This is a genomic window from Micromonospora sp. CA-248089 (genome assembly GCF_050948515.1).
GTDB lineage: Bacteria > Actinomycetota > Actinomycetes > Mycobacteriales > Micromonosporaceae > Micromonospora.
In genome coordinates this window covers 5,447,704-5,502,410 of the sequence record NZ_CP192016.1, presented here as the reverse complement: position 1 = coordinate 5,502,410, position 54,707 = coordinate 5,447,704, and the positions used below count along the sequence as shown (strand labels likewise).

Genomic DNA, 54,707 nt, shown 5'->3' with positions numbered 1-54,707 from the left:
GCCAGCACGAAGTCGTCCAGCCGTTGGCCGGACAGGCCGGAGCCGTGCGCGCAGGAGGTGACCGAGTGCCGCAGCCCGGTCACCTGCGCCTGGTCGAAGGCGGTGGCGAGAAGCAGGGAAGGTTCGATGGGCACAACCGTACGCGGTGCGGGGAGTTCTGCGTCTGTCATGACCCCGTCCCGACGATGGCTCTCGACGACTTTCGCGGCATTTCCACCGTACGTCAGGGTTTCTCGGGCCGCACCGGGCGGGGTGCCCTGGACCGGCTGTGACAGGGTGTCGCACATGCCGTCGTCCTCCGGCCTCGAGGGCCCGTTCTGGCGATCGATAGCGGTGTTCCGCTTCGCCGCGCTCGCGTACGTCGGACTGGTCGTGCTGCGCGACGCGGGCAGCTACGCGCACCCGGTCGCCGCGGGCGGTGTCCTGCTGGCGATGCTGGCGTGGAGCGGCGTGACGGCGGCCGCCTACGGCCGTCCGGCCGGGCGGCGCTGGCCGCTGCTGCTGGCCGACCTCGGTGTGGTGCTGGCGATCATCCTGGTCACGCCGTGGGTGGTCGGCCAGGCGGCGCTCGCCGCCGGAGTGCCGATGCTGACCGCCGCCTGGCTGGCCGGGCCGGTGCTGGCCTGGGCGGTCGCCGGCGGACGCCGCCGTGGCGCGGTGGCGGCGATCGTGCTCGGCGGCGCCGACCTCGCCACCCGCGACCGGATCAGCCCGTCCGCGCTGACCGGGGCGATCCTGATGCTGCTCGCCGGCGTGGTGGTCGGGCACGTGGCGCGGCTGGCGGTGCAGGCGGAGGAGCGGTTGCAGCGGGCGGTGGAGCTGGAGGCGGCCACCCGGGAGCGGGAACGGCTGGCCCGCGACATCCACGACTCGGTGCTCCAGGTGCTCGCGCTGGTCCGGCGGCGCGGCGCGGACCTGGACGGCGAGGCGGCCGAGCTGGCCCGGCTGGCTGGCGAGCAGGAGGAGGCGCTGCGGGCGCTGATCGGCCGGACGGGCGCGCCGCCGGATCGGGCCGGGGACGAGCAGGACCTGCGCGACCTGATCGACAGGTACGCCTCGGCCACCGTCGTGGTGTCCGCGCCCGCCACACCGGTGCCGTTGCCGGCGCGGGCCGCTGGTGAGCTGGGTGCCGCGGTCGGCGCGGCGCTGGACAACGTGGCCCGGCACGCCGGCGGGCGGGCCTGGGTGCTGATCGAGGACGAGGAGGAGACGGTGACCGTCTCGGTACGCGACGAGGGACCGGGGATCCCGGAGGGCCGGCTCGCGGAGGCCGCCGCGCAGGGCCGGCTCGGGGTGGCGCAGTCCATCCGTGGCCGGGTGGCCGACCTGGGCGGCGAGGTGCGGATCGTGTCCGCGCCCGGCGCCGGCACCGAGATCGAGCTGGTCGTGCCGAGGAGCCGCGGATGAGCATCCGGGTGATGGTGGTCGACGACCACCCGATGTGGCGCGAGGGCGTGGCCCGTGACCTCACCGAGGCGGGCCACCAGGTGGTGGCGACGAGCGGTGAGGGGCGGCAGGCGGTACGGGTGGCCGCGGCGGCCCGCCCCGACCTGGTCGTGCTCGACCTTCAGCTGCCGGACATCTCCGGCGTCGAGGTGATCCGGGGTCTCCGCGCCGCACTGCCGGACGTGCGGGTACTCATGCTCTCGGCCAGCGGCGAGGCGCAGGGCGTGCTGGACGCGGTCAAGGCCGGCGCCACCGGCTACCTGATCAAGTCGGCCGCACCGGCGGAATTCCTGGACGCGGTGCGGCGCACGGCGGCCGGCGAGCCGGTGTTCACACCCGGCCTGGCCGGGCTGGTGCTGGGGGAGTACCGGCGGCTGGCCGCGGCGCCGCCCGCCCCGCACGACGACGCACCCCGGCTCACCGAACGGGAGACCGAGGTGCTGCGTCTGGTCGCCAAGGGGTTGTCCTACAAGCAGATCGCCGACCGGTTGAGCCTGTCCCACCGGACGGTGCAGAACCACGTGCAGAACACCCTGGGCAAGCTCCAGTTGCACAACCGGGTCGAACTGACCCGGTACGCCATCGAGCGGGGCCTGGACGAGTGAGCGGTCAGCGCGCGTCCGGCGGCCGCGTCTCGTGGATCGCCAGCTCCTCCGCGCTGGCCCCGCCGCCGGCCGCGCCCGCGTCGTAGGCCACGTTGTCGGTCTCCTGGTCGGTGTGCGCGCCCTCGTCCGGCTCGACCAGCCGGCCCACCTGGTGGTCGGCGACGGTGCCGAGCTGGCCGTGGTCGTACACCGACACCGGGGAGTTCGGGTCCGACACCGGGCCCAGGTCGATCACGTCGGCGTCGAGCTGGGCCTGCGCGGCGGCCTCCTCGCTGTCCGCCTCGGCCGCGATGTCCGGATCGACCGGGCCGGCGAGCGGGTCGTCGGCGGGGCGCTCGTACCGCTCGCGCTGGAGCTTGTAGTCCAGCGACTCGCCGTCGAGCTGCTCCTCCGCCGTGGTGCCGAACTGGTCCACGGCGACCGGCGTACGGTCACCGGGGAGCTGGGCCGGCTCGGGGCCGTCCGCCTCGCGCCCGGTCAGCACGTCGTCGTTGGCGGTGGAGTCGTCGTCGGCGGTGTCGGGCAGGCCCTCCGCCTCGGGATCGGACACGGGGGTGGGGTACTCGTCGTCGCGCATGCCCGGGAACTACCCACTGCGCTCCCCGCCCTAACCGCGACCGGCCGGGTGGATCGGGAGCAACGGTGCGAAAAGGCACCTCAGTTGCGGTACGCCGCTTCGTCCTCGGGGTACAGCACGCACCACACCACCTTGCCGTCCGGCAGTGCCGTGCTGCCCCAGCGCCGGGCCACCGTGTCGATCAGCAGCAGCCCTCGCCCGCCCACCGAGTCCACCGGTGCGGGCCCGCCGTACGCGGGCCGCCCGGTCGAGTGGTCCCGGACCGCCAGGTGCAGCGCGCCGCCGCGCGGGGCCAGCCGGAGCGTCATCGGCGTGACGGCGTGCGCCACCACGTTGTTGACCATCTCGGTGACCGCGATGCAGGCCGGCTCGACCAGCTCCGGCAGACCCCACCTGACGCACCCGCCGGTGACCAGGACCCGCGCCTCACGGGCGGCCTCGACCACCGGGGGTAGTTCGACCTCGATCGGCTCGGGCGGCGCCTCCCGCGGCGGCCCGTCCGGGTCGAGCAGCAGCTCGGCGGCGGGCCAGTCGGCGACCGCACGGCAGACCTCGTCCAGCGCGTCGCGGGCCAGCGGGTCGGGGATCCGTACCCCGGACAGGTCCACCAGCAGCACCCCGGGGCGCCGCCACAGCCGGGCGAGCAGCGCGTCCCGTACGGCCTGCACCTCGGACCGGTCGAGCACCCCGAACAGCCGGACCGTCGGGGACGAATCGTCGGTCTCCACCAGGCAACGCGCATCCGTCGGCATGATCGCCCCATTGTGCACGTCCGCCCGCGCCCGCGCACCGGTCCGGTCGACGGGACTCACGGACGGCCGGCCCGGGACCGGCGGCTGATCGCCGCCACCGTACCGACAGCGGTGCCGGCGGCCAGCCCGACCGCGGCGGTCAGCCGCAGCACCTGACCGCGCCGTCCGGACCATCCGTCGGTCCGCTCCGCCGCCGAGCCCGGCGTGAACACGGTGCCGGTGGAGTCGTCGCGTACGCCGGGCCCGAACTGGGTGCGCGCGGTGTACCAGCCCATCACCCGCTCGGCCAGCGCCGGGGCGAGCCGCCACTGCAGCCCGATCAGCCGGGCCGCGCCGCCCGCGTACGCCTCGCGCCGGGGCCGCCGCAGCAGCTTGACGATCGTCTCGGCGACCATCTCCGGCGGGTACACCGGCGGCGGTGGGGTCAACTCCCGGCCGGAGTGGTTGGCGGCGTGCCGGAAGAACGGCGTGTCGATGGTGGCGGGCAGCACGGTGCAGATCGAGATGTTCCCCCGGCCGGTCACCCGCAGCTCCTGCCGGACCGTGTCGGCCAGCCCGCGGATCGCGTGCTTGGTCGCGTTGTACGCCGACTGGTACGGCATCGCCACCTCGGCCAGCACCGAGGCGTTGTTGACGAGCACCCCGCCGCCGGCCGCGCCCAGCCAGGGCAGCGCGGCCCGCGTCCCGTACACGGCACCGAGCAGGTTCACGTCCACCACCCGGCGGAACTCGGCCACCGGGATCTCGTCGAAAAGCCCCACGGTGCCGACCGCCGCGTTGTTGATCCAGGCGTCGATCCGGCCGAACTCGGCCACCGCCCGCTCCGCCAGCCGACCGACGGCCTCCGGGTCGGTCACGTCGGTGGGCACCACCAGGGCCTGCCCGCCCAGTTCCCGGCAGTACGCCGCGACCCGGCGCAGCGCGCACTCGGTCCGGGCGGCCAGCACCACGTCGGCGCCCCGGCGGGCCAGCGCGTACGCGGTGGCAGCGCCGATCCCGCTGGAGGCACCGGTGATGACGACAGTGGCGTCGGAGAGGCTGCGGGTCAGCGGCATTCTCCGTCGGTACCCCCGGCCCCGGCGGACATGCCGACCGTTTTCGACGGTGATCGGCAACGGTCGGCTGTCCCGTCCGCGGGACGCCGTGGCCGGGTGACCCCGATCTGTCAGGTTTGGGCGCACCGGACCTGGGTTAATGGGACGCTCTGACCGGAGACCACGCTCGCGAGAAACGCATGGAGGTGCACCATGCGCGTCGGCCTTGTATGCGCGCACGCCGGCTCGTCCACCGACGGTCCCACCGTCGGGACGCAGGAGCACATTGCGCGCGTGGCGGCGGAACTCGCCGCCCGGGGCCATGACGTCCGCGTCTACGAGCGCCGTGCCGCGTCCGCCCAGCCCGCCCTGACCGAACTCGACGGCTACCGGGTGGAACGTGTCCCGGTCGGCCCGCCCGACGTGCTCTCCACCGCCGAGCTGGTTCCCTTCGTCGCCGAGTACGGCCGCTGGCTGGCCGGGCAGTGGGCCGGGGACTGGACCCCCGACGTGGTGCACGGGCACTACTGGGTCGGCGGGCTCGCCGCCGCCCACGCGGTACGCGCCACCGACATCCCCGTGGTGCAGACGTTCCACTCGCTCGGCGTGGAGCAGTTGCGCCACCTCGGCCGGCAGTACACCGGGCCGGGGGAGCGCATCCCGCTGGAACGGGCCCTGACCCGGGCCGTGGACGTGGCGGTGGCCCAGTGCAACGACGAGGTCGACGAGCTGACCCGGATGGGCCTGCAACGCACGTCGGTGGCGATGGTGCCGACCGGGGTGGACATCGGTCAGTTCCACCCGGACGGCGAGGCGGCGCCCCGCGACCAGCGGTCCCGGATCCTGTCCGTCGGCGGGCTCGCGCCCGGGCACGGCCAGGACGACCTGATCCGGGCGATGCGGCTGGTGGGTGACGCGGAGCTGGTGATCGCCGGTGGTCCGCCGGCCGAGCGGCTGGCCGGGCACGCCGAGGCGCGCCGGCTGCGCGAGCTGGCCGAGCGGGCGGGCGTGGCGGAGCAGGTGAAGCTGGTCGGCGCGGTGCCGCACGACCAGATGGCCACCTGGTACCGCTCCGCCGACGTGGTGGCCTGCACCCCGCACTACGCCTCAGCCGGGCGGGTGTCGCTGGAGGCGATGGCCTGCGGCGTGCCGGTGGTCGGCTACGCCATGGGCGGCATCGCCGACGCGGTGGTGGACGAGGTGACCGGCAAGCTGGTGCCGCCGGGCGACGTGCGCACGCTCGGCGTCACGCTGCGCCGGCTGCTGTCGGACAACGCCGGACGGTTCGCGTACGGGCACGCCGCGGTGGACCGGGTCCGGTGCAGCTACACCTGGGAACGGACCGCCGCCGCGCTGGAGCGCCTCTACGAGCGGGTGATCGGGCGGCGCCGCCCGGCCACGCCGATCGAGCCGACGCCGGTCGAGGCGACGCCAGAGGTCGAGGTGGTCGTCTCCGAACGCGGGCCGGTCGAGGCGGCCTGAACCGGCACCATCCCGGCGCCCACCACCGCCTTCTGGCGGTCGCGGGCGCCGGCGTGGTGGTGCTGCGGTTCGGCGTACCGGGTCAGGCCGACCACCGCCGCGAGCGTCACCAGGAAGCCGAGCCCGGCCAGCCACTCCCGGCCCGGCCAGATCTTGTCGTTGAGCAGCAGCAGGCCGACGATCGCCGCGGGCACCGCCCCGGCGGCGTCCATCGCCGCCACCGCCGCCGTGGTCGACCCGCGCTGCATGGCCAGGCCGAGCAGCAGCTGACCGATCACCGAGTGGACGATCAGCAGGTAGAGCAGCGGGTCGCGGACGAACGCCTCCGCCGAGCCGGCCGAGGCGAGCGGGCGGGCCGCCACCGCCGCGGCGGAGAACGCCATCCCGGCCAGCGAGCCGAGCACCACCGATCCGAGCGCGCCGTGCAGCCGGGCGGCGAAGAATCCGGACCCGGCGATCGCGGCCACCGCCACCGCCAGGCCGACCAGCCCTGCGGTGCCGAGCTGCCGCGACGGCGCGGGCTGGGCCGAGAGCACGAGCGCGGTGATGCCGGCGAACAGCAGCACCAGCAGGACCACCTCGGCGGCGGGCAGCCGCCACTTGAGCACCAGCACGCCCAGGACGGCGGTCACCCCGAGCCCGGCCGCCACGCTGGCCTGGACCAGGAACAACGGCAGGTCACGGCGGGCCAGGAAGGCCAGCACGAAGCCGACCACCTGGCAGGCCAGGCCGATCAGGTACGTCCGGTGCCCGGCCAGGCGCAGCAGCAGCCCGGGATCGAACGTGTGGTGCACAGTGGTCCGCGCGGCCGCGACCGACTGGAGAAGGTTGGCGAAGCCGTACGCGATGATCATCGCCGCCAGGAAGCACCAACCGGAGGAAACCACCTGGCGAGGATAGAGGCTCTGCCCGGGTCAGCGCTCGGCTGGACGGCCGAGCCGGGCCAGGATGTCGTCGTGGAGCGCTCCGTTGCTGGCCACGGCGCTGATGTCGGCGGAGTCGGTACCGGCCGGCGCGGGCCGCCCGGCCAGATCCGTGATCGTTCCGCCCGCCTCGGTGACGATCGGGACCAGCGCGGCGATGTCCCACAGGGACAACTCCGGCTCCACCATCACGTCCAGTGCCCCCTCGGCCAGCAGCATGTAGCCGTAGAAGTCGCCGTACGCGCGGCTGCGCCAGGTGTCCCGCATGAGCTGGAGCACCGCGTCCAGCCGGCCGGCCTGCTCCCACCCGGTCAGCGACGAGTAGCAGAAGCTCGCGTCGCCCAGCGCGGTGACGCCGGAGACCCGGATCGGCGTGCCGTCCGCCGCGCCGGTGCCGGCGAACGCGCCCGCGCCGAGCGCACCCCACCAGCGGCGGCCCAGCGCCGGGGCGGAGACCAGGCCGAGCACCGGCCGGTCGTGCTCCAGCAGCGCGATCAGCGTGGCCCAGACGGGTACGCCCCGGACGAAGTTCTTCGTGCCGTCGATCGGGTCGATCACCCAGCGCCGGCCGTCCGGGCCGGCGGGCGGCTGCGCGCCGTACTCCTCGCCGAGCAGGCCGTCGCCGGGACGGTGGGCGGCCAGCAGCGCGCGGATCTCCCGCTCCACGGCGGTGTCCGCGTCGGAGACCGGGGTCAGGTCCGGCTTGGACTCGACGCGCAGGTCGAGCGCGCGGAACCGGGCCGAGGAGACGGCGTCCGCGGCGTCGGCGAGCTGGTGGGCGAGGGCGAGGTCGTCGGCGTACCCGGTCATGACCGACACGCTAGCGGCGGCGGCCGGGCCGGCGACGGCGGGTCGCCGCCGGTCCGCCGGTCAGGACCCGGCGAGCGGGTCGCCGGGGTTGCGCTCCGGCTCGCGCGGGTCACCCTCGCCGCTGCGCGAGGCCAGCAACCGGCGGTACGAGGCGAGCCGGCGCGCGTCCGCCTTCCCGGCGGCCACCCAGGCGTCGAGCGCGCAGTCCGCCTCGTCGGCCGTGTGCGGGCAGTTGGCCGGGCAGTCCACCGTCGCCTCGACCAGGTCGGGGAAGCCGTGCAGCAGGCTCTCGGCGGACACGTGGGCCAGCCCGAAGCTGCGTACCCCCGGGGTGTCGACGATCCAGCCGGTGTCGCCGTCGGCGCCGGGCTCGGCGGGCAGGCGCAGCGCCACCGCGCTGGTCGAGGTGTGCCGGCCCCGGCCGATCGCGCTGACCGTGCCGACGGCCCGTTCGGCGTCCGGGACGAGGCGGTTGACCAGCGTCGACTTGCCCACCCCGGAGTGGCCCACCATCACCGAGACCCGGCCGGCGAGCAGCGCCCGCAGCGCGGCCAGGTCGGAGTCCGGCCGGATCAGCACGTACGGCAGCTCCAGCTCGGTGTAGTAGCCGAGCACCGCCTCCGGGCCGGCCAGGTCCGCCTTGGTGAGGCAGAGCAGCGGCTCGATGCCGGCGTCGTACGCGGCCACCAGGCAGCGGTCGATGAACCCGGTGCGCGGCGGCGGGTCGGCCAGCGCGCTGACGATCACCAGCTGGTCGGCGTTGGCGACCACGACCCGTTCCAGCCGCCCCTCGGCGGTGGTCTCGTCGTCGTCGGCGGTACGCCGCAGCACCGAGGTCCGCTCGGCGATGCGCACGATGCGGGCCAGCGCGCCCGCCGCCCCGGAGGTGTCCCCGACCAGCCCCACCCGGTCACCCACCACCACCGACTTGCGCCCCAGCTCGCGGGCGCGCATGGCGGTCACGAGCGGCGCGTCCGGCCCGGCACCGGGGATCACGCAGGTGTAGCGGCCCCGGTCGACGGCGATGACGAAGCCGTCGACGGCGTCGTCGTGCCGGGGCCGGGTGCGCGTACGCGGGCGCGACGACCGGCCCGGTCTTACCCGGACGTCGTCCTCGTCGTACTCGCGCCGCTTCGTCGCCAGGACGTCCCCCCCGCTGTCAGTTCTTGCCGGTCACCATCCCCGACCATAGTGCCGGGAACTCCGGCATGGTCTTGGAGGTGCACGCCACGTCGTCGACCTCGATGCCGGGGACGGCCAGACCGGCCACCGCGGCGGCGTGCGCCATCCGGTGGTCGGCGTACGTGCGGAACGTCCCGCCCCGCAGCGGGCGGGGCCGGATGTCCAGCCCGTCACGGGTCTCGGTGATGTCCGCGCCGAGCGCGGTGAACTCCTTGGCGAGCGCGGTGACCCGGTCGGTCTCGTGGCCGCGGATGTGGCCGATGCCGGTGAGCCGGGACGGACCGTCGGCGAGCAGCGTGAGCGCGGTCAGCACCGGGGTCAGCTCGCCGACGTCGGAGAGGTCGGCGTCGATCCCGCGCACCGTGCCGGTGCCCCGCACGGTCAGGCCGTCGGTGCCGAGGCTCACCTCGCCGCCCATCCGGTGCAGCAGGTCCCGGAGCTGCTCGACCGGCTGGAGGCTGCTGCGCGGCCAGCCCTGCAGCGTCACCTCGCCGCCGGTGACCAGCGCGGCGGCGAAGAACGGCGCGGCGCCGGACAGGTCCGGCTCGATCTCCCAGCCGCGCCCGGACAGCGGGCCCGGCTCGACCGTCCAGACGTCGGGCGTGGTGTCGTCGACGGCTGCGCCGGCCGCGCGCAGCATCTGTACCGTCATCCGCACGTGCGGCGCGGACGGCACCGGCGGCCCTTCGTGCCGGACCACGACGCCCCGGTCGAAGCGGGGCGCGGCGAGCAGCAGCCCGGAGACGAGCTGGCTGGACGCGGATGCGTCGATCACCACGTCGCCGCCGGTCACCCGGCCCGCGCCGAGGACGACGAGCGGCAGGCTGCCGACCGCCGGCGCGTCGATGCGGACGCCGAGCGTGCGCAGCGCGCCGATCAGCGGCCCGAGCGGCCGGGTCCGGGCGTGCGGGTCGCCGTCGAAGGTGACCCGCCCGGCGGCCAGTCCGGCCACCGGGGGCAGGAAGCGCATCACGGTGCCGGCCAGGCCGACGTCGACGTGCGCCGGGCCGGCCAGCGGGTGGGGGCGGACCAGCCAGCGGTCGTCGTCCGAGATCGACATGTGGGCGCCGAGTGCGCGCAGGCCACCGGCCATCAGTTCGGTGTCCCGGGCGCGCAGCGGCCGGGCGAGTGTCGACGGCCCGCCGGCGAGCGCGGCGAGCACCAGGGCCCGGGCGGTCATCGACTTGGAGCCGGGCAGGCGCAGCGTCGCGGCGACCGGGTCGCTCGCGGTCGGCGCGGCCCACTGCTGCTGCGGACGCGTCGCGGTCGGATTGCTCACCGTTACATTCTGCCAAGCTCACGGCCGGGTGGAACCGTCCGGTGCCGCTGCTCCCGTTGGGCGGGACAGCCGGAACGTCCGGATGCGGCTAGCGTGTGCGCCATGTGCGGGAGGTACGCCACGACCCGGAGCGCCGCGGACCTGAGCGCGCTGTTCGAGTCGGCCGACGAGACCGGCGGGGTGACGCCGGACTACAACGTCGCGCCGACCGATCCGGTGCCGCTGGTCCGGCTCGCCCCGGAGGGGCACCGGCTGCTCTCCCTCGGCCGCTGGGGCCTGCTCCCGCAGTGGTCGCGCAGCGCCGCCGGAGCCGCCCGCATGATCAACGCGCGGGCCGAGACGGTCGCCACCAGCCGGGCGTACGCGCCGTCCTTCGCCCGCCGTCGCTGCCTGGTTCCGGCCGACGGGTGGTACGAGTGGGTCCGCCTCGCCGACGGCGGGCGCCAGCCCTACTTCATGACCCCGCGGGACGGTTCGGTGCTGGCCTTCGCCGGCATCTGGTCGGTCTGGGAGTCGGCGGGTTCGGCCCGGCTCACGTTCAGCGTGCTCACCACCGCGGCGGTCGGCGAGCTGGCCGAGGTGCACGACCGGATGCCGCTGCTGCTGTCGCCGGAGCGCTGGGCGGGATGGCTGGGCCCGGCCGAGGAGCCGGCGGAGCTGCTCGCGCCACCGGAGCCGAGGCTGCTCGCCGGGCTGGAGATCCGGCCCGTCTCCCGGGCGGTCGGCGACGTCCGCAACGACGGCCCGGAGCTGGTCGCCCCGGTGGTTCCGGCGGGTGTCGAGACGGCCGTCGAGCCGACTCTCTTCTGATCACGCTCTGCCACATTCGCGTGACCTTTTTGCCGGGGTTGCGCCGGAAAAGTCGCCCGGACGTTCAGTCAGTTTCATTGAAGACTCTTGTCCTGACGTATGCGAATGCGATAGAACACAGCGCCGGTGATGGGCGTCTGTTCGCACGGGGCGGATGACACCCATCGATCTTGCGAGAGATCAATGCCGGTTCCCACGGGGGAGGTGGGTGTATTGACACGGGCACGCATGCCCCGCCCGCACGAGGTGGCCGCCGCGCGGCGCGATCCGCGACTGCTGCGGGCGCTGAGCGAACGACGCCAGGACGACGCGTGGCGCACCAGGGGCACCTGTCAGAACGTCGATCCGGAGACGTTCTTTCCGGCACCGAACGAACCGGCCGACGCGGCGGTGGCGCTCTGCCGCACCTGCGACGTCCAGGGCTCCTGTCTGGCCTGGGCGCTGGAGGTGGGCGACTGCCACGGCGTCTGGGGCGGCACCACGCCGCGTGAGCGGCGCGCCATGCTGGTGGCCTGGCGCAGCGAGGTGCAGCCGGACCCGGACGCGCTCGACGACGCCGGTCCGCCGGTGCGCGACCGCCTGCTCACGCTGGTTCCGCTGAGCTGATCCCGACATCGTCCGTGGCCCGCTCCGGCAGGCCGCGGGCGACGTCGGCGTTTCCCGCCCGGCCGCCGGCGGGCCGCCCGGTCCGCGCAGAATGAGCCGGTGCGGCACGACGACGAGATCGACACACCACGCGGGCCCGCCCGGCTCCGCTTCGACATGCCCGCCGGCGGCGCGGCGGTGCTCGTGCTCGGTCACGGCGCCGGCGGCGACGTGGACGCGCCGGACCTCACCGCGGTACGGGAGGCGGTGCTCGCCGCCGGGGCCGGGGTGGCCCTGGTGACCCAGCCGTACCGGGTCGCCGGCCGACGCGCGCCCGCTCCGGCCGGACACCTCGACGAGGCGTGGACGGCGGTGCTGGCCGAACTGCGCCGGCGTGCCCCACGGGTGCGCCACTGGGTGGTCGGGGGCCGGTCCAGTGGCGCCCGGGTGGCCTGCCGTACCGCAGCCGCCGTCGGAGCGGTCGGCGTGGTGGCGCTGGCGTTCCCGCTGCACCCGCCGGGCCGGCCGGAGCGCTCCCGGGCCGGGGAACTGCTCACCGGGCTGCCCACGCTCGTCGTCAACGGCGACCGGGACCCGTTCGGCGTGCCCGAGCCCGGCCCCGGGATCGAGGTGGTGGTCCGGCCGGGGGAGCGCCACGACCTGCGCCGCGATCCGGCCGGCACGGCCGTCGTGGTGCGGGACTGGCTGCGCGTACACGGGTGGTCGTCCTGACCGGGCGGCGCGCGCCGTGACCGTCCGCCGCGGCGGGTCGTTGCACCGGTTGGTGCCGGCCGCCCGGTTCGGGCGCGCCGGGGCCACCCTCCCAGGCCCTTCCTGGTCCCAGCGTCGGTCGCGGCCGAGGCCGGGACCAGGATCGGGTGGGGCCGGAGGAATGCCACGCCCCGCAACTCGCGTTACCTCCCTTGGACGACGACATTGCCAGCGCGAGGGGGGTGGCCGGTGCCGATCGAGACACGGAGCCGGGAACGGGACGAACGGGACGAGCGCCAGCTCCGGCGGCTGCTCGACGCGCCGGAGTGGCCCCCGGCGGCGTCGGTCGTGAGCACCGGCACACACTCCGGAAGTGAATCTGCCGGCAAGTGGGTACGCGTATCCTCGGCGGGAAAGCATCCGACGCGAGGGGATGTGCGGTTGACCACCGAGAAGACGGACGAGCGCAGGGCCCGCTTCGAGCGGGACGCGATGCCCTTCGTCGATCAGCTCTACGCTGCCGGACTGCGGATGACCCGCAACCCGGCGGACGCGGAGGACCTGGTTCAGGAGACGTACCTGAAGGCGTACGCCGCCTTCCACCAGTTCGAGCAGGGCACGAACCTAAAGGCCTGGCTCTACCGGATCCTGACCAACACCTACATCAACACCTACCGCAAGCGGCAGCGCCAGCCCATTCAGGCGCCGACCGAGGAGATCACCGACTGGCAGCTCGCCGAGGCCGAGTCGCACACGTCCAGCGGCCTGCGCTCGGCCGAGACGGAGGCGCTCGACCGGCTGCCGGACAGCGACGTCAAGGAGGCCCTCCAGCAGTTGCCGGAGGAGTTCCGCCTGGCCGTCTACCTGACCGACGTCGAGGGCTTCTCCTACAAGGAGGTCGCCGACATCATGGGCACGCCGATCGGCACCGTGATGTCCCGTCTGCACCGTGGCCGACGTAATCTGCGGAAGCTGCTGGAGCAGTACGCGGCGGAGCGGGGTTTCAGCGCCGCCTCGTCGAAGAAGGGTTCGACCGCCGCCGCCGGCCGGGAGGTGTGACCGTGAGCTGTGGACAACCGCACGAGACGGACTGCCACGAGGTCCTCGCCGAGGTCTACCTCTACCTCGACCTGGAGTGCGCCGAGGAGCGCCGGGTGCTGATCCGGCACCACCTGGACGAGTGCGGGCCGTGCCTGCGCGAGTACGGCATCGAGCAGGAGGTCAAGGCGCTGGTGGCGCGGTGCTGCGGCAACGAGGCGGCGCCGGAGAAGCTGCGTGAACGGCTGCGCCTTCGGCTGACCGAGCTGGTCGTCTTCGAGACCACCGAGTCCCGCGAACTGGCCGACTGAACAAGCGACGGAACGGCCCGGGTCCGATCATTCGGACCCGGGCCGTTCCGCGTGTCAGGCGCAGTGCGCCGCGCTGATCCCGATGATCAGGAGTTGGGGCGCTTGCCGTGGTTGGCGCTGCTCTTCTTCCGGGCCTTCTTCTTCCGGGCCTTCTTCGCCATGCTCTGCCTCCTTGTGCTGGTCACGGTTCCGTCCGCGGCTGGGCGCGGCGGAGGTCGCGGTGCGGCCCTCCGGGCTCGCCGGTGGCCGACCCGCACGATGCTAGTGCCGTCGCCGCCCGCCCGGGCGCGGCGGGGCGCATCGGGCGCCCGGTGGTGCGCGGCCCGGCGTGACCGGCGTCATGATTGGATACCGTTCGCAGGATTGTCGGGGAGCTGTCGGACAGAGGGAGGGCCGGAACATGGCCGAGGAGATCCGTGCCGAGATGGTGGCGAACGTCTGGAAGGTCGTCGTGTCGGCCGGCGACACGGTGTCCGAGGGCGACACCCTGGTGATCCTGGAGTCGATGAAGATGGAGATCCCGGTGGTCGCCGAGTCCGACGGCGTGGTGCGGACGCTCGCCGTCAACGAGGGCGACGTGGTGCAGGACGGCGACCTGATCGCGGAGATCGGTTGACCGGCCCGCGGGTCCGCCGCGCCGAGCCGGCGGACTTCCCCGCCGTGGCCCGGCTGACCGTCGCCGCGTACGAGGCGGACGGCCAGCTCAAGGACGAGGCCGGGTACGCGCCGGTGCTCGCCGACGTGGCCGGCCGCGCCGAGACCGGCGAGGTGCTGGTGGCCGTCGACGACGCCACCGGTCAGGTGCTCGGCGCGGTGACGTTCGTGCTGGCCGGCACCCCGTACGCCGAACTCGCCGGCCCGGGTGAGGCCGAGTTCCGGATGCTCGCGGTGGATCCGGCCGCCCAGGGCCGGGGCGCGGGGGCGGCGCTCGCCGTCGCGTGCGTGGCGCGCGCGGCCGAGCTGGGCTGTACGGCGGTGGTGATCTGCGTACGCGCCGGGATGGCGGTGAGCGCGCACCACATCTACGAGCGGCTCGGTTTCGTCAGGTACCCGGAGAAGGACTGGAGCCCGGCGCCCGGGATCGACCTGCGCGGCCTGCGGCTGGACCTGAGCGCGGCGGGCTGAACCGGCTCAGCCCTGGCCGGCCTCGCCGATCTTGGCGAGCAGTTCGTCCGCCACCTGGAGCGCGATCCGCTTGCGCTCGTCGTCGGTGATGCCCGGCGCGCGTACCGCGAACCAGCTGCTGTGCACGGCGAACAGCGTGAGCGCGGCGCGGAGCTGGGCGGCGGGTGAGTCGTCGCCCCGGCACAGCTCGTGGGCCAGCCGCATCATCCGCTCCCGCATCTGCTGGCCGGCGACCAGGCTCTTGAGCACCGTCTGGTTCTGCTCGAAGAAGCGCATCACCTGGGGCAGGTCCCCGGCGAACATGCTGTCGGCGTACCGGCCGACGAGGGCGCGCCGGGTCGCCAGCGTGGGGGGCTGGTCGGCGGCCCAGGCGATCAGCTCGTCCATCCGGCGCAGCCGGTCGTCGACCAGGCTGGTGACGATCTCGTCCTTGCTCTTGAAGTGGTAGTAGAGCGCCGCCTTGGTCACGCCCAGCCGCTCGGCGATCTCCCGCAGTGACGTCTTCTCGTAGCCCTGCTCGGTGAAGAGTTCCAAGGCCACGGCCTGAATGCGCTGCCGCGTGCCACCTGTGGTCTCCCTCACCGGCCGACATCCTTTCAATCCGCTTGACGTGCGCCCGTCGCCAGCTTACCGTCCGGCTAGTAAGTTAACTAGCCGGGCGGCAAGTAAGTCGATCATCCGATCTGCGGGGGAGCCTACCGATGAGTCAACCAGCCCAGCTGACCACGAAACCAAACGTCCGGGTCGTCCTGTTCGGGCTCATGATCGCGATGATGCTCGCGATGCTCGACAACATGATCGTCAGCACCGCGCTGCCGCGCATCGTCTTCGAGTTCGGCGGCGCCGATCACTTCACCTGGGTGGTCACCGCGTACGTGCTGGGCACCACCGTCTCCACGCCGATCTGGGGAAAGCTCGGCGATCTCTACGGCCGCAAGACGGTCTTCCTCACCGCTGTCGTGGTGTTCCTGGCCGGCTCCGCGCTCTGCGGCATGTCCGGCTCCGGCGTCTTCGGCGGCGCCGACACCGGCATGACCGAGCTGATCGCGTTCCGTGCCGTCCAGGGCCTCGGCGCCGGTGGCCTGATGGTCGGCGTCATGGCGATCATCGGTGACCTGGTCCCGCCGCGCGAGCGGGGCCGCTACCAGGGCATGATCGCCGGCATCATGGCCATCGCCATGGTGGCCGGCCCGCTCGTCGGCGGCTTCATCACCGACAACCTCTCCTGGCGCTGGGCGTTCTACGTCAACCTGCCGCTGGGCGGACTGGCGCTGCTGGTCCTCGCCACCACCATGCACCTGCCGAAGTACCGCACCGAGCACAAGATCGACTGGCTCGGCGCGGCGCTGCTGTCCGTCGGCATCACCGCGATCGTGCTGGTGACCACGTGGGGCGGCAACGAGTACGACTGGGTCTCGCCGCAGATCCTCGGCCTCGCCGTGCTGGCAGTGCTCGCGCTCGGCGCGTTCGCGCTGGTCGAGCGGCGCGCGCCGGAGCCGATCCTGCCGCTGAGCCTGTTCGCCAACCGCAACTTCGCCCTGATCTCGGTGATCGGGTTCCTGCTCGGCTTCGCCATGTTCGGCGCGATGAACTTCCTGCCGCTCTACCAGCAGACCGTGCAGGGAGCGTCGGCCACGAACAGCGGCCTGCTGCTGCTCCCGCTGATGTTCGGCATGCTCGTGGTGTCGCTCGTGGTCGGCCGGACCATCACCAAGACCGGCCGCTACCGGGCCTTCCCGATCGTCGGCGGCGTGGTGATGGCCGCCGGGATGGGCCTGCTCAGCCTGCTGGACGTCGACACCAGCAAGACGCAGTCCTCGCTCTACATGATCGTGCTCGGCGTCGGCATGGGCTTCCTCATGCAGACCTCGATGCTCATCGCGCAGAACAGCGTGGAACAGAAGGACCTCGGCGCGGCCAGCGGCGCGGCCACCTTCTTCCGGTCCATCGGCGGTTCGTTCGGCGTCTCCCTCTTCGGCGCGATCTTCGCCAACCGCCTGGCCGACTCGGCCGCCGGTTCCGCGTTCGCGGGCTCCGGCGGCGAAGGCGGCGCGATGGACCTGGAGGCCCTCAAGAAACTCACCGGCCCGATGCGCGAGGCGGTGCTCGGCGGCCTCTCCGACGCCATCTCGCACGTCTTCTTCTGGGCCGTCGTCTTCACCGTGGCCGTACCGGTGCTCGCCTGGTTCATCAAGGAGGTGCCGCTGCGCGCGACGAACGACGTACCGCCGGCCGGCACCACCCCGGAGGACCAGGCCGAGGCCGCGCTCGGCAAGGCCCCCGTCGCCTGACGCAGAGTCGCGGCCCCGCCGCCCCCGGCCCGGGGGTACGCGGGGCCGCGTCGCGTCCGCGGTCAGCCCCGGCGGAACAGGGCGGTGAGGCGTCGCCAGAGTCGCCGCAGCGGACCGCCCTCGGCGTCGGCGATCAGCCGGTCGGCGGTGGCGCGTGCCGCCGGTTCGAGGGCCGGCGTGGCCCGCGCCAGGTACGCCAGCGACACCGCCACCGGCGCACGTCGGCCGGGTCCGGTCGCCACCTCGGTGACCCGGCCGGCCACCAGCGCGGCCACGTCGGTGCGCGTGTCCGGATCCACCCAGGCAGCGGTGACCAGGGCGAACAGTGCTGCCTCGGCGGCCGGGCCGAGATCACCGGTGGCCAGTTCCCGCAGCACCCGCCGCCGCGCCGACCCGGCCCACGGCTCGTCGGTGCGATGGTGCAGCAGGCCGAGGCAGGCCCAGACCTGCGCGCAGCGCGTCCACAGTGCCGGGTCCTGCCCGCCGAGCACCCGGCCCAGCGCGGTCTCCGGCGCCTCCGGCGGGTGTGCCAGCAGGGCCAGCAGGTCGGCGAGGTCCAGTGTGGCCAGCCCGACGGCGGCGTCGTACGCGGCCGGAGGGTGCGCCCAGGCTGGGTGCGCGAGCTGCTGGAGCCGTCGTACCGCTGCCGCCGAGGGGACGGGACCGTCGAGGGCCGGGGCGTCGTCGCCGGCCGGGGTCACCTGCCCGAGCCAGGGGCGGCCCCGGCAGCACTCGGCGAGGTCACCGTGCTCGTGCGTGTCGTCCGGGTGGTCACGGACGAAGTCGGCGAGGGCCACCAGGTGGTCCACGTTCCCGTCGCGCAGGTAGCGCAGCCGGTGCGCGGTGTGCACCGCGCAGTCGAAGGTGGGGTCCTTCGCCAGCGCCCGGTCGATCCAGCCCAGTGCCGCGTCGAGGCGGCCGTTGTCGGCCAGCGTGCCGGCGATGTCCGCGTAGACAGCGAGGTCGTCGGGATCGAGCGCGACAGCGCGTTCCAGTGCGGCGAGCGCCTCGGCGGTCCGGCCGGCGCTGCGGTACGCGTACCCGAGCCACACCTCGCCGAGTTTGGTGGGCTGTGCGCGTACCCCCCGGGTGGCCCAGGTGACGGCGAGGGTGACCTCGCCGAGGCGCCGGGCCAGCGCGGACGCCGCGCCCAGCAGCAGCGGATGGGCCGGGTGGACGGTGATCGCGTTGCGGGCCAGCGTGAGGTACGGCGCGAGCGGCTCGCGCAGCCGGCGCGGCGCGGGGTCCGGCGCCGCCGCGCAGACCTGCATGAGGATCCGGGCGGTGCGCTCCGGGTCGAGGCGTTCCGGCAGCTCGGCGGCGGTCACCCAGGGCACCGCGGCCCAGGGTGCGGCCGGCGCGTAGCCGGTGGCGGCGGCGAGCAGGTCGAGTCCCTCGGCGGGGCGCCCGGCGGCGGCGAGCAGGTGCGCGCGGGCCACCACGGCGCCGACGAACGCCTGCTGGCCGAGCGGGAAGAGGTCCAGGTCGCCGCCGCTGGCCGCGTTCAGCCGGGCGAGCGTCTCGTGCGCCTCGGGCAGCGTGGGGGAGCGGACCAGGGCGGCGGCCACGTGGTCGGCGGCGTGCCGCAGGTCGCCCTCGCCCAGTGCCAGCCGGGCCAGCGCGAGTTCCTCCTCCGCGGAGAGCGCGGCGTCGTCGTCGGGCACGTCGTCCTCTCGCCGGATCGGGTCGGTCGGTCAGCCGGGCAAGCCTAGGGGATCTTCCGTCAATTAGTGATCCACTGCGCACTCCTGCTCGTTGCGTTGATCGGTCCTGCTGAAACGTGCAAGACTGAGCACCGAACGCGCGGGAAACGCGCAGAAGGAGGTCTGGAGTGACGCGTCCAGGGGCCGGAATGGCCGCCGACATCGACGAGCAGCCGGCCGGTTACGAGCGTCTGCTCTCCACCGAGCACGCGGCGGCCATCGCCGAGGTGGCGGCCGTCGTCGCGCAACGCCGCCCCCGGCACGTGGTCTTCACCGCCCGGGGCACCTCCGACCACGCCGCGCTCTACGCGGCCTACCTGACCGAGATCCGCCTCGGCCTGCCCGCCGGGCTGGCCTCACCGAGCGCGATCACCGTCTTCGGCGCCCGGCCCGACCTCTCCGACGCGCTCGTCGTCGGCGTCAGCCAGAGCGGCGGCTCGCCCGACCTGGCCGAGGTGCTGCGGGTCGCCCGCGCCTCCGGGGCGCTCACCCTCGCCGTCACCAACAACCCCGGTTCGCCGCTGGTGGAGACCGCCGAGCTGAGCGTCGACATCGCCGCCGGCCACGAACGCGCGGTCGCCGCCACCAAGACCTACACCGCCGAGCTGCTCGCGCTGCTCATGCTCGTCGAGGGGGTACGCGCCGGTGACGGCGTGCTGCCCGCCGACGAGCGCGCCGCCCTGAGCCGCCTGCCCGAGCTGGCCGCGCGGGCGCTCGCCGACGACACCCCGGCCCGGCTCGCCCCGCGCTACCGGTTCGCCGCCCAGCTCGTCACCACCGGCCGGGGCTACGCGTACCCGACCGCCCGGGAGGCGGCGCTGAAGCTGATGGAGACCTCGTACCTCCCGGCGCTCGCCTTCTCCGGCGCCGACCTGCTGCACGGCCCGCTCGCCATGACCGACCCGGACGTCCCGGTGCTCGCCGTGGTCGGCTCCGGCCCCGGCGGTACGTCCATGCGCGAGGTGCTGCCCCGGCTCGGCGAGCGCCGCGCCGACGTGGTGGTGGTCGGCTCCGCCGAGGTCGGCGAGACCCGGATGGCGGTGCCCGAGGTGGACGAGCGGTACGCGCCGCTGCTCGACATCCTGCCGCTGCAGCGGCTCGCGCTGTCCCTGGCGCTCGCACGCGGCGAGGACCCGGACGCGCCGCGCGGCTTGAAGAAGGTCACGGCGACGATGTGAGGCCCGGCGTGGCACGCTGTGGGGCGTGTCCACCCTCCGTGACCTCGCCGAGGAGCACACCGCGCTCCGCCCGGCCGACATCGACCACCTGCACCGGATCGCCGGCGACTGGCAGCTGCTGTCCGACCTGTCCTTCGCCGACCTGCTGCTCTGGGTGCCGGTGGACGGCGACGGCACGTACCTCTGCGTGGCCCAGGTCCGTCCCACCACCGCGCCGACCGCCTACCTGGACGACCAGGTCGGGCGCATCGTCGGCGGGGCCGAGGTGGCCCACCTGGAGGTGGCCCACCGGCAGGGGCGGATCTGGCGCGAGGGCGACCCGGTCTGGTACGGCGACGTCCCGGCCCGCCACGAGGCGATCCCGGTCCGGCTGCGCACCGGCGACGGTGAAGCCGGCGAGGTGATCGCCGTGGTGGGCCGGGACACCAACCTGTCCACCGCGCGCACCCCGAGCCAGCTCGAACTGAACTACCTGACCACCGCCGACGACCTCGCCCAGATGATCGCCGACGGGACGTTCCCGCCGCCCCGGCACCCCGGCGAAACCACCTCGGCGCCCCGGGTCGGCGACGGTCTGGTGCGGCTCGACGCCAACGGCAAGGTCACCTACGCCAGCCCGAACGCGCAGTCCGCGTACCGCCGCCTCGGCTACGCCTCCCACCTGGTCGGCGAGGACCTGGCCAAGCTGCACCGCCGGCTCGCCGGCGACCCCCTGGAAGGCACCGACGCGGGCAACGCCGTGCTCGCCGCGCTGCGCGGCGAGGCGCCACCCCGCCGGGAGATCGACGCGCGCGGTGCCACCATGCTCACCCGGGCGCTGCCGCTGATGCCCGCCGGAGTGCCGATCGGCGCGCTGGTGCTGGTCCGCGACATCACCGAGGTACGCCGCCGCGACCGCGCCCTGATCACCAAGGACGCCACCATCCGGGAGATCCACCACCGGGTGAAGAACAACCTCCAGACCGTCGCCGCGCTGCTGCGCCTCCAGGCCCGGCGGGTCGCCATGCCCGAGGCACGGGTGGCGCTCGAGGAATCGGTACGCCGGGTCGCCTCGATCGCGCTCGTCCACGAGACGCTCTCCATGTCCAGTGACGAGGTGGTCGAGTTCGACGGCATCGTGGACCGGGTCGCCAGCGCCGCCACCGAGGTCGCCGTCACCGAGGTGAGCGTGGGCATGCGCCGCCGTGGCACCTTCGGCGTCCTGCCCGCCGAGATCGCCACCTCGCTGGTGATGGTGCTCAACGAGCTGCTGCTCAACGCCGTGGAACACGGCTTCCCGCCGGCCGACGAGGAGACCGCCGCGCCTCCTGCTGTGGAGGCGGCGGTCACCGCGGCCCGGCTCGAGGCGGTGGTCGACGCGGCCCGGCCCGAGGTGGTGGTCACCGCGCACCGGGCCCGCAAGCAACTGCACGTCACAGTGACCGACAACGGCCGGGGACTGCCCGAGCAGTTCGACGCCGAACGCGGCGGCAACCTGGGCCTGCAGATCGTCCGGGCGCTGGTCACCGGCGAGCTGCGCGGCACCATCGACCTGCGCAACGGCGCCGACGGCGGCACCGAGGCGACCATCGTCGTACCGCTGGCCCGCGGCACCACCGACCGCCTCACCGGACGAGCAGGGCCACCGTGATCCCCGGCCGGGGCCAGACCTGCCGCACCGTGTAGCCCGCGCGCAGCGCGTCGCCCTTCGCGCCCGGCACCGCCGCCGTCGGGTTCGCGCGACGGCCGGTGACCACCAGCCAGACCCGGTCCACCCCGGCCAGGCACCGCGCCGGATCGTCGCACTCGACGGCCCAGAGGCTCGCGTCCTGACGCTGGTCGCGGACCACGAGCACGTCGCGCGGCAGCCTCGGCCCCAGGTGGTACGCCATGCCGAGATCCGGGAACAGCCACCCGTCCCGGGGTGAGTAGACGATCGCGTCGCCCGGCCGCTGCTCGGCGCGGATGATCCGGGCGGCGCCCGCGTAGTCGACGGGTGCGCTGCGCGGCCACTCGTGGGTACGGCGCAGGGCCGCCTGATCGGGCAGCCCGAGCAGCCCGGCCAGGACCACCACCGCGAGTCCGGCCGCGAGCGGTTGCCCTGTCTTCTGTGGTGCCGGACCGGTCCGCGTTGTCCCCGCTAGCGCGGCGCCGGCCAGTACGCAGGCGAACGGCACCGTGAAGACCAGGTAGCGGGTCACCCAGAGCGGCACCACGGCTCCGGCGGCGAAGACCAGCAGCACCGGCAGCAGCACGGCGGCGGCGGGCAGCAGCGCCCGTCTGCCCAGCCGGGCGGTGCCGAGCGCCGCGAGCGCGAGCACGAACCCGCCGACGACGCCGCTCTGCGCCAGCGCACCCGGTAGCGCCGCCAGGTCCGGCAGGCGCGCCGGGTCCACCCAGTCGAGTTGCCGTCCGCGTTGTCCCCGGGCGACGAGCGCCAGCGGGGTGACGAGCACGACGACCGGCACCAGCGCCAGCAGCCACCCGGCCAGCACCCGTCGGCCGGGCGCCGACGCCTCCCGAGCCTCGCCGGTCACGTCCTGCGGTTCCGCTTCCGGCGCGTCCGTGCCGTGCTCCCTGCTCCCCCCGGGATGCGGTGACACCGGTGACGTCCCACCGGCGCTCGATCTGGTGGCCGGGTGGAACGCCGTGGGTGTCTGCGGGGCGCCGTGACACCCGTGGCGTTCCACCGGCGCTCGATCTCGTGGCTGGGTGGAACGTCGTGGGTGTCTGCGACGTGGCCGGCTCGCGTCGGGCATCTCGGCTCGGAACTGGCCGGGCGGATCTACGACCGCCGCGGGGCCACGTGCGGCGGTCAGCAGCACCACCACGGCGTGCGCGGCGAGCAGCGTGAGCGCGAGCAGGTGGAGCAGGCCGAGCGCGGCGACCGCTGCGGCGTACCCCGCCCAGCGCCACCGCCCCGGCCGGCGCAGCGCCTCGACCAGCAGCAGCGTGGCCAGCACGGCGAGCAGCGTCGCGAGGGCGTACGGGCGGGCCTCCTGGCCGTACCGCGAGGTGACCGGCAGGACCGCGAAGAGCACTCCGGCCAGCAGCCCGGCGCGACGGCCGACGAGCACCGCGCCGAGGCGGGCGGTGAGCGCGGCGGCCACCGCCATGGCCAGCGCCGACGGCAGCCGCAACGCCGTCGGCGACGTACCGGCCAGCGCCGTCCAGCCGTGCGCGAGCAGGTAGTACGGCCCGGTGGCGGCGTCGATCGTGCGGGTCATCCGGATCAGGTCCGGTACCGGCCGAGTGGCGGCGCTCCAGGTGGCCAGCTCGTCCCGCCACGGCTGGGCGTGCCCGATGCCCGCCAGCGTCACCACGAGCGTGAGCAGTCCGGGAACCACCCACACCACCGGACCCGACCGGCCGCGGGCAGACGCGGACGCGAACCTCCTCACCCCCGCAGCGTCACACGCCCGCTCCCCTCCACCCGCCCGCTCCACCGAAACCCACCCACCCGGCCCCGTCGATCATGAGGTTGACGGCATCCACCGTCCCCTTTGTCCCCGCCAACTTCATGATCAGCGGGGTGGGTGCGGGCGGGGTGGGCCCGTGATGTGGGATCACAGTGCGGAGCTGTGGTCGGGCAGGGCGTGATGTGGCAGCATGAGGCACATGACCGCCGCTGTCGTCCGCCGCTTCGTGGCTCGCCGCCACGTCGATTACGGCCGCGTGCGCAGCGCGATCTGTCCGGCCCACTGACGACGCCCGACCTTTCCGTCTCGGGCGCGTACTCGCGCCGGCCGTCATCGACATCGCCGTCCACGGCCCTCTCCAGGGTCGGCCGCCGCGCCCGCGCTCCCAGGCACCGCAGCAGACCATGGAGGACGCCGCGATGGCGGTCAGCAGCACCCCGACCCGTCCCGACACCCCGGCGCCTGCCGCCCGTGCGCCCCGCCGGCCACGCGGCGAGGGGCAGTGGGCGCTCGGACACCGTGAGCCGCTCAACCCCAACGAGCGGATCAAGAAGGACGACGACCCGCTGAACGTGCGGGACCGGATCGAGAACATCTACGCCCACCGCGGTTTCGCCTCGATCGACCCGCAGGACCTGCGCGGCCGGTTCCGCTGGTGGGGCCTCTACACCCAGCGCAAGGCCGGCATCGACGGCGGGCGTACCGCCGTGCTGGAGCCGCACGAGCTGGAGGACGAGTTCTTCATGCTCCGCGTCCGGGTGGACGGCGGCCAGCTCAACCTGGCCCAGCTCCGCGTGATCGCGGACATCTCCCGCGAGTTCGCCCGGGACACCGCCGACATCACCGACCGGCAGAACATCCAGTACCACTGGATCCGGGTCGAGGACATGCCGGAGATCTGGCGCCGGCTGGAGGCGGTGGGCCTGCAGACCACCGAGGCGTGCGGCGACTGCCCCCGGATCGTGCTGGGCAGCCCGGTCGCCGGAGTGGCCCGGGACGAGGTGCTCGACCCGACCCCGGCGATCGACGAGATCGTCCGCCGGTACGTCGGCGACAAGGCGTTCTCCAACCTGCCCCGCAAGTTCAAGACCTCGATCTCCTGGCTGGTCGACACCCCGTACGAGGCGAACGACATCTCGTTCCTCGGCGTGGAGCACCCGGAGCACGGTCCCGGCTTCGACGTCTGGGTGGGTGGCGGGCTGTCCACCAACCCGATGCTGGCCAAGCGGCTCGGCGTCTGGGTGCCGCTCAACGAGGTGCCGGACGTCTGGGCCGGTGTGGTCGGCATCTTCCGCGACTACGGCTACCGCCGGCTGCGCAACCGGGCCCGGCTGAAGTTCCTGGTCGCCGACTGGGGCGTGGAGCGGTTCCGCGAGGTGCTGGAGAAGGAGTATCTGGGCCGCACGCTGCTGGACGGTCCGGCCGCGGAGCTGCCGGCGAAGCCGGTCGACCACATCGGTGTGCACGCCCAGCGTGACGGCGCGAACTACGTCGGCGCGGCCCCGGTGGTGGGCCGCGTCTCCGGCACCCAGCTGGCGCAGCTCGCCGACGTGGTCGAGGCGCACGGCAGCGGCCGGGTGCGGCTCACCCCGTACCAGAAGCTGCTGGTGCTGGACGTGGCGCCGCAGCGGACCGAGGAGCTGGTCGCGGCGCTGCGCGGGATCGGCCTGGAGGCCCGGCCGTCGGCCTGGCGGCGCGGCACGATGGCCTGCACCGGTATCGAGTTCTGCAAGCTGGCGATCGTCGAGACCAAGCGGCGCGGCGAGGAACTGGTCGCGCGCCTGGAGGAGCAGCTGCGCGACTTCGACGCGGACATCTCCATCCACCTCAACGGCTGCCCGAACGCCTGCGCCCGCACCCAGGTCGCCGACATCGGGCTCAAGGGCCAGCTCGTGGTCGGCCCGGACGGCCGGCAGGTCGAGGGCTTCCAGGTGCACCTCGGCGGCGGCCTCGGCATGGCGCAGGGGCAGACCGCCGGTTTCGGCCGCAAGCTGCGCGGTCTGAAGACCACCGCGGAGGAGCTTCCGGCGTACGTGGAACGACTGGCCCGCCGCTACCTGGCCGGCCGGACCGAGGGCGAGACGTTCGCCAACTGGGTGATCAGAGTCGACGAGGAGGAGCTCCGATGAGCGATGCCCGATCCGCGCCTCTCTACTGCCCGTACTGCGGTGAGGAGGACCTGCGGCCGCACGAGGCCGGGCACGGCGCCTGGGAGTGCCACGCCTGCGCGCGGGTCTTCGCGGTGAAGTTCACCGGTCTGCTGAGCCGGGCGGTGACCCGGTGACCGGCCTCGTCTCGGCCGCCGGCCTCGGGCTGATCGGTCCGGCCGCGCCGGCCCGCCGCGACCCGGACGAGCTGCGCGCGCTGGCCGAGGAGGCCGGCCGGGAGTTGGCGGACGCGCCCGCGCTGGAGATCGCGCGGTGGGCGGTGGAGACGTTCGGCGAGCGGTTCTGCGTGACCAGCTCGATGGCCGACGGCGTGCTGGCGCACCTGGTCTCCCGGGTCGCGCCCGGCGTCGACGTGGTGTTCCTGGACACCGGGCTGCACTTCCCGGAGACGTTGAAGGTCCGCGACGAGGTGGCCCGCCGGATGCCGGTGCGGGTGCGCTCGATCCGGCCCCGGATGACTGTGGGGCAGCAGGACGGCCAGTACGGTCCGCGTCTGTTCAACAGGTCCCCGGACGACTGCTGCCAGCTGCGCAAGGTGGAGCCGCTGGAGCGGGCGCTGTCCGGGTACGACGCCTGGGCCGCCGGGCTGCGCCGGGACGAGTCGCCGACCCGGGCGAACACGCCGGTGGTGGGCTTCGACGCGCGGCGCGGCAAGGTCAAGGTGAACCCGATCGCGGCGTGGACGCAGCGGGAGGTGGACGCCTACGTGGCCCGGTACGACATCCCGGTCAACGAGCTGTTCGCCCGCGGCTACGGCTCGATCGGCTGCTGGCCGTGCACCCGGCGTACCCGGGCGGGGGAGGACCCGCGTTCCGGGCGCTGGGCGATGTTCGAGAAGACCGAGTGCGGCCTGCACACCTGAGCGCCGGGCCACCGGTGGTGCTGGTGGCCCACGGCAGCCGTGATCCGCGCGCGGCCGAGGCGACGCGGGCGCTGGCCCGGGCCGTGGCGGACACCTGTCCCGGCCGTCCGGTGCTGCCGAGCTGGCTCGACCACACCGATCCCGGGCCGGCCGAGGTGCTGCGCGGGCTGGCCGCCGACGGCCACTCCCGGGCGGTCCTGGTGCCGCTGCTGCTGACCGCCGCGTACCACCGGAAGGTGGACATCCCGGCGGCGGTCGCGGCGGCCGGCGCGGACATCGAGGTACGGGTGACCGACGTGCTGGGGCCGACCGGCGACGGGGTGGACGGCGGGCTGCTGGGCGGGCTGCGCCGACGCCTGGCGGAGGCGACCGGCGACGGGCCGGGCGGGCTGGACGCGGTGGTGCTGGCGGCGGCGGGCACCCGGGATCCGGCGGCGCGGGCCTCGGTGGGCCGGGTCGCGGCGGCGTTCGGTGCCGGGCTGGGCCTGCCCTGCCGCGTCTCGTACGCCTCGGCGGCGCCTCCGGAGGTCGGCGGCGCGGTGGCGCGACTGCGCGCGGCGGGCGCCCGCCGGGTGGCGGTGGCGGCCTACTTCCTGGCCCCGGGCCGGTTCCACGACGGGGTACGCGCGTCGGCCCGGTCGGCCGGCGCGGTGGCGGTGGCCGATCCGCTGACCGACCTGCCGGAGCTGGCGGACCTGGTCCGGCGGCGGGTGGAGGCGGTGGCGGGCTGACCCGGTCCGGGACAGCAGAACGCCCCGGCCGGAATCCCGGCCGGGGCGGTCAGCGTGTACGGGTCAGGCGGAGTGAGCGCGCAGCACCCGGAGACCGCCGCGGCGCTTCACCGCGCGGCGCTCCTCTTCGCTCATCCCACCCCAGACGCCGGCGTCCTGACCGGACTCCAGCGCCCACTGCAGGCACTGGTCGGTCACGGGGCAGCGCCGGCAGACGGCCTTCGCCTGCTCCACCTGCAGGAGGGCCGGACCGGACGTCCCGATCGGGAAGAACAGCTCCGGGTCCTCGTCGCGGCAGACCGAATCGTGGCGCCAGTCCATGGCGGCAACACTCCTCATTCTTAGTGGGTGGCCAGATAACGCTTCGTTGCTTTTTCTATTTGCGTCCGCATTGCCGAATGGTGACGGTCAGCATCCATCAATTCGGCGCTGCGTGAGCAGGCTGCGGGGCCGGGGACCTGCTGGAACAGCTCAACCGAACGAGCATATCCAGGCAATGTCCCGGCAACACGAGTTCGCTTGTGAATACTTTCACGAACTACAGCGATGTCAAGGGTGACGCTCGGAAAAACTCCGAACAGTGAGCGGGCTCACCACCCATTTGTCCGGGTTTGCCAGAGCCCTGGTTACCCGGCGTGCCACAGTCGTTAATCAATGTAGTACGGTCTGCGTGAGGTTGCTGACATTTCCGGCACCCTTCCTCGGCGTGGCGGCCACCGCGCCCGCGCGGCGGGGGGGTCCGCGTCAACCGACTGGGATACCCGAGACCTAGCAGATTACTCTCAGTGCGGCCGGTACGGATGTGAATCGGACTTTCTCCCGCTCGCCGAGGTAGTCCCCGTCCAGTTGGAACGGCAACGGACGCTCCGAGACCAGCGTGAACTCGGCCACGTCGTGCAGCCGCAGCACCTGCTTGCCGTGCGGATCCGGTCGTTTCGAGAAGAACTGCGCCGCCGTACGGGCCGTGCTGGCCACCCGCAACCGCCGCAGCGCGAGCACGTCGAGCCCCAGGTCGAACGACGCCTCCGGGTTCGGGTTGATCTCCCGGTCGCCCAGGTACGTCCACGGCGCGGTGTTCTGGATGATCGCGGTGGCCAGATCCGTGTCGGGCGCCTCACCCGGGCGCTCCAGCGTGATCGACGGGTGGCGGCGGTCCGAGCCGACGAAGTACTGACTCGCGGTGGAGCGGAAGTAGAGCGCCGGAGTGGAGACGCGCCCCTTCTTGCGGGCCTGTTCCACCCGGCGGATGACAGCCGCGTCCAGCCCGAAGCCGGCGCAGAACGTGAAGTAGCGGTCGTCGGCCCGGCCCAGCCCGATCGTGCGGGACCGGCCCAGCCGCAGCCCCTCCAGGATCATGCTGGTGCCGTCCGGCCACTCCCGGGGCAGCCCGAGCGCGCGGGCGAAGACGTTCGTCGAACCGCCCGGCACGGTGGCCAGCGCGGGCAGCCGCTCGGCCGAGGTCTGTCCGGTGCGGAACGTCGGCGGCTCCGCCGCCATCAGGCCGTTCACCACCTCGTTGACGGTGCCGTCGCCGCCGAGCGTGACGACCAGGTCGACGCCCTCCTGGGCGGCCTCCCGGGCCAGATCCATGGCGTGGCCCCGTCGGCGGGTGTACCGCACCGACAGGTCGACTTCACTGCGCAACGCCCGGACCAGCACGTCCCGGCTGCGCTCGCTGGTGGTGGTGGCCTTCGGATTGACCACCAGGACGGCCCGCATGGGCGGCACTGTACCGCGACTACCCACCGGTATCGTGGCGCCCGTGACGATCGACTCCGACCCGCTCCCCGGCACGCTGCGCGCGGCGGTGCTCCTGCTACGTGTCCAGGCGGTGGCGCTGGGGCTGATCGCGGTGTGGCTCATCTGGTCCGACCTCACCGCCGACACGACGGACCTGACCTCGGCGCTGCTGGTGACCGTCTTCGCGGTCGGCGGCGCGGTGGCGCTCTGGGCGCTCGGCGGCGCGCTGTCCCGCCGCCGCGCCGGGGCCCGCGCGCCGGCCATCGTGCTCCAGCTCATGCTGCTGCCGGTCGGCTGGTTCATGATCGAGGGCGGCATGGGCTGGCTCGGCGTACCGCTGATCGCGCTCGGGATCGGCATGGTCGGGCTGCTGGTGAGCGGTCCGACGAACCGCGCGCTGGGCTTCGGTGAGCCGGCCGGCTGAGAGGACGACGCCGGCCGCTTGTTGGTCAGAAGCCGCCGGCGCGGCGGGTGAGCAGCGAGATGGTGGCCCGGCCGCCGGACGCCTGGGCGTTCGCCCCGCTGGTCAGCGCGGTCAGCACCTTCCAGGCGAACGACGACTCGGACGGCAGCGTGGCGCCCCGGACCGTCGGCACCGTCACCTCGACGGTGAGCGCGTCCTCGGTGACCGCGAACCGGCACTCCAGCTCGGCGTCGCGGGTGGCGATGGCGAGCAGCATGGCGCACGCCTCGTCGACGGCGATACGCAGATCCTCGATCTCGTCGAGGGCGAACTGGAGCCGGGCCGCGAGCCCGGCCGTGGCGGTGCGGAGCACGCCGAGGTAGCCACCGTCGGCGGGCACGGTGAGATGGACGACGTCGTCGTCGGTCGCCGGGTGCCCGGTCAGTTGAGTCACGGCTCCTCCCCCCGGTGCGGGACTCTACCCGGTCAGGGGGCCGACCGCGTGGGCGCGGCCGTCGCGTGCGTGGCGAGCTCGCGCAACGCCGGCCCAGCCAGCCGGTACGGGGTCCACTCGTCCATCGGCGTGGCGCCGATCGCGGCGTAGAAGCGGGCCGCCGGGTTCCAGTTGATCATCCACCACTCCAGCCGCTGGTAGCCCCGCTCGACGCAGATCGCGGCGAGGGTGGCCAGCAGCATCCGGCCCGCGCCGGTGCCCCGGGCGTCCGGGCGGACGTAGAGGTCCTCCAGGTAGATGCCGTGCACACCGGCCCAGGTGGAGAAGTTGAGGAACCAGAGCGCGAAGCCGACCGGCTGGTCCGACGCGTCGACGGCGACGTGGCCGAACAGCGCCGGGGACGGGCCGAACAGGGCCGCCTCGAGCTGTGCCGCGGTGAGATGGCACTGCTCGGGCGCGCGCTCGTACTCGGCGAGTTCGTGCACCATGGCGACGACGGCCGGTACGTCCTCGGGACGTACCGGCCGGATCGTCGGAGTGCCGTCGGGCGACGTCACGCCTGCTTGGTCTCCCAGAAGATCTTCGAGATCTCGTCGATCTTCGCCAGCAGCTCGTCGGCCTTGGCCGGGTCGGTGCCACCCTTGGCGCCGGCTGCGCCGGCCAGCTTGGTGGCCTCGTTGAACAGCTGGTGCAGGTGCGGGTACTTCTCGAAGTGCGGCGCCTTGAAGTAGTCGGTCCAGAGCACCCACAGGTGGTGCTTGACCAGCTCGGCCCGCTGCTCCTTGATCAGGATGGCGCGGGTGCGGAACTCCGGGTCGGTGTTGGCCTGGTACTTCTCGCAGATCATTTTGACCGACTCGGCCTCGATCCGGGCCTGGGCCGGGTCGTAGACGCCGCAGGGCAGGTCGCAGTGAGCGCTGGCCGTCACCCGGGGCGTGAGGATGCGGGGAAGGCGCATCAGGGTCCTCCATGGGTTGTTTGCGATGATCCAAGACGACATTACTCCTGGAGACGCCCTCGGGGGCTGGGAGGTGACATGGCGCCCACCGGTGGACTACCGGCCCTGCGCGGCCCGCTGGTGCCGGTGCTGGTGACCGGCCCCTCCATGGCCCCGGCGCTGCGTCACGGCGACGCGGTCCTGGTGCGCACCGGAGGCCGGCCGGTACGCCCCGGTGACGTGGTCGTCGCGGTGTTCCGCAGCCGTCCCGACCTGCTCGTCGTCAAGCGGGCGGTGGAACCGCGCGACGGCGGATGGTGGTTGCGCGGCGACAACGAGTTCGTCACCGACGACTCCCGGGCGTACGGGGTGGCCGACGTCCGCGGCCGGGTGGTGGCCCGCTGGTGGCCGCGCCCGGGACGGGTCAGGAGCAGGTAACGACCGGAGCGGATATGACCCCGCTCACATACTGGGCGCCGGTGCGTGACTATGCTCGAAAAGTGCCCGGGTGACCCCCGCACCGCCGCGCCGCCGGTCGCTGACCACCGCTGACCACGCCGGCCGGTCCGTCTGCTCGACAGATCCTGGAGTCACCATGTCTTCGTCCACCCCGGACCCCGCCGATCCCGTCTTCCGCCTGCACGTCGGCGGCAAGATGGCAGTCGCCTCCACCGTGCCGCTGACCAGCCGTGAGGACCTCTCCCTCGCGTACACCCCGGGGGTCGCCCGGGTGTGTGAGGCGATCGCCGCCGACCCCGCGCTCGCCGACACCTACACCTGGGTGTCGCACACCGTCGCCGTGGTCACCGACGGTTCCGCCGTACTCGGCCTGGGCAACATCGGCCCGCGCGCCGCGCTGCCCGTGATGGAGGGCAAGGCGGTGCTGTTCAAGCAGTTCGCCGGCGTGGACGCGGTACCGGTCTGCCTGGACACGCAGGACGTGGACGAGATCGTCGCGACGGTCAAGGCGCTCGCGCCCTCGTTCGGCGGGATCAACCTGGAGGACATCAGCGCCCCGCGCTGCTTCGAGGTGGAGCGCCGGCTCGACGAGGCGCTGGACATCCCGGTCTTCCACGACGACCAGCACGGCACCGCGATCGTGGTGCTCGCCGCGCTGCGCAACGCCGCGACGCTGCTCAACCGCAAGCTCGGCGACCTGCGGGTGGCGGTCAGCGGCGCGGGCGCGGCCGGGGTGGCGGTCACCAAGATGCTGATCGCCGGCGGCGTCGACCCGGACCGGGTGGTGGTGTGCGACTCGCGCGGCATCATCGGCCGGCACCGCGAGCTGACCGGCACCAAGGCCGAACTGGCCGAGATGACGAATGCCGAGGGCAGGCAGGGCGACATCACCGAGGCGCTGCGCGACGCGGACGTGCTCGTGGGCGTCTCCGGCGGCCAGATCCCGGAGGCGGCGGTGGCCGGCATGGCCCCCGGCGGCATCGTGTTCGCGCTCGCCAACCCCACCCCGGAGGTGCACCCCGAGGTGGCCGCCCGGCACGTGGCGGTGGTCGCCACCGGGCGCAGCGACTACCCGAACCAGATCAACAACGTGCTCGCGTTCCCCGGTGTGTTCCGGGGCGCGCTGGACGCCGGGGCCACCCGGATCACCGACTCGATGAAGGTGGCCGCCGCCGACGCCATCGCCGGGGTGGTGGCCGAGTCGCTGACGGCCGACGCCATCGTGCCGTCGCCGCTGGACCCGCGCGTCGCGCCGGCGGTGGCCGAGGCGGTCGCGGAGGCCGCCCGCCGCGACGGTGTCGCCCGCCGCTGAGATGCAAGGAAGGGGCCCTTCCTAACGCCTCCGGTAGAGGAAGGGCCCCTTCTTAACTGCTGCTCAGCTTGTTACCGTGCCGATCATGCGTGCTGCCTATGCCTCGGCCTTCGACGCCGACAACCCGCTCGCCGCGCTCGCCGTCGGCGACCGTCCCGAGCCGACCCACCCGCAGGACGACTGGGTCACCGTGCAGGTACGGGCCAGCTCGCTCAACCACCACGACCTCTGGTCGCTGCGCGGCGTGGGCCTGACCGCCGGCCAGCTCCCGATGATCCTCGGCTGTGACGCGGTCGGCACCGACCCGGACGGCAACGAGGTGGTCATCTACCCGGTCGTGCCCACCCCCGGTGACCCGCGCGGGGTCTCCATCCTCTCCGAGCACTACCAGGGCACGTTCGCCGAGCTTGTCGCCGTACCCCGGATGAATTTGCTGCCGCTGCCCGACGGCCTGTCGGCGACCGACGCGGCGTGCCTGCCCACGGCCTGGCTCACCGCCTGGCGGATGCTGACCACCAAGGGCCGGGTCGCCGACGGCGAGTCGGTGCTGGTCCAGGGCGCCGGCGGTGGCGTGGCCACCGCGGCTGTCGCACTCGGCGTCGCGCTCGGCAAGCGGGTGTACGCGACCAGCCGCGACGCCGCCAAGCGGGAGCGGATCACCGAACTGGGCGCGACCGCGCTCGAACCGGGCGCGCGGCTGCCGGAGCGGGTCGACGTGGTGATCGAGACGGTCGGCGCTGCCACGTTCGACCACTCGCTGAAGTCGGCCGCCCCGATGGCCCGGATCGTGGTCTCCGGCGCCACCGCCGGGCACGAGCCGAAGATCAACCTGCGCCGGGTCTTCGCCATGCAGCTGGAGATTCTCGGCACCTCGATGGGTACGCCGGACGAGCTGACCGAGCTGCTCGCGTTCTGCGCCGAGCACGAGGTGCGCCCGGTGGTCGACCGGGTGGTGCCGTTCAGCGAGATCTCCGAGGCGTTCGCCCGGCTGCACTCCGGTGAGGTCTTCGGCAAGGTGGTCGTCGACCACACCGCCTGACGCGCACGGCGCGCGCCGGCCGCGCGGTCGGCTTGTTAAGAAGGGGCCCCTTCTCTACCGGAGACGTTAAGAAGGGGCCCTTCCTTACAGGCGGTCGTCGAGGGTGGCCAGGTTGCCCCGGGCGGCGTCGGCCGGGAGGCGCTTCTTCGCCGCCGGGTCGCCGTAGAGCGTCCAGCGGAGGAACTCGACTGTGGTGTCGGCGACCACGCCCAGCGCCTTGCCGTCGCCCAGCAGCGCCCGGCCGTGGTCGCCCTTGGGCAGGCTGAGCATCGCCTTCGGCCACGGCACCGCGTCGAAGACGGCCTTGCCCGCCGCGTACGCCACCACCTCGTCGGCCTCGCCGTGCACGAACAGCTGCGGCGCGGCGGCGCCGGCGAACGCGGTACCCACACCGAGCGCGGTGCCGGCGAAGACGATGCCCGCGTCCAGCCGCTCGTCCCGGCCCGCGGTGAACAGCCCGATCGTGGTCACGCCGCCGGCGCTGTGGCCGGTCGCGGCCACCCGCTCCGGGTCCAGCCGGCCGCGCAGCGGATCGCCCGCCTTCTCGCCGAGGGCGAGCACCTGCGTCAGCACGTACGACACGTCGGCCGGCTGGTTGAGCACGTCCAGCGGGTTGCCGTCGGTGCCCCGGGAGGTGTGCGGGAACCGCGGCGCGGCGACCACGAACCCGGCCGCCACCCAGCGGGTCAGCAGCGCCTGGTAGTCCTCCGGCCGGGCACTGAGCCCGTGGCTGAACAACACCACCGGGAACCGCCCGTCCGCCGCCGGGGCGGAGCGCTCGACCGCGCCACCGGCCGCGCCCGCCGCCGGGTACCAGAGGGTCACCGGCAACGGCCGGTCGCCGTCGCGGTTCAGCTTCACCTGGCGTACGCCGACCGCGAAGCTCTCCGTGGGGGCCTTGCCGGCGGGTACGCGCGGAGCGGGTGTGGTGGTCGTCGGTGGGGCGTCGGGGGCGGGCCGCTCGGCGGGGGCACTGGGCTGCTTCGAGCAGCCGGCGAGGGCGGCGCCGAGCACGGCGGCGGTGAGCAGGGCGACGGGACGACGGCGCATGAACTCGATTGTGCCTCGCGATTCCTGCCATCAGGTGCGGTCAGCGCGCCGGGTGACCACCCGCTGACGCCCGGAGGCGAGCCAGGTCGGCCGCGTCCTTGGCCCGGCGGGGGCACTCCGGCATCCAGACCGGGAACATCTCCTTGAACTCGATCTGCGCCGCGACGCTGATCACCGGCGCCGCGAGCGTGCCGATCCGGCCGGGCGGCCCGGCCAGCATGCCGTCCGGCAGGGGCGTGCCCGCCCACGGTCCGGCGCCGACGACGACCCGGCCGTCCGCGTCCCGGTCGAGGTACGCGAAGCTCAGCTCGACGTCGTCGCGCAGCAGGTCGAGTTGCGTCGTGGCGGGCATCCGGGGATCGGGGCGCCAGCCGAGCGCGCCGAGCCGGTCGGCCAGCGTGTCGGCGTCGCGCCGCCAGCAGTACCAGTCGACGTCGACGTGCGGTCGGGTCACCTCGCCGAGGTGGAAGTCCATCGCCCAGCCCTCGCGCAGCCACACGTCGATCCCGCAGCCGCCGCACACGCCGACGACTTCCCGGATCGCCCCCAGCTGCCGCCCCTCTGCCCCGTCCACCCCGGCACCGTACCCACCCGCCCCGAGGCGCGTGTCGATCATGAAGTTGACGGCATCGGCTGCCCGGTTTGTCGCCGCCAACCTCATGATCGTCGGCGACGGAGAGGGCGGGTGGTGGTCAGGTGGGCAGGGAGCGGGTGGTGAAGGTCGTCTGGTCGGGGGCGGTGGCGTCGGCGGGGAGGCGGCGCAGGGCGGCGCGGTCGGCGTAGAGCGTCCAGCGCAGGAAGTCGGTGGTGGTGGCGAGCACCTGGGGGAAACCGGGCCGCCCCGGCGTCAGGTACTCGCCGTGGCCCTGACCGGTGAGGCTCAGGAAGGCGGCCGGGCCGAGACAGCGGGCGTACGCGGCCCGGCCGATCGACTCCGGCACGATCCGGTCGGCGCTCCCGTGCACGAACAGCATCGGCGCGAGCGGCCGGGACAGCCCGGCGACCATCCGGCCACCGGCGATCACGAGTCCGGCGCGCAGCGGGTACGGCTGCCCGGAGGCGAACATGCCGAGCGTGGTGTGACCGCCGGCCGAGTGCCCGGCGGCGGCGAACCGGTCCACCGCCAGGTGCGCGCCGAGCGGATCCCCGGGGCGGGCGCCGAGGCGGACCAGGTGGCGGATCAGTCGCCAGGCGTCGGCGGGCTGGTTGCGGACGTCCTCGCGGGTGAACGGGCGGGCGCGCTGGTTCGTCCGCGGGTAGGTGGGCGCGACCACCACGAAACCGGCGGCGGCCCAGCGGCTGGTCAGCGCCGCGTGCAGGGCGGGCAGGCTGCGCAGCCCGTGGCTGTAGAGCACCACCGGGAACCGTCCGGCGGCGAACGGGGCTCCCGGCCGGACGCGCGGGCCGGGGCTCGCCGGTGCGGCGCGGCCGGATCCGGAGGGAGTGGCGACGACGGACGGCAGAGCCGAGACGCGGGGCCCGCGCGGGCTCGACAGCGCCGGCGCGTGATCGGCACCGGCCGAGCCGGGACGATCCGGAAGAGGCCCGGCCGAAGGAGGGCCGGCCGAAGGCGCGTCGGCCGAAAGTGGGTCGGCCGAGCCGGAACCGGCCGAGCCGGGACCAGTCGAGCCGGAACCTGCCGAGCCGGGGCCGGCCGGGTGCGGCGGTGGGGGAGACGGTTGCGCCGGGTACCAGACGGTGACCGGCAGCGGACGCCTGCCGTCCGGGTCGAGCGTGAACTGCCGCATCCCGACCGCGTACGGGCGCTCCGGCGCGGGTCCGACGCTCCCCGGGATCGGGTCGGAGGTGGCCACGGCCGGGCCGCAACCGGCCAGCAGCGCCGTCATCAGCGCGGCGACCAGCCGCTGCCCCCTCACACCTGCACGGTAGGCAGCCGAGCGGGCAGCCCGCGCCCGCCGTCCGGGCCGGTCGGCACCGCCACCCGGTCGGCTCCCGCCTCCACCGGGTGGCCGGGTTTGCCCGATCCCGTCGACCGGATCCGCAGGTGGCGGCCCGGCGGGGCGGACCGGTCCGGTGGGCTTCGCTAGGGTCAGCCGCATGGCTGAGAACTACACCGACCCGAGTGGCAACACCGCGCAGTTCCGCGCATTCGTCGATTCTCCCGAGCCGGCCGCGTCGGCGGCGGCGCCGTCGCGCCTGCCGCTGATCGCCGGTGTGGCCGTCGCCGCCGTCGTGGTGATCGCCCTGGTCGCCTGGATCGCCCTGGGCTGACCGGGCCGACCGGGGCTGATCCCGGCCCGCCCGACCCGTCCGGTCCGCCCGGCCGACGCGGGGGAGGCCGGGGCGCACGCGATCAGACGTCCAGCACCTCGCGGGTCTCGCGGGCGATCTCCCGCTCCTCGTCGGTGCCGACCACGAGCACCGCGACCTCCGCGCCGTCCGGGGAGACGACCCGGTCGCCGTGGCCGTCGTTGCGCGCCGGGTCGACGGCGACGCCCAGCCGCTCCAGCCCGGCCAGCGAGGCAGCCCGGACCGGTGCGGCGTGCTCGCCGACCCCGGCGGTGAACGCGATCGCGTCCACCCGGCCCAGCAGTGCGTAGTACGCGCCCACGTAGCCGGTGATCCGCCGGCAGTAGACGTCGAACGCCAGCGTCGCGTCCGGGTCACCGGCGGCGCGCCGGGCCAGCACCTCGCGCATGTCGTTGGCACCGGTCAGCCCGAGCAGGCCGCTGCGGTGGTTGAGCAGGTCGTCGATGTCGTCCACGACCATGCCGCCCTCGCGCCGCAGGTGGAAGATGACTGTCGGGTCGAGGTCGCCGCTGCGGGTGCCCATCACCAGGCCCTCCAGCGGGGACATGCCCATCGAGGTGGCGACACTGCGCCCACCCTGGACGGCACACGCGCTCGCCCCGTTGCCCAGGTGCAGCGTGATCGTGTTGATCTGGTCGTACGGGCGGTCGAGCAGGTCGGCGACGCGACGCGAGACGTACGCGTGCGAGGTGCCGTGGAAGCCGTACCGGCGGACGCCGTAGCGCTCGGCGGTGGCCTTGTCGATCGCGTACGTGGCGGCGGCCTCGGGCAGCGTGTGGTGGAACGCGGTGTCGAAGACCGCCACCTGTGGGGTGTCCGGCAGCGCCTCCAGCGCGACCCGGATGCCGGCGAGGTTGGCCGGGTTGTGCAGCGGGGCCAGCGGCACCAGGTCCTCGATCGCGGTGACGACCGCGTCGTCGATGCGTACCGGCTCGCTGAACTTCCGCCCGCCGTGCACCACCCGGTGGCCGACTCCGGCCAGGCCGGTCAGGTCGAGCCGGCCGATGATCTCCCGGACGGCGCTCTCGTGGTCGGCCGGCCCGCCGCCGGGTTCGCCGATCCGCTCGACGGTGCCCTTGTCCAGGACGTCGTCGCCGTCGTACAGCCGGTACTTGACCGACGAGGATCCGCTGTTGAGGACCAGGATGCGGCTCATTCCGGCGCCTCCGCGGCGGCCTGGATGGCGGTGATCGCCACCGTGTTGACGATGTCCGGCACGGTGGCGCCCCGGGACAGGTCGTTCACCGGCCGGTTCAGGCCCTGCATGACCGGCCCGACCGCCACCGCGCCGGCCGAGCGCTGCACCGCCTTGTACGTGTTGTTGCCGGTGTTGAGGTCCGGGAAGATGAACACCGTGGCCCGCCCGGCGACCGGGCTGTCCGGCAGCTTGGTAGCCGCCACCTGTGGGTCGATCGCCGCGTCGTACTGGATCGGGCCCTCGACGAGCAGGTCGGGCCGGCGTTCCCGGACCAGCTTGGTGGCCGCCGCGACCTTCTCCACGTCGGCGCCCGCGCCGGAGCTGCCGGTGGAGTACGACAGCATCGCCACCCGCGGTTCGATGCCGAACCGGGCCGCCGTGTCGGCCGACGAGATGGCGATGTCGGCGAGCTGGTCGGCGTCCGGGTCGGGGTTGACGGCGCAGTCGCCGTACACCAGCACCCGGTCGGCGAGCAGCATGAAGAAGACGCTGGAGGCGACGGAGACGCCGGGCACGGTCCGGATGATTTCGAAGGCCGGGCGGATGGTGGCGGCCGTGGTGTGGGTGGCGCCGGAGACCATGCCGTCGGCGTGGCCGGTCTGCACCATCATCGTGCCGAAGTAGTTGGGCTGCGCCACGATGTCGTGCGCCAGCTCGACGGTGACGCCGCGGTGGGCGCGCAACCGCGCGTACGCCTGCGCGAACTCGTCCCGCCACGGGCTGGTCGCCGGGTCGACCACCTGGGCGTCACCGACGTCCACGCCCAGCTCCCGGGTGCGGCGGGCGATCTCGTCCGGGCGGCCGAGCAGGGTGATCTCGGCGACGCCCCGGCGCAGCAGCACCTCGGTCGCGCGCAGGATCCGCTCGTCGGCGCCCTCGGGCAGCACGAGCCGGCGGCGCCGGGCGCGGGCCTTGTCGATCAGGTCGTTCTCGAACATCAGCGGGGTGACCCGCGCGGACCGGCTGACCCGCAGCCGGCGGGCCAGGTCGTCGGTGTCCACGCAGCGCTCGAACGCGCCGAGCGCGGCCTCGACCTTGCGCGGGTTGGCGGTGCTGGGGCGGCCCTCGATCCGGCTGGACGCGGAGACCGTGTCGTAGCTGTCGCTCGGCACCGACAGCACGGGCAGCCCGGTGTTCATCCGCTCGACCAGGCGCATGGCGCGCGGGTCGGGCTGCTCGCCGAGCGTGAGCACCAGCCCGGCCAGCGACACCTGCCCGGCCACGTGCGCGGCGCCGGCGGCCACCAGCAGGTCCGCGCGGTCGCCCGGGGTGATCACCAGAGCGCCGTCGGTGAGGTGGTCCAGCAGCGTCGGCACGTGCGCCGCGCCCACCACGTAGTCGAGCACGTCGCGGTCGAGCGCGGTCTCGTCGCCGGTGAGCACGGTGCCGCGCAGCGCCGCGGCCACCTCGGCCACCGTCGGCGCCGACACGGTCGGCACCTCCGGGATCGCGTACGCGGGCACCGGTAGCTCGGGCAGCGTCATCGGCTCCGGCACGCGGTTGGCCAGCGCCGCGATCACCGTCGCGCCGAGGTCGACCAGATCGTGGTACGCGCCACGCAGCGCGGCCGCGATCGCGTCGGGCGCCTGCCCGAACCCGTCCACCACGGGCACCACGACGCTGCCGAACTCGGTCGCCAGCCGGGCGTTGAAGGCCAGCTCGCGCGGGCCGGTGCCGTCGCCGTAGGCGAAGTCGCTGCCCACCACCACTATCGCCGGGCAGCGCCGTTCGACCTCGCGGTAGCGGGTGACGATCCGGGAGATCAGCTCCTCCCGGCGGCCGTCCGCGACGAGCGCGCTCGCCTCGGCGTACGTGGCGCCGTGCAGCTCGTCGACCGGCAGGTCCATCCGGTAGCGCTCGGTGAGCAGAGCGAGGATCGGGTCGGTGCCGTCACCGGCGACGAGCGGCCGGAACGCGCCGATCCGTTCCACCTGCCGGGACAACAACTCGGCCAGCCCGAGGGCCACCGTCGATTTTCCCCCGCCCGAGCCAACGCCGGTCAGGTACACGCTGCGCGCCACGGCAACCAACCTACAAGATCGAGGTCGGTGCTGTCCGTTCTGCCTGGTCAGCGCGGCTAGCCGGGGGAGAAGGTGGGAATTTTTCGCATCTACACTTGGCCTTGTGGAAGGCCCGACAGCACTGATTCCCGTCGTACCGGAATCGCCCCCCGTCTTCGTAGACCCGAGCGGGCGGCGACGCCGGCGGCTGCGCCGTCTCGCCTACTGCGCGGGTGCGGCGGGTGTGATCTACACGGTCATGGTGGGAGCCAGCTTCGCCGGCGGTCCGATCACCCCGGACAGCGTCATCCCGTTCGTCGAGCCGACCACCGAGCAGCGGCTGCCGTCGCCGAACCCGCCGGCGTCGCCCGCGCCCGCGCCGACCCGTCCCACGCCGGACACGCCCACCGACATCCGTACCGCTCCGGTGCGGGTGCCGGCCACCTCCGTCGCCCCCGCCACCACGGTCCCGCCGAGCCCTCGGTATCCCCGGCCGACCCGGACCGCCCCGACCGAGCCCCGGCCCGTCCGGACGCCGGCCACCACCGCGCCGCCCACCGCCCCCACCGCCGAGGTGCCGCCGCCCGTTGTCGACCCGCCGTCCGTCGTCGACCCGCCCGCCGCGCCGGTCGCGCCCGCCGATGAGTGACCAGGCGCCCGCGCGTCCGAACCCGCCGACAAGCGAGCAGCCCACAGTCACGCTGGACCCACGCCGGGTGCACGCCGCCCGCCGGCACCGGGCCGGGCTGCGGCCGGACGACGCGCCCACGGTCGTGCCGGCCGTCCGGCAGATCCCCGGAGCGCCGCAGATCCCCGGCCCGCGCCGGTCCCGTGGGCGGCGTTTGCTGCCCCGGCCGAGCTGGGCCCTGGTCGCCATGGTCGTGGTCGTCCTGGCCGGTCTGCTGGTCGTCGAGGCGTACACGAACGCCGCGTTCGTACCGGACAACCGGGTGACGCCCGGCAGTCAGCGGGAGGTTCCCAGCTCGGTGATCGGGGGCGGCCCGATCGTCAACGTCGGCGCGGAGGGCCGCACCCAGTCGCACCGCCTGCCGGAGGGCACCGTCGCGCTCACATTCGACGACGGACCCGACCCCCGGTGGACGCCGGAGGTGCTACGCGTCCTGGACAAGTACCAGGTCAAGGGCACCTTCTTCGTCATCGGCTCGCAGGTGGTCCGCAACCCGGAGGTGACCCGCCGGCTGGTGGCCGAGGGACACGAGCTGGGCGTGCACACGTTCACCCACCCCGACCTCGCCGCGCTGCCGGAGTGGCGGCGGGAGCTGGAGTACGCGCAGACGCAGCTCGCCGTCGCCAGCACCACAGGCGTCCGGCCGTCGCTGCTGCGCTTCCCGTACTCGTCCCGCGCGGACGCCTACACCGACCGGGACTGGCCGATGCTGCGGCACGCGGGCGAGCTGGGCTACCTCACCGTCGTCAACGACGTCGACAGCCGGGACTGGGAGCTGCCCCCGGTCGAGGAGATGGTCGCGAACGCCACGCCGGACGGGACGGCCGGCACGATCGCGCTGTGGCACGACGCGGGCGGCGACCGGTCCGGCACCGTGGCCGCGCTGGACCGGTACATCCCGGCGATGCTGGAGCGCGGGTACCGCTTCACCACGGTGAGCGAGGGACTCAACCAGACGTTCGCGGCCGCGGGTGTGTCCGGCCCGGTGGGCGGGCACACGGCGGCCACGCTCGACGAGCGGTTGCGGGGCCACGTCCTGGTCGGCGCGGTACGCGTGGCCGACGGCATGTTCGGGGTGCTCGGCGTCTTCTTCGTGCTCGTCGGGGTGCTCACCGTCGGCCGTACCCTGCTGCTGTTCGTCCTGGCCACCCGGCACGCGCGCCGTCGCCGTCGCCGCGACTGGTCCTGGGGCCCGCCGGTCACCGAACCGGTCTCGGTGATCGTGCCCGCCTACAACGAGCGGGAGGGCATCGCCGCGGCGGTGCGCTCGCTGGCCCTGGGCGACCATCCCGGCGGCATCGAGGTGGTGGTGGTCGACGACGGCTCCACCGACGGCACCGCCGACATCGTCGCGGCGCTGGGGCTGCCGAACGTCCGGGTCGTGCGCAAGCCCAACGGCGGCAAGCCGAGCGCGCTCAACACCGGCGTCGCGCTGGCCCGGCACGACCTGATCGTCATGGTCGACGGCGACACGATCTTCGAGCCGGACTCGGTCCGCCGGCTGGTCCAGCCGTTCGCCGACCCCCGGGTCGGCGTGGTCGCCGGCAACGTCAAGGTCGGCAACCGCCGCGGCCTGATCGCCAAGTGGCAGCACATCGAGTACGTCATCGGCTTCAACCTCGACCGCCGCCTCTACGAGACGCTGCGCTGCATGCCCACCGTCCCCGGAGCGATCGGCGCGTTCCGGCGCCAGGCGCTGGAGCAGGTGGGCGGCCTGACCGACGACACGCTGGCCGAGGACACCGACGTCACCATCGCCATCGGCCGCGCCGGCTGGCACATCGTGTACGAGGAGAGCGCCCGCGCCTGGACCGAGGCGCCGACCACCATCGGCCAGTTGTGGAAGCAGCGGTACCGGTGGAGCTACGGCACCATGCAGGCGATGTGGAAGCACCGGCGCTCGGTGATCGACAGCGGTCCGTCGGGCCGGTTCGGCCGGCGGTGCCTGTCGTTCCTGACGCTGTTCGGGGTGCTGCTGCCGCTGGCCGCACCGGTGATCGACCTGCTCGCGATCTACGGGCTGATCTTCCTGGACCGCAGCGACACGGTGGTGGCCTGGCTGGCGATGCTCGCGCTCCAGTTCCTCACCGCGGTGCTGGCCTTCCGGCTGGACCGGGAGAAGCTCGGCGTGCTCTGGGTGCTGCCGTTGCAGCAGTTCGTCTACCGGCAGGTGATGTACCTGGTGCTGCTCCAGGCGGTCGGCACCGCGCTGACCGGTGGCCGGCTGGGCTGGCAGAAGCTGCGGCGTACCGGAGACCTCCGGGTCGCCGGGCGGGGCGCGACCGGCTGACCCGTCAGTCGTCGTCCGGGTCGTCGAGGCGGGCCAGCCAGGTGGCGAACCGCTCGATCGGGGTCTCGAACTCCGGGTTCAGGTCGACGAAGTCACGCAGCCGCTCGCCCAGCCACTCCAGGCTGACCTGCTCGTCGCCCCGGCGCTCGACCAGCTCCTCGATGCCACGGTCGGTGAAGTACACGGTGTTCCTCTCGTCGTCGTACGGCAGCGGCCCGCCCCGGGTCGGGACGGGCCGCTGCCGGTGGTGTCGTCACGGGCGGGGGAGAGCCGCCTCGATCAGCGCGTTCTGCTCGACCTCGTGCATCTTCGCCGAACCCACCGCCGGCGCGGCGGCGGCCGGCCGGGAGATGCGGCGCAGCCGGACCTCGGGCAGGTGCTCCAGCAGGTTCAGCGCGACGAACGACCAGGCGCCCTGGTTGGCCGGCTCCTCCTGGACCCAGGCGAAGTCCTCGGCGTTCGGGTACTGCGCGAGCGCGGCCCGGACCTCCTCGACGGGCAGCGGGTAGAGCTGCTCCATCCGGATGATCGCGGTGTCCGTGACGCCCCGCTCCTGCCGGGCCTGGAACAGGTCGTAGTAGACCTTGCCCGAGCAGAGCAGCACGCGCTTGACCTGCTCCGGCGCCGGAGCCGCGGTGTCGGCCAGCACCGGCTGGAACGTGCCGGTGGTGAAGTCCTCCACCGGCGACACGCAGAGCTTGTGCCGCAGCAGCGACTTCGGCGTGAACACCACCAGCGGCTTGCGCTTGGGCGACAGGGCCTGGCGGCGCAGCAGGTGGAAGTAGTTCGCCGGGGTGGTCGGGATGGCCACCCGCATGTTGTCCTCGGCGCAGAGCTGCAGGAACCGCTCCGGGCGGCCGGAGGTGTGGTCCGGGCCCTGGCCCTCGTGGCCGTGCGGCAGCAGCAGGGTCACCGCGGAGCGCTGGCCCCACTTCACCTCGCCGGAGGAGATGAACTCGTCGATCACCGACTGGGCGCCGTTGACGAAGTCACCGAACTGGGCCTCCCAGGCGACCAGCGCGTTGATGTTCTCCACCGAGTAGCCGTACTCGAAGCCCATGGCCGCGTACTCGGAGAGCAGCGAGTCGTGGACGAAGAAGCGCGACCGCTCGCCGTCGGCGGTGAGCGACATCAGCGGCAGGTAGTCCTCGCCGGTCTTGGCGTCGACCACCGAGGCGTGCCGCTGGACGAACGTGCCGCGGCGCGAGTCCTGCCCGGCGAGCCGGACGGTGACGCCGTCGTGCAGCAGCGTGCCGAACGCGATGATCTCGGCGAAGCCCCAGTCGATGGCCCCCTCGACGGACATCTTGCGACGCCGCTCCAGCAGCTGCTGGATCCGCTTGTGCGGGGTGAAGCCCTCCGGCAGGTTGACGTGCGCCTCGCCGATCGCCTTGACCACTGCGGCGTCGGTGGCGGTGTCGACCTGCGGCTCCGGCTCCTCCTCCCGGGCCGGGCGGCTGAGCTGACGCGGCGTGGTGGCGGCGTCCCGGGTGGCCTTGAAGACCCGCTCCAGCTGCCCCTGGTAGTCGCGCAGCAGCTCCTCCGCGTCCTCCACGGTGATGTCGCCGCGCCCGATCAGCTCCTCGGTGTAGAGCTTCCGGACCGACCGCTTCGAGTCGATGATCTTGTACATCTCCGGGTTGGACATCGACGGGTCGTCACCCTCGTTGTGCCCGCGCCGGCGGTAGCAGACCATGTCGATCACGACGTCCTTGTTGAACGCCTGCCGGTACTCGAACGCGAGCCGGGCCACCCGGACCACTGCCTCCGGGTCGTCGCCGTTCACGTGGAAGATCGGCGCCTGGATCATCCGGGCCACGTCGGTGCTGTAGAGGCTGGACCGGCTGTACTCCGGGGCGGTGGTGAAGCCGACCTGGTTGTTGACGACCACGTGCACGGTGCCGCCGGTGCGGTAGCCGCGCAGCTGGGAGAGGTTGAGCGTCTCGGCGACCACACCCTGGCCGGCGAAGGCAGCGTCACCGTGCACGGCCAGCGGCAGCACGGTGTAGCCCTCCAGCTTGAGGTCGATCCGGTCCTGCTTGGCCCGGACTATGCCCTCCAGCACCGGGTCGACGGCCTCCAGGTGCGACGGGTTCGCCACCACCGACACCTTGACCGCGTGCTCGCCGTCCGGGGTGGTGAACTTGCCGTTCTGGCCGAGGTGGTACTTCACGTCGCCCGAGCCCTGCGTGGACCGCGGGTCGAGGTGTCCCTCGAACTCGGAGAAGATCTTCTCGTACGGCTTGCCGACGATGTTCGCCAGCACGTTGAGCCGGCCGCGGTGCGCCATGCCGATGACGACCTCGTCCAGACCGGCCTCGGCGGAGCACTCCAGCACCTCGCCGAGCAGCGGGATCAGCGACTCGCCGCCCTCCAGCGAGAAGCGCTTCTGGCCGACGTACTTGGTCTGCAGGAACGTCTCGAACGCCTCGGCGGCGTTGAGCCGGTTCAGCACGTGCTTCTGCTCGTCGGAGCTGGGCTTCTCGTACTTGCGCTCGACCCGCTCCTGGATCCAGCGGCGCTCCTCCGGATCCTGGATGTGCATGTACTCGATGCCGACCCGGCGGCAGTACGAGTCGCGCAGCACGCCGAGGATCGAGCGCAGCTTCATCCGCTGCTGGCCGGCGAAGCCGTTGACCGGGAAGACGCGGTCGAGATCCCACAGGGTGAGCCCGTGCTGGAGGACGTCCAGATCCGGGTGCTTGCGGATCTTGAACTCCAGCGGGTCGGTGTCGGCCATCAGGTGGCCGCGCACCCGGTACGCGTGGATCAGCTCGTGCACCCGAGCGGTCTTGTTGATCTGGCCTTCGCTGTCGACGGCCACGTCGCGCATCCAGCGCACCGGCTCGTACGGGATCCGCAGCGAGGTGAAGATGTCGTCGTAGAAGCCGCGCTCGCCGAGCAGCAGCTCGTGCATCACCTTGAGGAACTCGCCGGACTGCGCGCCCTGGATGATCCGGTGGTCGTACGTGCTGGTCAGCGTGATGACCTTGCTGACCGCGTTCTCGGCCAGGGTGGCCTCGCTCATGCCCTGGTAGGGGGCCGGGTATTCCATCGCACCGACGCCGATGATGGCGCTCTGCCCCTGCATCAGACGCGGGATCGAGTGCACCGTGCCGATGCCGCCCGGGTTGGTCAGCGAGATCGTGGTGCCGGAGTAGTCGTCCATGGTCAGCTCGTTGCGGCGGGCGCGCCGGACCACGTCCTCGTACGCCTGCCAGAACTGCCGGAAGTCCATCTGCTCGCAGCCCTTGATGGACGGCACCACCAGGTTGCGCGAGCCGTCCGGCTTGACCAGGTCGATCGCGATGCCCAGGTTGACGTGCTCCGGGCGGACCATCGCCGGCTTGCCGTCGACCTCGGCGAAGGAGTTGTTCATCTCCGGGTGCTCGACGACCGCGCGGACCAGCGCGTACCCGATCAGGTGGGTGAAGCTGACCTTGCCACCGCGACCACGGGTCAGGTGGTTGTTGATCACGATGCGGTTGTCGACGAGCAGCTTGGCCGGGACGGCGCGCACGCTGGTGGCGGTCGGGACCGACAGCGACGCGTCCATGTTCTGCACGATCTTGGCGGCGACGCCGCGAAGCGGCGTGGTGCCCGCGGCGCTCGCGGTCGGCGCCTTGGCGGCCGGCTTGGCCGGGGCGGACTTCTTCGCCGGCTCAGGCGCCTTCGCCGCCGGCTTCGCTGCGGGCTTGGCCGGGGCGGACGCCTTCGGCTCGGCCTTGGGGGCGGCCTTCGGCTCCGCCTTGGCGGGCTGCTCCTTGACGGTGGCCACTGCTTCCTGCTGCTCGGCCGGCTCCGGCTTCGCGGCCGGCTTGGCCTGCCCGTCCGGGCGCGGCGTGGCGGCGCCCGGGGCCGGCCGGTAGTCGGCGAAGAAGTCGTGCCAGGCCGAATCGACGCTCGAGGGGTCGGCGAGGTAACGCTGGTACATCTCCTCGACGATCCACTCGTTCGGGCCGAAACCCGCCAGTGGGTTCTCCTGCGAAGTCTGCTGGGTCGACACGGCCGCTAATCGCCTCTTTCACGCGGTTGTGAATGTCACGGTGGCCCCCGGTGACCCCCGGTTGCCGACGCTGGGTAAACCGATTCCAAGGCTACGCCGTGCGCTGCGCGCAGGCATTCTCGCCTCCGGCTGGTGGTCCGTTTCACAGAAGATGCCAGAAGTTCGGCAAACGCTGCGTGATCCGCCGACTCCTGCTAGACGGCGAAGGCCCCGGCCGGTGACGGGTGTCACCGGCCGGGGCCCGGCCTGACCGCGAGGTCAGGAGATGTCGCGCTTGCGGATCGTGGCCACGCCGATCGCGCCGGCCACCACCGCGTACCCGATCAGCACCAGCGCGCCCGCCCACTGCGGCGGGTTGCCCGGGATGTCGGTGTCGCCGCCCACCATGAGCCCGGAGGCCAGGGACGGGACCAGCAGCTGGAGCTTGTTGATCCAGTCGCCGTACCGCGAGGCGAGCAGGCTCAGCACGATCGCCGCACCGATCGCGCCACCCAGGTAGAACAGGATGCCGGTCACGGTGGCGCCGATCTGGCTGCGGATCAGCACGCCGAGCCCGACGCCGAGCACCGACCAGAGCAGGTAGGCCAGGCCGTTGAGCGCGATCGCCCGCCAGATCGCCCCGCTGCCGAGCTGCGAGCCGACGTCCACCGAGTTGAGGATCAGCGGCGAGATGATCAGGTTCAGCACAGTGGTGACGAGCCAGAACAGCAGCGCCAGCACGCCGGCCGCGGCCAGCTTGGCCAGCATCACCGCGGTGCGGTGCGGTGCGGTGAGGAACGTGGTGGTCACCGTCTGGTGGAAGAACTCGCTGGTCACCACCACGATGCCGAGCAGCAGCACGATGAGCAGGCCGAAGAACTGGCCGTTGGTGTAGAGGTTGGCCGCCAGGTTGTCGGCGGCCGAGATGGCCTGCAACTGGTCGGACTGCTCGGCCGGTACCTCGCCGAAGTCCCCGCCGGCCAGCGCCTCGGTCTGCAACCAGTTGAAGAACAGCGTGAGCGCCCACAGCGCCAGGCTGATCAGCCCGAAGATCCACCAGGTGCTGGTGGTACGGATCTTGAGCAGTTCGGATCGGACCAGCGTCATCGGATCTCCGCCTTTCCGGCCGTCAGCTCCAGGAAGACCCCTTCGAGGTCGGGGCGCTCGGTGGTCAGCTCGTGCAGCTCGACCTTGGCGGCCAGCGCGACGCGGCCCACGGTCGGCGCGTCCACGCCGCTGACCAGCAGCGCGCCGTGCGGGTCGGCCTCCACGGTGGCCGACTGCTCGCGCAGCGCCGCGGCCAGTTCGTCGGCCTGCGGGGTACGCACCCGCACCCGGACGTCGTGCGTCATCGACGCCATCACCTGGTCGACCGGGCCCTGCCGGACCAGCTTGCCGGCCGCGATGATCACCACGTCGTCGGCGAGCAGCTGCATCTCGGAGAGCAGGTGGCTGGAAACCAGCACCGTGCGACCCTCGGCGGCGAGCCCCTTGAGGAAACCGCGCATCCAGCGGATGCCCTCCGGGTCCAGGCCGTTGGCCGGCTCGTCCAGGATCAGTACCTGGGGGTTGCCGAGCATGGCGGCCGCGATGCCGAGCCGCTGCTTCATGCCGAGCGAGTAGCCCTTGAACTTGCGCTTCGCCGCGGGCGTGAGCCCGACCAGCGCCAGCGCCTCGTCGGCGCGCTCCTTCGGCAGGCCCGCCGCCGCGCAGATCACCCGCAGGTGGTTGATGCCGGTGCGGCCCTTGTGCGCGCTGGACGCCTCCAGCACCGCGCCGACCGTACGCAGCGGGTCGGGCAGGTCGGCGTACCGGCTGCCACCGATGGTCGCCGTGCCGGCGCTCGGCGTCACCAGGTTGAGCAGCATGCGCAGCGTGGTCGTCTTACCGGCGCCGTTCGGGCCGAGGAAGCCGGTGACCCGGCCCGGCTCGACAGTGAACGACAGGTTGTCCACCGCGCGGACGTTCTTGTATTGCTTGGTCAGGCCGGACACGATGATCTGGCCGGTCCCGACACTGGGGCGTGGCTGCCCGTCGGACATCATTCTCCTCTCCTGCCCCGGCGGGCTCGTCGCGCGCCGGTGGGGGCACCGTTGCGGGGGCACCCGGCAACAGCCTTCCAACCCGGCGCAAGGGGGTCAATCAGGCGGGACGCGTACGCGCCGTCCTCCTCAGGGAGGAGATCAACGAGCCGGCAGCGCCACCCAGGTGGCCCGGGCGCGGCCGAGCAGCGCGCCGTCCGCACCGTACAGGCTGGTGTGCACCTCGGCCCGGCGTCCCTCGGAACCGACCGCGACGCCTGTCACCACGCACTCGTCGCCGGGCCGCGGCAGCGCCGTGACCTGCGCGGCGATCCGCCCCAGCACGTACGGCCGGCCGGGCGCGAGCACCGCCCAGCCGCCCGGGCAGTCCAGCGCCGCCCACACCGTGGCGGGCACCACGGCGGCCGGCGCGCGGAACGGCGCGGCGGTCCGTCCGTCCGGCAGCGGACCGGGGAAGATCCGCAGCCCGTCCGGGTTCTCCGGGCCGCAGACGTAGCAGCGGGGGAAGGGGTGGTCCACCAGACCGGGGTACGCCCGCGCGGCCCGCGCCGCCGTCGCCGGGTCCACCGGTGGCACCAGCGCGTCGACCGGCTCGACCCGGCGTACCTCGGCGACGAGGTGACCGTCCGGGTCGCGTACCTCGCCGTCGCCCGCGGTCAGCGGGGTGTCCAGCGGCGGCGGCCGGCGCAACGTGACCTCCACCGGGCCCCGGTCGTCGATCAGCGCGGCGAAGATCCCGGCGCTCCAGCCGCCGTTGCCGGAGCCGTCCGGTCCCTGGAAGCGGGCCTCCACCAGCATGTGCACCTCCGGGTTCCCTCCGCCGGCGCCGTCGCGGGCGGTCCGCCCGGCAGCCTCGCACACGCCGGTGGCGGCCCGGCCGTCCCGGTTCGCACGCCGCCGCCGACCGGCGTTCACCGGATCGACACCCCTCGCCCCGTCCGGTGGCAACCCGGGGCACCTACACAGGAGTCATGGCCGTTCTGCACGCCGCTGGCGCACCGCTCACGACCAGCGGTTACACCCTGCTGATCGCCGACGACCCGACTCTGGTCGCGGCCGCGCAACGCCTGCGCCACGAGGTGTTCGCCGGCGAACTCGGCGCCACTCTCCCGGCCGGCGCCGCCGGGCTCGACACCGACGAGTTCGACGCGTACTGCGACCACCTGGTGGTGCTGCGCGAGGGCACCAGCGAGGTCGTCGGCACGTACCGGCTGCTGCCGCCGGGCCGCACCGACCGCCGGTACGCCGACGGCGAGTTCGACCTGAACCCGCTGGCCCCGCTCCGCGACCGGATGGTCGAGGCGGGCCGCTCCTGTGTCCACCCGGACCACCGCACCGGCGCCGTGATCAACCTGATGTGGGCCGGGATCTGCCGCTACCTGCACCTGCGCGGCTCGCGCTGGCTCGGCGGCTGCGCCTCCGTGCCGGTCGCCGACGGCGGGACCGCCGCCGCGCAGGTGTGGGCCGAGGTGACCGCCCGGCACCTCGCGCCGCCGCTGCTGCGGGTCACCCCGCGCCGGCCCTGGTTCGCGGAGGCGCCCGCCGCCGACCCCGCCGCGCTCACCCCGGCGCAACGCCGGGCGCTCGTGCCGCCGCTGCTGCGCGGCTACCTGCGGCTCGGCGCCTGGGTGGCCGGCGAGCCCGCGTACGACGCTGACTTCGGCTGCGCCGACTTCTACGTGCTGTTCTCGATGGACCGGATGAACCCGCGCTACCTGCGGCACTTCCTCGGCGAGGCCGGGTCGTGACCGCCGCGCACGCTCTCGGCGCCCCGGCCGGTTCCCGCGCCCGCAGCACCGGGGAGGGTCTGTGGCGGCCCGCCTCGGGCTGCGGGCCGGACTGTCTGCCGGCGCCCGCCGCCCCGGACGTGTCGTGGCCGCGCCGGGCCGGGCGGCTGCTCGGCGTACTCGGGATGCTCCTGGCCGGGGCGGGCCTGGCCGCACTGTTGCCGCTCCTGCCGGCGGGCCGGGGCCGGGCCGCGTCGCGCGGCTGGGCGCGGTGGACCCTGCGTACCCTCGGGGTCCGGCTGCTGCTCCGCGGCCGGGTGCCGCGCGGGCGTGCGCTGCTGGTCGCCAACCACGTCTCCTGGCTGGACATCCTGGCGGTGCTCGCAGTGTCGCCGGTCCGGATGGTGGCGAAGCGCGAGGTCCGGAGCTGGCCGCTGGTCGGCGCACTGGCCGCCGCGGCGGGCACCGTCTTCGTGGACCGGTCCCGGCCGCGTGACCTGCCGGCCACCGTCGCGCGGGTGGCCGGCGCGCTGCGGTCCGGGCGGTCGGTGGCGGTGTTCCCGGAGGGTACGACCTGGTGCGGCGCCGCTTCGGACTGCCGCCCGAGCCGTGGCTTCCGCCCGGCGATGTTCGAGGCCGCCGTGGCGGCGGGCGCTCCGGTGGTGCCGTTGCGCATCGGCTACCGGTACGCGGGTGATCCGAGCACCCTGCCCGCCTTCCTCGGTGCGGAGACGCTCGTGGCGTCGGTACGCCGGGTGCTCGCCGCCCGGGGCCTGACCGTGTCGGTGACGGTGAGCGCCGCGCTGCACCCGGCCGAGGGCGCTGATCGCCGCGCGCTGGCCCGGATCGCCGAGGCCGCCGTCCACCCGGGCGCGCGGCTCGTCGGGGACGCGACATAGTCGCGATAGTGTCTTGTTCAGTCGCGATGTATCGCGTTATGCTCCTCGCAACACCGGGTGTGCCGTGGGTCGGCACGCCGACGAGGGGAGCGTGTCATGGCCAACTGGACGGTCGAGAGCCCGCAGCGGATCACCGTGGACGAGCCGATCACCCGGCTCGACGCCGAGCTGATCAGCGGCCGGCTGAACGTGGTCGGCGCCGACGGACCGGCCCGGGTCGACGTGACCCGGATCAGCAGCCGGCCGCTCCTCGTCGAGGTGCGCGACGGGCGGCTGACGATCCGGCACAAGCGCAAGCCCGGCCTGCTCGGCATCTTCTCCTGGTTCGGCAACCGGATCCGGGCCGAGGTGTCCGTCGCCGTTCCGCCGGACGTGCTGGCCACCCTGTCGGTAGTCAGCGGCGCGCTCGTCGCGTCCGGGCTGCGCCGGGAGACCCGGGTCGACGTCACCTCCGGCCAGGTCACGCTGCGCGGGCTGCGGGGGCGGACGAGCGCGAAGGTCATCTCCGGGCCGGTCGAGGCGCTCGGCATCGGCGGCGACCTGGACCTGGAGACGGTCTCCGGTGAGCTGATCCTGGCCGACAGCGCGCCCGAGCGGGTCCGCGCCCACGCCGTCTCCGGCTCGATCACCTGCGACCTGGACAACCCGCGCGGCAGCGAGATTCGGCTCAGCGCCATCTCCGGCAGCATCACCGTGCGGGTCCGTGAGGACAGCGACCTCACCGTGCACCTGCACACCACCTCCGGCAAGATCACCAGCGGCTTCCCGCAGGTGGACAGCGGTGGACGCGGGATCGGCTCGATCAAGGACAGCCACGGTGTGCTCGGCGGGGGTGCGGGTAGGCTCTGGGCCTCCGCGACCTCCGGCAGCATCGCGCTGCTCGCCCGCCCGGTCGCGCCCGTCGACCATGTGGAGGACGTGCCGTGACCGCGGTGTTCAGCCACGGCCGGCTCCGGCTCTACCTGCTGAAGCTGCTCGACGACGGTCCGAAGCACGGCTACGAGCTGATCCGTCTGCTGGAGGAGCGCTTCCTCGGCCTGTACGCACCAAGCGCCGGCACCATCTACCCGCGCCTGCAACGGCTGGAGGCGGAAGGGCTGGTCACGCACACCGCAGCGGGCGGACGCAAGGTCTACGAGATCACCGAGGCGGGCCGCGCCGAACTGCGGCAGCGCGCCGACGAGCTGTCGACGCTGGAGAGCGACATCGGCGCCGCCGTCGAGGACCTCTCCGCGCTGGCCGGGGAGATCCGCACCGAGGTACGCGGATCGGTGCGCGACCTGAAGCGGGAGCTGCGCGAGGTGGCCCGCCAGACCCGGCAGGGCGGCTGGACGGCGTCCACCGCCCGCCCGGCGAGCGGCGAGGGCCCGGCCCGCCCGGACGACTCGCCGCTGCTCGCCGACTTCGACAAGCGGCTGGCCGCGTTCACGGTCGAGGTCGGGGCGCTGGTCCGGGCCCGGCGGCTGAGCGACAACCAGCTCCGTACCGCGATCCGGCTGCTCGACGGCGCGCTGGAGGGCCTGCGGCGACTGCTCCGCTGATCTCACAGGTTGTTTCCAGGGAGCACCCAGCGCGGCCGCAGCCGGAGCGCGGATGATGGGTGACATGGCGGCTACCCAGACCGAGGCTCGGCTTCTCGTCGTCGAGGACGACCCCAACATCCTCGAACTGCTCTCCGCGAGCCTGCGCTTCGCGGGCTTCGACGTGGCCACCGCGACCAGCGGCAGTGCCGCGCTGAACGCCGCCAAGGACCACCGGCCCGACCTGGTGGTGCTCGACGTGATGCTGCCCGACCTGGACGGCTTCGAGGTCATCCGGATGCTGCGCGAGGGCGGTACGCGTACCCCGGTGGTCTTCCTGACCGCGCGGGACGCCACCGACGACAAGATCCGTGGGCTCACCCTGGGCGGCGACGACTACGTCACCAAGCCGTTCAGCCTGGAGGAGCTGACCGCCCGGATCCGGGCCGTGCTGCGGCGTACCGCGACCGGCGACCAGACTCCCTCCCGGCTCACCTTCGCCGACCTGGAACTGGACGAGGAGACCCACGAGGTGCACCGGGCCGGCCAGCGCGTACAGCTGTCGCCGACCGAGTTCAAGCTGCTGCGCTACCTGATGCTCAACGCCAACCGGGTGCTCAGCAAGGCGCAGATCCTCGACCACGTCTGGAACTACGACTTCCGGGGTGACGACAACATCGTCGAGTCCTACATCTCGTACCTGCGGCGCAAGGTCGACAACACCCAGCCCCGGCTGATCCACACGCTCCGGGGAGTGGGATACGTGCTCCGCAAGCCGGCGGCGTGAACGTCGTCCACGACGCGAAGGGCAGGCTGCGTAGCGTCCCGCTCCGGCTGAAGCTCGTCGCCGCGGTCCTCGCGCTCGTGGCTGTGGCGCTGGTGGTGATCAGCGGTCTGACGGCGTTCCTGCTGCGGAACTACCTGATCGGGCAGGCGGACGACCAGCTCCGCGGCGGCGCGTACACGGTGGCCAACACGCTCGACAGGGCCGGCGGCGGCCCGATCAAGATCACCATTCCGTCGGACTACGTGGCGTCCACCGTGGCGCCCGGCGAGTTGCCCGATGAGCCGAGGCGCTACGAGGGCCTGCGCGACGAGGAACTGCCCCGGTTCCCCGCCGACTACGCGGGCTACCAGGAGCGGGTGGGCGACCCGTTCACCGTGCGCTCCGAGGACGGCCGCAGCCGGTGGCGGATGCTCTACACCGCCCTGCCCGACGGGCGGATCATCGCGTTCGGGCAGCACCTCACCGGCATCGACTCCGCGGTCGGCCGGCTGGTGTGGATAGACCTCCTGGTCGGTGGCGCGGTGCTGATCTCGCTGGCGTCCGTCGGCGCCGGGATCGTGCGTACCAGCCTGAAGCCGCTGGTGGAGATAGAGCGTACGGCGGCCGCCATCGCCGGCGGTGACCTGACCCGGCGGGTGCCCGACCCGGAGGAGGGGCGGTCGTGCCCGACCTCTGAGCTGGGCCGCCTGTCCCGGGCGCTCAACGCCATGCTGGCCCAGATCGAGGCCGCGTTCACCGCGCGGGCCGCCTCCGAGGCGGCGGCGCGCAGCGCCGAGATGGGCGCGCGGGACGCCGCCGCGTATGCGCAGGCGTCGGAGGCGCGGGCCCGCCGGTCCGAGGAGCGGATGCGGCAGTTCATCGCCGACGCCTCGCACGAGCTGCGCACGCCGCTGACCACCATCCGG

The 54,707-nt window shown here is 73.5% G+C and carries 57 protein-coding genes (2 of these 57 only partly in view); 30 read left to right on the top strand and 27 right to left on the bottom strand.

Annotation, left to right across the window (positions count from 1 at the left end):
- Positions 1–170: the start of an ATP-binding protein gene (locus ACQP26_RS25720; protein ID WP_269704187.1), read on the bottom strand. Its footprint begins 298 nt before the window's first position; only the first 170 of its 468 coding nucleotides appear in the window; the start codon lies at positions 168–170; its stop codon lies off the left edge, out of view.
- 115 nt (positions 171–285) lie between these two features.
- On the opposite strand from ACQP26_RS25720, the gene macS reads away from it, so the two are divergent.
- Positions 286–1,407 carry a MacS family sensor histidine kinase gene (gene macS / locus ACQP26_RS25715; protein WP_269704188.1) on the top strand — a complete coding sequence of 374 codons (1,122 nt, stop codon included), beginning with the start codon at positions 286–288 and terminating at the stop codon, positions 1,405–1,407.
- Positions 1,404–2,051 (top strand): response regulator, encoded by a 648-nt coding sequence (locus tag ACQP26_RS25710; RefSeq protein ID WP_269704189.1) that lies wholly within the window; start codon positions 1,404–1,406, stop codon positions 2,049–2,051. Before macS ends, ACQP26_RS25710 begins: the two co-directional genes overlap by 4 nt.
- Positions 2,052–2,055: 4 nt before the next feature.
- On the opposite strand, the gene ACQP26_RS25705 is transcribed toward ACQP26_RS25710, so the two are convergent.
- The 3 genes from ACQP26_RS25705 to ACQP26_RS25695 all read right to left on the bottom strand — a co-directional run bounded on the left by ACQP26_RS25705 (position 2,056) and on the right by ACQP26_RS25695 (position 4,435).
- Positions 2,056–2,628: a DUF5709 domain-containing protein gene (locus tag ACQP26_RS25705; RefSeq protein ID WP_269704190.1), complete on the bottom strand. Its 573-nt coding sequence runs from the start codon at positions 2,626–2,628 to the stop codon at positions 2,056–2,058.
- 80 nt (positions 2,629–2,708) lie between these two features.
- A complete protein-coding gene (locus ACQP26_RS25700) occupies positions 2,709–3,380 on the bottom strand; it encodes an ATP-binding protein (protein WP_433494217.1) in 672 nt (223 codons plus the stop codon).
- 56 nt (positions 3,381–3,436) lie between these two features.
- Entirely contained in the window at positions 3,437–4,435 is a 999-nt protein-coding gene (locus tag ACQP26_RS25695; protein WP_433494216.1) for an SDR family oxidoreductase, read from the bottom strand.
- Positions 4,436–4,627: 192 nt separating this feature from the next.
- On the opposite strand from ACQP26_RS25695, the gene ACQP26_RS25690 reads away from it, so the two are divergent.
- Entirely contained in the window at positions 4,628–5,896 is a 1,269-nt protein-coding gene (locus ACQP26_RS25690) for a glycosyltransferase (protein ID WP_433494215.1), read from the top strand.
- Here ACQP26_RS25690 and ACQP26_RS25685 read toward each other — a convergent pair.
- From ACQP26_RS25685 to aroA, 4 genes are all read right to left on the bottom strand, one after another.
- On the bottom strand, positions 5,779–6,750 hold the full coding sequence (locus tag ACQP26_RS25685) for a hypothetical protein (RefSeq protein WP_269707001.1): 972 nt from the start codon (positions 6,748–6,750) through the stop codon (positions 5,779–5,781). The genes ACQP26_RS25690 and ACQP26_RS25685 overlap by 118 nt on opposite strands.
- A 60-nt stretch (positions 6,751–6,810) precedes the next feature.
- On the bottom strand, positions 6,811–7,629 hold the full coding sequence (hisN, locus tag ACQP26_RS25680; protein ID WP_269704195.1) for a histidinol-phosphatase: 819 nt from the start codon (positions 7,627–7,629) through the stop codon (positions 6,811–6,813).
- A 60-nt stretch (positions 7,630–7,689) separates the two neighbouring features.
- Positions 7,690–8,625 (bottom strand): ribosome small subunit-dependent GTPase A, encoded by a 936-nt coding sequence (rsgA, locus tag ACQP26_RS25675; RefSeq protein WP_433494214.1) that lies wholly within the window; start codon positions 8,623–8,625, stop codon positions 7,690–7,692.
- Positions 8,626–8,788: 163 nt separating this feature from the next.
- The gene (gene aroA, locus ACQP26_RS25670; RefSeq protein ID WP_433494213.1) at positions 8,789–10,090 is read right to left on the bottom strand and encodes a 3-phosphoshikimate 1-carboxyvinyltransferase; all 1,302 of its coding nucleotides are present in this window, start codon (positions 10,088–10,090) and stop codon (positions 8,789–8,791) included.
- Positions 10,091–10,192: 102 nt separating this feature from the next.
- Between aroA and ACQP26_RS25665 the strand changes: the two genes are divergently transcribed.
- The 5 genes from ACQP26_RS25665 (at position 10,193) to rsrA (ending at position 13,545) form a co-directional block, all read left to right on the top strand.
- Entirely contained in the window at positions 10,193–10,900 is a 708-nt protein-coding gene (locus ACQP26_RS25665) for an SOS response-associated peptidase (protein WP_433494212.1), read from the top strand.
- Positions 10,901–11,113: 213 nt separating this feature from the next.
- A complete protein-coding gene (locus ACQP26_RS25660) occupies positions 11,114–11,506 on the top strand; it encodes a WhiB family transcriptional regulator (RefSeq protein ID WP_013288375.1) in 393 nt (130 codons plus the stop codon).
- Between the two features lie 156 nt (positions 11,507–11,662).
- Complete coding sequence (locus ACQP26_RS25655) at positions 11,663–12,217, top strand: alpha/beta hydrolase family protein (protein WP_433496200.1); 555 nt, start codon at positions 11,663–11,665, stop codon at positions 12,215–12,217.
- 228 nt (positions 12,218–12,445) lie between these two features.
- Positions 12,446–13,255, top strand: a complete 810-nt coding sequence (locus tag ACQP26_RS25650; RefSeq protein ID WP_433494211.1) for a sigma-70 family RNA polymerase sigma factor — start codon at positions 12,446–12,448, stop codon at positions 13,253–13,255.
- A 2-nt stretch (positions 13,256–13,257) separates the two neighbouring features.
- Complete coding sequence (gene rsrA / locus ACQP26_RS25645) at positions 13,258–13,545, top strand: mycothiol system anti-sigma-R factor (RefSeq protein ID WP_135241896.1); 288 nt, start codon at positions 13,258–13,260, stop codon at positions 13,543–13,545.
- An 86-nt stretch (positions 13,546–13,631) separates the two neighbouring features.
- On the opposite strand, the gene ACQP26_RS25640 is transcribed toward rsrA, so the two are convergent.
- A complete protein-coding gene (locus ACQP26_RS25640; RefSeq protein ID WP_369752275.1) occupies positions 13,632–13,706 on the bottom strand; it encodes a 50S ribosomal protein bL37 in 75 nt (24 codons plus the stop codon).
- Between the two features lie 239 nt (positions 13,707–13,945).
- On the opposite strand from ACQP26_RS25640, the gene ACQP26_RS25635 reads away from it, so the two are divergent.
- A complete protein-coding gene (locus ACQP26_RS25635) occupies positions 13,946–14,161 on the top strand; it encodes a biotin/lipoyl-binding carrier protein (protein ID WP_269704202.1) in 216 nt (71 codons plus the stop codon).
- A complete protein-coding gene (locus ACQP26_RS25630) occupies positions 14,158–14,670 on the top strand; it encodes a GNAT family N-acetyltransferase (protein ID WP_269704203.1) in 513 nt (170 codons plus the stop codon). Before ACQP26_RS25635 ends, ACQP26_RS25630 begins: the two co-directional genes overlap by 4 nt.
- 6 nt (positions 14,671–14,676) lie before the next feature.
- Here ACQP26_RS25630 and ACQP26_RS25625 read toward each other — a convergent pair whose 3' ends face one another.
- The gene (locus ACQP26_RS25625) at positions 14,677–15,252 is read right to left on the bottom strand and encodes a TetR/AcrR family transcriptional regulator (RefSeq protein ID WP_269704204.1); all 576 of its coding nucleotides are present in this window, start codon (positions 15,250–15,252) and stop codon (positions 14,677–14,679) included.
- Positions 15,253–15,371: 119 nt separating this feature from the next.
- Between ACQP26_RS25625 and ACQP26_RS25620 the strand changes: the two genes are divergently transcribed.
- Positions 15,372–16,961 carry an MDR family MFS transporter gene (locus ACQP26_RS25620; RefSeq protein WP_269704205.1) on the top strand — a complete coding sequence of 530 codons (1,590 nt, stop codon included), beginning with the start codon at positions 15,372–15,374 and terminating at the stop codon, positions 16,959–16,961.
- A 62-nt stretch (positions 16,962–17,023) separates the two neighbouring features.
- Here ACQP26_RS25620 and ACQP26_RS25615 read toward each other — a convergent pair whose 3' ends face one another.
- The gene (locus tag ACQP26_RS25615; RefSeq protein ID WP_433494210.1) at positions 17,024–18,625 is read right to left on the bottom strand and encodes a tetratricopeptide repeat protein; all 1,602 of its coding nucleotides are present in this window, start codon (positions 18,623–18,625) and stop codon (positions 17,024–17,026) included.
- A 188-nt stretch (positions 18,626–18,813) separates the two neighbouring features.
- Between ACQP26_RS25615 and ACQP26_RS25610 the strand changes: the two genes are divergently transcribed.
- Together ACQP26_RS25610 and ACQP26_RS25605 are read left to right on the top strand one after the other, a co-directional pair.
- A complete protein-coding gene (locus ACQP26_RS25610) occupies positions 18,814–19,842 on the top strand; it encodes an SIS domain-containing protein (protein WP_433496199.1) in 1,029 nt (342 codons plus the stop codon).
- Between the two features lie 25 nt (positions 19,843–19,867).
- Positions 19,868–21,472 (top strand): PAS domain-containing sensor histidine kinase, encoded by a 1,605-nt coding sequence (locus ACQP26_RS25605; RefSeq protein ID WP_269704208.1) that lies wholly within the window; start codon positions 19,868–19,870, stop codon positions 21,470–21,472.
- On the opposite strand, the gene ACQP26_RS25600 is transcribed toward ACQP26_RS25605, so the two are convergent.
- Positions 21,447–23,174, bottom strand: a complete 1,728-nt coding sequence (locus ACQP26_RS25600; RefSeq protein WP_433494209.1) for a glycosyltransferase family 39 protein — start codon at positions 23,172–23,174, stop codon at positions 21,447–21,449. The genes ACQP26_RS25605 and ACQP26_RS25600 overlap by 26 nt on opposite strands.
- A gap of 485 nt (positions 23,175–23,659) precedes the next feature.
- On the opposite strand from ACQP26_RS25600, the gene ACQP26_RS25595 reads away from it, so the two are divergent.
- The 4 genes from ACQP26_RS25595 to ACQP26_RS25580 are packed head-to-tail and all read left to right on the top strand — an operon-like array spanning position 23,660 to position 27,001.
- Positions 23,660–25,369, top strand: coding sequence for a nitrite/sulfite reductase (locus ACQP26_RS25595; RefSeq protein ID WP_433494208.1), 1,710 nt, complete (start codon positions 23,660–23,662; stop codon positions 25,367–25,369).
- Positions 25,366–25,524, top strand: a complete 159-nt coding sequence (locus ACQP26_RS25590) for a hypothetical protein (RefSeq protein ID WP_013288361.1) — start codon at positions 25,366–25,368, stop codon at positions 25,522–25,524. The genes ACQP26_RS25595 and ACQP26_RS25590 overlap by 4 nt, the downstream gene beginning before the upstream one ends.
- Entirely contained in the window at positions 25,521–26,270 is a 750-nt protein-coding gene (locus tag ACQP26_RS25585; RefSeq protein WP_269704211.1) for a phosphoadenylyl-sulfate reductase, read from the top strand. Before ACQP26_RS25590 ends, ACQP26_RS25585 begins: the two co-directional genes overlap by 4 nt.
- On the top strand, positions 26,252–27,001 hold the full coding sequence (locus ACQP26_RS25580; RefSeq protein ID WP_433494207.1) for a sirohydrochlorin chelatase: 750 nt from the start codon (positions 26,252–26,254) through the stop codon (positions 26,999–27,001). Before ACQP26_RS25585 ends, ACQP26_RS25580 begins: the two co-directional genes overlap by 19 nt.
- A gap of 63 nt (positions 27,002–27,064) precedes the next feature.
- Here ACQP26_RS25580 and ACQP26_RS25575 read toward each other — a convergent pair whose 3' ends face one another.
- Positions 27,065–27,322: a WhiB family transcriptional regulator gene (locus ACQP26_RS25575; RefSeq protein ID WP_013288358.1), complete on the bottom strand. Its 258-nt coding sequence runs from the start codon at positions 27,320–27,322 to the stop codon at positions 27,065–27,067.
- Between the two features lie 447 nt (positions 27,323–27,769).
- On the bottom strand, positions 27,770–28,720 hold the full coding sequence (locus ACQP26_RS25570; RefSeq protein WP_269704213.1) for a diacylglycerol/lipid kinase family protein: 951 nt from the start codon (positions 28,718–28,720) through the stop codon (positions 27,770–27,772).
- A 43-nt stretch (positions 28,721–28,763) separates the two neighbouring features.
- Between ACQP26_RS25570 and ACQP26_RS25565 the strand changes: the two genes are divergently transcribed.
- Positions 28,764–29,165, top strand: a complete 402-nt coding sequence (locus ACQP26_RS25565) for a hypothetical protein (protein WP_269704214.1) — start codon at positions 28,764–28,766, stop codon at positions 29,163–29,165.
- Positions 29,166–29,190: 25 nt separating this feature from the next.
- On the opposite strand, the gene ACQP26_RS25560 is transcribed toward ACQP26_RS25565, so the two are convergent.
- From ACQP26_RS25560 to sodN, 3 genes are read right to left on the bottom strand one after another with little or no spacing between them, the layout of a single operon-like run.
- On the bottom strand, positions 29,191–29,598 hold the full coding sequence (locus ACQP26_RS25560; protein ID WP_281579832.1) for an ATP-binding protein: 408 nt from the start codon (positions 29,596–29,598) through the stop codon (positions 29,191–29,193).
- A gap of 32 nt (positions 29,599–29,630) precedes the next feature.
- Positions 29,631–30,155, bottom strand: a complete 525-nt coding sequence (locus ACQP26_RS25555) for a GNAT family N-acetyltransferase (RefSeq protein WP_269704216.1) — start codon at positions 30,153–30,155, stop codon at positions 29,631–29,633.
- Complete coding sequence (gene sodN, locus ACQP26_RS25550; protein ID WP_013288353.1) at positions 30,152–30,556, bottom strand: superoxide dismutase, Ni; 405 nt, start codon at positions 30,554–30,556, stop codon at positions 30,152–30,154. Before sodN ends, ACQP26_RS25555 begins: the two co-directional genes overlap by 4 nt.
- 78 nt (positions 30,557–30,634) lie before the next feature.
- Between sodN and ACQP26_RS25545 the strand changes: the two genes are divergently transcribed.
- The 3 genes from ACQP26_RS25545 (at position 30,635) to ACQP26_RS25535 (ending at position 33,345) form a co-directional block, all read left to right on the top strand.
- Positions 30,635–30,973, top strand: a complete 339-nt coding sequence (locus ACQP26_RS25545; RefSeq protein ID WP_269704217.1) for a S24/S26 family peptidase — start codon at positions 30,635–30,637, stop codon at positions 30,971–30,973.
- 157 nt (positions 30,974–31,130) lie between these two features.
- Positions 31,131–32,306: an NAD(P)-dependent malic enzyme gene (locus ACQP26_RS25540; RefSeq protein WP_269704219.1), complete on the top strand. Its 1,176-nt coding sequence runs from the start codon at positions 31,131–31,133 to the stop codon at positions 32,304–32,306.
- Between the two features lie 76 nt (positions 32,307–32,382).
- Positions 32,383–33,345: a zinc-binding dehydrogenase gene (locus tag ACQP26_RS25535; protein WP_269704220.1), complete on the top strand. Its 963-nt coding sequence runs from the start codon at positions 32,383–32,385 to the stop codon at positions 33,343–33,345.
- Between the two features lie 84 nt (positions 33,346–33,429).
- Here ACQP26_RS25535 and ACQP26_RS25530 read toward each other — a convergent pair whose 3' ends face one another.
- The 3 genes from ACQP26_RS25530 to ACQP26_RS25520 form a co-directional block, all read right to left on the bottom strand.
- The gene (locus ACQP26_RS25530) at positions 33,430–34,395 is read right to left on the bottom strand and encodes an alpha/beta hydrolase family protein (RefSeq protein ID WP_433494206.1); all 966 of its coding nucleotides are present in this window, start codon (positions 34,393–34,395) and stop codon (positions 33,430–33,432) included.
- A gap of 40 nt (positions 34,396–34,435) precedes the next feature.
- Positions 34,436–34,969, bottom strand: coding sequence for a nucleotidyltransferase domain-containing protein (locus ACQP26_RS25525; RefSeq protein WP_433494205.1), 534 nt, complete (start codon positions 34,967–34,969; stop codon positions 34,436–34,438).
- Between the two features lie 118 nt (positions 34,970–35,087).
- Positions 35,088–36,272, bottom strand: a complete 1,185-nt coding sequence (locus tag ACQP26_RS25520) for a poly(ethylene terephthalate) hydrolase family protein (RefSeq protein WP_433494204.1) — start codon at positions 36,270–36,272, stop codon at positions 35,088–35,090.
- A gap of 181 nt (positions 36,273–36,453) precedes the next feature.
- Here ACQP26_RS25520 and ACQP26_RS25515 point away from each other — a divergent pair, with 181 nt between their 5' ends.
- A complete protein-coding gene (locus ACQP26_RS25515) occupies positions 36,454–36,627 on the top strand; it encodes a hypothetical protein (RefSeq protein ID WP_269704224.1) in 174 nt (57 codons plus the stop codon).
- A gap of 82 nt (positions 36,628–36,709) precedes the next feature.
- Here ACQP26_RS25515 and ACQP26_RS25510 read toward each other — a convergent pair whose 3' ends face one another.
- Positions 36,710–37,822 carry an acetate/propionate family kinase gene (locus ACQP26_RS25510; RefSeq protein WP_269704226.1) on the bottom strand — a complete coding sequence of 371 codons (1,113 nt, stop codon included), beginning with the start codon at positions 37,820–37,822 and terminating at the stop codon, positions 36,710–36,712.
- Entirely contained in the window at positions 37,819–39,885 is a 2,067-nt protein-coding gene (pta, locus tag ACQP26_RS25505; RefSeq protein WP_433494203.1) for a phosphate acetyltransferase, read from the bottom strand. Before pta ends, ACQP26_RS25510 begins: the two co-directional genes overlap by 4 nt.
- Positions 39,886–40,108: 223 nt before the next feature.
- Between pta and ACQP26_RS25500 the strand changes: the two genes are divergently transcribed.
- Positions 40,109–40,513, top strand: a complete 405-nt coding sequence (locus ACQP26_RS25500; protein ID WP_281579839.1) for a hypothetical protein — start codon at positions 40,109–40,111, stop codon at positions 40,511–40,513.
- Positions 40,506–42,842 carry a bifunctional polysaccharide deacetylase/glycosyltransferase family 2 protein gene (locus ACQP26_RS25495; protein WP_433494202.1) on the top strand — a complete coding sequence of 779 codons (2,337 nt, stop codon included), beginning with the start codon at positions 40,506–40,508 and terminating at the stop codon, positions 42,840–42,842. Before ACQP26_RS25500 ends, ACQP26_RS25495 begins: the two co-directional genes overlap by 8 nt.
- 4 nt (positions 42,843–42,846) lie before the next feature.
- Here the strand turns inward: ACQP26_RS25495 and ACQP26_RS25490 are convergent, their stop codons facing one another.
- The 5 genes from ACQP26_RS25490 to ACQP26_RS25470 all read right to left on the bottom strand — a co-directional run bounded on the left by ACQP26_RS25490 (position 42,847) and on the right by ACQP26_RS25470 (position 49,667).
- The gene (locus ACQP26_RS25490) at positions 42,847–43,026 is read right to left on the bottom strand and encodes a DUF6104 family protein (protein WP_030503218.1); all 180 of its coding nucleotides are present in this window, start codon (positions 43,024–43,026) and stop codon (positions 42,847–42,849) included.
- Between the two features lie 69 nt (positions 43,027–43,095).
- On the bottom strand, positions 43,096–46,848 hold the full coding sequence (locus ACQP26_RS25485; RefSeq protein ID WP_433494201.1) for a multifunctional oxoglutarate decarboxylase/oxoglutarate dehydrogenase thiamine pyrophosphate-binding subunit/dihydrolipoyllysine-residue succinyltransferase subunit: 3,753 nt from the start codon (positions 46,846–46,848) through the stop codon (positions 43,096–43,098).
- A gap of 258 nt (positions 46,849–47,106) precedes the next feature.
- Positions 47,107–47,934, bottom strand: coding sequence for an ABC transporter permease (locus ACQP26_RS25480; RefSeq protein WP_194800520.1), 828 nt, complete (start codon positions 47,932–47,934; stop codon positions 47,107–47,109).
- Positions 47,931–48,872 (bottom strand): ABC transporter ATP-binding protein, encoded by a 942-nt coding sequence (locus ACQP26_RS25475; protein WP_433494200.1) that lies wholly within the window; start codon positions 48,870–48,872, stop codon positions 47,931–47,933. The genes ACQP26_RS25480 and ACQP26_RS25475 overlap by 4 nt, the downstream gene beginning before the upstream one ends.
- A 138-nt stretch (positions 48,873–49,010) precedes the next feature.
- Positions 49,011–49,667 carry a hypothetical protein gene (locus ACQP26_RS25470; RefSeq protein WP_433496198.1) on the bottom strand — a complete coding sequence of 219 codons (657 nt, stop codon included), beginning with the start codon at positions 49,665–49,667 and terminating at the stop codon, positions 49,011–49,013.
- A 173-nt stretch (positions 49,668–49,840) separates the two neighbouring features.
- Between ACQP26_RS25470 and ACQP26_RS25465 the strand changes: the two genes are divergently transcribed.
- The 6 genes from ACQP26_RS25465 to ACQP26_RS25440 form a co-directional block, all read left to right on the top strand.
- Positions 49,841–50,617 carry a GNAT family N-acetyltransferase gene (locus tag ACQP26_RS25465; RefSeq protein WP_433494199.1) on the top strand — a complete coding sequence of 259 codons (777 nt, stop codon included), beginning with the start codon at positions 49,841–49,843 and terminating at the stop codon, positions 50,615–50,617.
- Positions 50,614–51,495, top strand: coding sequence for a lysophospholipid acyltransferase family protein (locus ACQP26_RS25460; RefSeq protein WP_433494198.1), 882 nt, complete (start codon positions 50,614–50,616; stop codon positions 51,493–51,495). The genes ACQP26_RS25465 and ACQP26_RS25460 overlap by 4 nt, the downstream gene beginning before the upstream one ends.
- A gap of 96 nt (positions 51,496–51,591) precedes the next feature.
- Positions 51,592–52,422 (top strand): DUF4097 family beta strand repeat-containing protein, encoded by an 831-nt coding sequence (locus ACQP26_RS25455; protein ID WP_269704239.1) that lies wholly within the window; start codon positions 51,592–51,594, stop codon positions 52,420–52,422.
- On the top strand, positions 52,419–53,036 hold the full coding sequence (locus ACQP26_RS25450) for a PadR family transcriptional regulator (RefSeq protein WP_269704241.1): 618 nt from the start codon (positions 52,419–52,421) through the stop codon (positions 53,034–53,036). The genes ACQP26_RS25455 and ACQP26_RS25450 overlap by 4 nt, the downstream gene beginning before the upstream one ends.
- 64 nt (positions 53,037–53,100) lie before the next feature.
- Positions 53,101–53,802: a response regulator transcription factor gene (locus ACQP26_RS25445; protein ID WP_043328553.1), complete on the top strand. Its 702-nt coding sequence runs from the start codon at positions 53,101–53,103 to the stop codon at positions 53,800–53,802.
- Positions 53,799–54,707 carry the 5' portion of a sensor histidine kinase gene (locus tag ACQP26_RS25440; RefSeq protein ID WP_281579845.1) on the top strand. The gene runs 648 nt beyond the window's last position, so the window shows 909 of its 1,557 coding nt (coding positions 1–909); it begins with the start codon at positions 53,799–53,801; the stop codon falls past the right edge of the window. The genes ACQP26_RS25445 and ACQP26_RS25440 overlap by 4 nt, the downstream gene beginning before the upstream one ends.

What these genes read in the sequence shown, in the direction of transcription:
- ACQP26_RS25475 (WP_433494200.1), bottom strand. Translation starts at nt 48,872, where the DNA reads ATGATGTCCGACGGGCAGCCACGCCCCAGTGTCGGGACCGGCCAGATC.
- ACQP26_RS25575 (WP_013288358.1), bottom strand. Translation starts at nt 27,322, where the DNA reads ATGGACTGGCGCCACGATTCGGTCTGCCGCGACGAGGACCCGGAGCTG.
- ACQP26_RS25620 (WP_269704205.1), top strand. Translation starts at nt 15,372, where the DNA reads ATGAGTCAACCAGCCCAGCTGACCACGAAACCAAACGTCCGGGTCGTC.
- ACQP26_RS25445 (WP_043328553.1), top strand. Translation starts at nt 53,101, where the DNA reads ATGGCGGCTACCCAGACCGAGGCTCGGCTTCTCGTCGTCGAGGACGAC.
- ACQP26_RS25480 (WP_194800520.1), bottom strand. Translation starts at nt 47,934, where the DNA reads ATGACGCTGGTCCGATCCGAACTGCTCAAGATCCGTACCACCAGCACC.
- ACQP26_RS25545 (WP_269704217.1), top strand. Translation starts at nt 30,635, where the DNA reads ATGGCGCCCACCGGTGGACTACCGGCCCTGCGCGGCCCGCTGGTGCCG.
- ACQP26_RS25590 (WP_013288361.1), top strand. Translation starts at nt 25,366, where the DNA reads ATGAGCGATGCCCGATCCGCGCCTCTCTACTGCCCGTACTGCGGTGAG.
- ACQP26_RS25570 (WP_269704213.1), bottom strand. Translation starts at nt 28,720, where the DNA reads ATGCGGGCCGTCCTGGTGGTCAATCCGAAGGCCACCACCACCAGCGAG.
- ACQP26_RS25710 (WP_269704189.1), top strand. Translation starts at nt 1,404, where the DNA reads ATGAGCATCCGGGTGATGGTGGTCGACGACCACCCGATGTGGCGCGAG.
- sodN (WP_013288353.1), bottom strand. Translation starts at nt 30,556, where the DNA reads ATGCGCCTTCCCCGCATCCTCACGCCCCGGGTGACGGCCAGCGCTCAC.
- ACQP26_RS25455 (WP_269704239.1), top strand. Translation starts at nt 51,592, where the DNA reads ATGGCCAACTGGACGGTCGAGAGCCCGCAGCGGATCACCGTGGACGAG.
- ACQP26_RS25695 (WP_433494216.1), bottom strand. Translation starts at nt 4,435, where the DNA reads ATGCCGCTGACCCGCAGCCTCTCCGACGCCACTGTCGTCATCACCGGT.
- ACQP26_RS25655 (WP_433496200.1), top strand. Translation starts at nt 11,663, where the DNA reads ATGCCCGCCGGCGGCGCGGCGGTGCTCGTGCTCGGTCACGGCGCCGGC.
- ACQP26_RS25610 (WP_433496199.1), top strand. Translation starts at nt 18,814, where the DNA reads ATGGCCGCCGACATCGACGAGCAGCCGGCCGGTTACGAGCGTCTGCTC.
- ACQP26_RS25685 (WP_269707001.1), bottom strand. Translation starts at nt 6,750, where the DNA reads ATGATCATCGCGTACGGCTTCGCCAACCTTCTCCAGTCGGTCGCGGCC.
- ACQP26_RS25465 (WP_433494199.1), top strand. Translation starts at nt 49,841, where the DNA reads ATGGCCGTTCTGCACGCCGCTGGCGCACCGCTCACGACCAGCGGTTAC.
- ACQP26_RS25635 (WP_269704202.1), top strand. Translation starts at nt 13,946, where the DNA reads ATGGCCGAGGAGATCCGTGCCGAGATGGTGGCGAACGTCTGGAAGGTC.
- ACQP26_RS25495 (WP_433494202.1), top strand. Translation starts at nt 40,506, where the DNA reads ATGAGTGACCAGGCGCCCGCGCGTCCGAACCCGCCGACAAGCGAGCAG.
- hisN (WP_269704195.1), bottom strand. Translation starts at nt 7,629, where the DNA reads ATGACCGGGTACGCCGACGACCTCGCCCTCGCCCACCAGCTCGCCGAC.
- ACQP26_RS25665 (WP_433494212.1), top strand. Translation starts at nt 10,193, where the DNA reads ATGTGCGGGAGGTACGCCACGACCCGGAGCGCCGCGGACCTGAGCGCG.
- ACQP26_RS25530 (WP_433494206.1), bottom strand. Translation starts at nt 34,395, where the DNA reads ATGCGCCGTCGTCCCGTCGCCCTGCTCACCGCCGCCGTGCTCGGCGCC.
- ACQP26_RS25595 (WP_433494208.1), top strand. Translation starts at nt 23,660, where the DNA reads ATGGCGGTCAGCAGCACCCCGACCCGTCCCGACACCCCGGCGCCTGCC.
- ACQP26_RS25515 (WP_269704224.1), top strand. Translation starts at nt 36,454, where the DNA reads ATGGCTGAGAACTACACCGACCCGAGTGGCAACACCGCGCAGTTCCGC.
- ACQP26_RS25470 (WP_433496198.1), bottom strand. Translation starts at nt 49,667, where the DNA reads ATGCTGGTGGAGGCCCGCTTCCAGGGACCGGACGGCTCCGGCAACGGC.
- ACQP26_RS25705 (WP_269704190.1), bottom strand. Translation starts at nt 2,628, where the DNA reads ATGCGCGACGACGAGTACCCCACCCCCGTGTCCGATCCCGAGGCGGAG.
- ACQP26_RS25510 (WP_269704226.1), bottom strand. Translation starts at nt 37,822, where the DNA reads ATGAGCCGCATCCTGGTCCTCAACAGCGGATCCTCGTCGGTCAAGTAC.
- macS (WP_269704188.1), top strand. Translation starts at nt 286, where the DNA reads ATGCCGTCGTCCTCCGGCCTCGAGGGCCCGTTCTGGCGATCGATAGCG.
- ACQP26_RS25540 (WP_269704219.1), top strand. Translation starts at nt 31,131, where the DNA reads ATGTCTTCGTCCACCCCGGACCCCGCCGATCCCGTCTTCCGCCTGCAC.
- ACQP26_RS25700 (WP_433494217.1), bottom strand. Translation starts at nt 3,380, where the DNA reads ATGCCGACGGATGCGCGTTGCCTGGTGGAGACCGACGATTCGTCCCCG.
- ACQP26_RS25690 (WP_433494215.1), top strand. Translation starts at nt 4,628, where the DNA reads ATGCGCGTCGGCCTTGTATGCGCGCACGCCGGCTCGTCCACCGACGGT.